Origin of the sequence: Bacillus sp. BF2-3 (genome assembly GCF_008368795.1) — a bacterium.
Taxonomy (GTDB): domain Bacteria; phylum Bacillota; class Bacilli; order Bacillales; family Bacillaceae_G; genus Bacillus_A; species Bacillus_A cereus.
The window spans coordinates 288,358-346,028 of the sequence record NZ_QOSA01000001.1; the positions used below are offsets into that span (position 1 = coordinate 288,358).

Here is a 57,671-nt window from a genome sequence, read left to right on the forward strand (position 1 = left end):
GCGTGGTTAAAAGCAGCTAACGCAGTAAAGATATAACCCTAAATTATTAAAAGAAATATAGAGTTTATACTATTGTCATGTATATTAAAAATAGTTTTATGAGCGTTTCGTACTAGTGTGTTCTAATTGATTATGGCTATTATTGAGGAAGACATATCAGCGATAATTTATGTCTATTTTGTATAAGTGTTAGCAAGTTCGTTTGCAAACTTGTTAGCACTTTTTTGTTTAAATAATTCACACATTCTTTCTTTACATACTGATTATACTTCCAATTGTGTACTAATGTGTGAGTTTAACTCCCCATATTTTAAACAAAATGGATGGTACAGGGTGATGACAATATAAATATTTCTTTTTCCTTCTATTGCAATTTTTGAAAAGGCCTATTCTCTCACATCAGGCTCTTTTATTTATAAAAAAAGATTATTTTATGTAGATTACTATAAGCATCCATAAAGCCAAAGCACCAATAATAGCGAGTACTATACGTGTAGATAGTATCCTTACTTCAAAGTCTGTTTTCTTGGAGAGTTCAGGATATGCAATTATGTAAATTCCCTTTAATAATGCAAGCCATGCAATAACCGTTAGGAATCCCTGCCAGTTGAATCCCCATACATTATGTAGAATTACAGTACCTAATCCTAGGAAAATCGATAGAAAACCATATATAATACCAAACCCTCTGTTTTCAACCACTAATCTTTTCAAGTCACGTAGCACCGATGGACGGACGAAAAGTATTCCCGATACGATAACCGTCATCCATCCCCAGAACAGCCCTAAAAAAGAACTAGTTTCCATTATTATTTCACTCCTCTCAATTATATTTATATTTCAGATATTCCTTCCTTTAGAACAATTTCAGCACTTTTATGTGTAGGTTAAAGTCTGCTCTTTTTTAATACAAACATTCCGTATTCAATGTCCGTACTTAATCACACCATTTCTCTAACTTTTATAAACGACGTACTCCTTTACGATCAATGTTCATTCTCCCTTTTGATTAAAATAGCGCTTTTATTAAAAGTTTCTATCTTTACATCATTCCCTATCTGCTTCTACTGTGCCAAAGCTTGTACTATTTGCATACGCTATTAATAAGTAAGAAGATAGGAGGTGTAAATAGAATGTCTTGCATTATCACAGGGTTAACTCAGCCACTTTGTTTAACTCTTATTTATAATATTTCTAACGGTAAACTTGTATCCTCCTCCGTTGAGTGCGGATCATGTTCACTATCAACAGAATTTGATTATGATAGTAAGAATCTAGTTATTAGAGTGCCATTTACTGGTGAAGGTACACTTGTATTTAATAATAATTCCGAAGCAAGTTGCGTCACAACGAATATAACTCAACCTTAATCAAATCTATTTATTCTTAGGGAAAAGTAGAATTATACTTCTATCCCACCCTTCTCCCTCCTTTAATAATGTAAAACTCGCATTGATAATTCAAATAACGATTTTGTTTCAAAATTGCACCATCATAAAAAACATACATAAAATATGATGTGAACCTTTTTTTCAATATACATCTTAGTCATAGGGCGCTTTAAAAAGCGCTCTTTAGTTTTGAAATAAAGAATTTGTTCGCTTTTTTGTTACATTTATGAAACATTCATATGTTATCTTCAGTACGTTCTTTTCTCTTTATAATGCCGTGTGAGATATGCTCAGATTTGAAGCCCTAGCCCCCCTAAATCTAGGACTTCTCTATTCAAATAACGTTTTTATTTATATTTAATCCCCCCCTTTATCCAAATAGATTCAAAATTATCTATTTAGCATATATAATACTTTTAAACAATTTAAATTCTATACATAAGTAATGGAGGCTTTAAAATGGGGAGTGTCCCAAATTTAACACCACAACAATCAATCTCAAAAAAACAAATGAACCCTAATAAGAATCAACAAACGAATAAAAAGCTAAGACGTCGTCTGTTATTAACACTTGCTTTTATGCTACCTATGTTTATTTCCATTCAAATCTGCATTTACAAACAAGAAGATATGATTCAAGAAAAACAAATTACAATTAATAAAGAAAAGAAAAAATTGTCTGAATTAGAACTAATAGGACGTTATTTTGAAAACGATGTTGAAACTTTAACAGAGAGCGAAGAAGGTATTTTAAAGTTCGCAAGGAAACTATATGGATTCTCCAGACCTAATGAAACTATATTTCAAATAGCTGAATAACTTTTCAATACATAAGCGATTGTCATGAATTAAGGAGTGAGTTAATGATCATCGCTTTTTATCAAAATTCTATCAAATAACTATTTTATTAAAACATTTCACCTTTTAACTGGACAAGCATATATTATTGTATGGAGTCATCCACTCATAGAAATCTACCTTTCTTGTCCAAGAGCACGCTTATATGCGTGCTCTTTTTGAATGTATATAAAGACTTCACATACATTAGAAATATACATACAATACTCTTGATCATCTCATTATTTTCATTGAGTATCATTTTCACTACACTCCTTGGTCATCAAGCGCCTTTCTTCCAAGATACTCTTTAATTTTAAAATAACGCTTTTATAAAATTTCATTGCTAAATTCCTCACTTGTCCATTTCACCTTGTTTAACATCTACATTTACTATTCTAATTTCTTACCTAAACCTAAGAACGAGTACAACTATTCTTCATAAAGCTCAGTATCTTGAGTTGCACGAAATTCCGACACAGGTACATATACATTGTTAAATTAATTGACTAACGTACTTGCGGTATAAATGTTTGCATTATGTTCTAATAATTTCAGGTTATATTCATTATGATTGAATCCAATGCGGTTCCCTAATGAAGCTATAAAATGGAATCCATCTACATATTCCATTAAAATGACTTCTTTTTCACTAGGACCTTTATTACTCCAATGCTTAAAGCAACTTGTTTCATTTGCAAGCTCTCCAATTTCAAGTTGTAAAGCAAGGATTAAATTGTAAAATGATTTTTCCTCTTCCTATTTAGCAAATCCCTAATCCTATCGGACGATTTTTAATTAAATCCTGGTCGGCTTAATCTATTACAAGGAGAGAAACCTCTGCTTGGTTACTTTTGGATTAGTTTATGTCTTAATGTTAAAAGCACATGCTCCAAGATGGTTAGCTAGTGTTTTAGAAACCACATGTACTATTGCAGCTATTTATCAAACGCTTTTAATTTTTTTCCATGAACACAGTAAAAAAGAGGCCCTATGGTATTATCCCCTATAGGTAGACAGTAAAAAAAGAGTCCATCACTCATGTTACACAGTACGAAAATTATGAGTAACTGTATAGGGATACCACCAGCATTTTGCAAAATAACCTACGCTATGCGGAAAAATAAAATAACCTGCCCATATGGACAGCTTATTTACATAATTATCGATTATTGGTAGTTAATACATCTAGAAGTCTACAAAAATATCCTCCAGTTAAGTACTCTGGAGGATATTTATATTTACATAATTATTCTTAAAAGAAGCCACACAAAATGAAACCTCTTTAGCTCCCAAAAGGTTTACTCTTATCTATTGATAACTGTACATCGTCTTGCTCCTCTACAGATTAAACGCTCGGCTTCTCTTAATGAAATTGGAACAAGTACAGCTTCATCAACATCGTCTTCTACATCAAAAACCGCAAATGCTTCCCCACCCACGATTAAAACACAAATGAATTCTACTTCTAAATCATCATGAGACCTAGGAATACAATTAGAAATAGTACAACGTTGAATACCCCCTGCTAACAATGTTCTAGCTTCTTGCTCAGATATTCGAATAAAAACAAATTCCTCTATGGCTACATTTCCAACTTCCACTTCAATTTCTACTAGAAGAAAGAATCTGTTTCTAATTCTCACTATACAATTTGCCCCAATTGAAATAATATCTTCATTCATTCTTTTCACCTCCTTTAATACTATATAATTCATAAAGAGGTGAAATGGTGTGGACAAGCAAACAAAAAAGTTGTTTTTTGAAATGTGAGACATCAGTTAACAACTATCATCAAAAAAACAGAAAAAACAACCTACACGACAGGTAGTTTTCTCTGTTTTTAGCCTGTATACAATATTCAAACCCAATTAACATAACGTCTCATTACCGGTAGCAATGAAAAGAGGAAACCGTATGCTTTGACATCCCTATTTCGTTATAAACCATATGATCACATACGTCCTCTTCTTCTAAATAACGTTTCTAAATAATATCTCTTTGAATGCTTCCTGCACGTCCGTTCCCTAATCGATTTAGAAACTGATCAATACGACATTCTTTCAAGCCACTCTTCTCGTTTGCTCTGTTGAATATTTGCTATAGCAACATCTTCTAATGGTTTTCCAACTGCATGTGTAGGACCGTGCTCACGTATTTCATAAGAAGGAGTGACTTTCATTTCCTTACGCATCATCCCAAGTTTCCTATGTATACGTATGCTTTCCAACACACCTTCTAATTCTTCTTGTGTCGCTGTTCTATCAATTTTTGGTAAGAAAGATAATTGTTTAGTCATGTAAGACCACTCCTTTTTATGTTTTAATTACTTTTGTCTTAATGCTCCACGTCTTAGTTCATAACAAGGTCTATGCATCCCCATTAAATCCTCAATTTCACAAGTGCTAAATTTCTCTTTTCGTTTTTTCTTCTTTCCTTACTTAGATTTCTTTTTCCATTCACGTAATTGATCCTTTAACGCCTTCATTTCTCCATCTCCCTTTTCAAAATAAAAAGACCACCTATTCCTAAAACAGCCTTACTTGCTGCTTTAATGAATTAGTTTCCTTTAATTTTCTAGCCTGACTGTATTTATTTTGGGATAATTGACTGTATGAAAAGATTCATCCATGCTTTATCTAATCTTTCTTTCTCATATTTTTGTATAGCCTTTGTGCGACGAGAAATTGCTTTTTTTAATTTCTTCTTCTTTAAATTATTCAATCCTCTCACTCCTTCTTACGAAACACTTTTACTCTCCATTTTTGGGTGTTTTCATTAATTTAATACCTTATTACATTCAAAAAACTGATTGAATGTGAATGGTACCTATTTAACTTCAAAAGGATTATTTTGTTCAGTTGTCTCCATTACATACAATAAACGTGCTTCATGATATAATATTTTCTTTTACATAAATCAACTATTTTTTGTAAAAGAAAATATTATGAAAAAATCGATTATCGCTATCATGTATTGTTCTCTTTTAACAACATTTTCTTATTTATCTATTAAAACTGTACTTTTATCCGCTACTATCTCTACTTCATTCCCTAATCTTCATTTCTTTGTTGGCATGTTCGGATTAACCTTTGGCAATTGACTATTCGTATTTGGAATACGAAAATATATTTTGTTTGCCACGGAAGATGAAAAAGAACGCCTAAAACTTAAAACCAGGTTTTCTATCATTTCAGTTTTATCTTGCTACGCTGCAACTCTGTTATTTTTTATTTAATTCAGTCTACAGTTTGTACATATACTATTTCTGCCCCCCCTGAATAAAACCCACTATTCCATTAATAATGTAAATACAGTTTCTGATTTCCCTTAATACCCGAGGGCTTAGCAACTAGTTTTTATTAGCTACTCTTTTATTTAGTTACTGCTTCTATTTCTTAAAGAAATTCTTTAACTATATTTCCCTAATAAGGACAAATTCTTTAATCCGTCTCGAATAAAATAAATAATTTGGCATATAATATCTATGCATCTAGATTTTTTACCTCTGTATGGAGCAGTTAGGCTGGGCTAACTGCTCTTTTATTGAATAAATTTCTAAAAAGTGTTAACAATATAACTACACCAAGGTTGAGTACGAATGACCATTTCGTTATTCTTATTCACTAGGGCAGTTAGCTCTTGCAGCTGCCTTTTTTTAGTTTACCCGAATAAAGTTTCAAATTATGTCCCATACTATAAATGAGCTGATACAGCTTGAATTCGCAGTGACCTCTGTAATGTTCTTTCCCTTTCTCTGAGGGATGAGCAGTTAGCGCTTGTTAACTGCTCTTTTGTATTGAGCAAATAATAAAATTTTGTTCTTATTTCTTTTTCAAGCCACATACTTCATACCTACTCGTTACGCTCATAAGAGTTACCTCCTATCTGAAAGTGCACTGATGCATGGTGCTCTTTTTTAATTTCCTTATTTCTACAAAATGAAATTATTATTAAGTTGCACCCACATAACATGTTGAGTTTTGTGCATACTATAACTGTAACTTAAAGTTACATATCCAAACTTGTAGGGCCTAATTTCTTTTGTACAACAAGTAGTTAGCTAATTAGAGCTGGCTGCTTTGTTGTGCAAAAGAAGATTTTTATTTCTCAACAACCATTATTGGAATTAAAATCCCAATAATGGTAATATGAAAGTAACTTTCAGTCATAATTTTTAACATGTCAAATGTTATTCCCTTTTAAAAGGTCCTGTGTCAATCAGGGCCTTTTAAACTTGCTCCCTATTAAAATAGCTTTTTTATTTAAATTCACCTTTTTTTTGAATTTGAATTTACTAATACTTTTGTATTAAAATCCACTAGGATATTTATTTGAAATTTATTTTTGGAGGCTTTGTGAATAATCAAAACAACAATGAAACAAACAAAATCAATAGACTATTGGCAAATTCCCTATTGTTATCACCACTATTAATACCTATCTTGGTCTCTTCAGTTATTATTATTGGATTTTTCATAGTTGGGATCACCTTCTCTTTCGTATTACGCGTATTCAAACTATCTGAAGAAAAGCTAAAAGAATTAGGTTTCTTAGGGTTTACAATTTCAATTGTTAGTACCTTCCTGACAATGTATGTCGGATATTTTTGGCTAGTAAAACTTAATTTCACAGCAGTGCAATTAACACCACATGCCGTGTTAATCTTTGCGATTTTATCTACAATTCTTTTAGAGACATTATTTAAACTGATTGATAAATTTGATACAACTTATGCTAATGAAACACTTGAATAGATATTAAAAAGATTATCTCAGAGCACATATAAACATGTGCTCTTTTTTTCTTGTTATGAAATACAGATTTTTGTATAAAACCACACCTATCTAAGAAACATACATACAATATGATATGAACCCTTTTTTCAAAAAAAGATTTGGTTATAAAGCACCTTCCTCCCAAAGCGCTCTTTTTATTTGTAAATAAACATTTTGCTCAAATATACTCAAAACATATGTATTTACTAGGATAAGCATTATACTAGAGCAAGAATTATTTTATCCATGTTTATAAGGAGGGGTTTTTATTAAGACAACTTTAATTTCCCATTTCTACAATGAAGAGTATCTACTCCCATGGTGGCTAATGCACCATACAAAACTATTTGATCACGGTATTCTTATTAATCGAGGATCTACTGATCGCTCAGTAGAAATATGTAAATTATTTGCGCCTCATTGGGAAATCCGAGATTCAAAAGTATTAGAGTTTGATGCTATATTAGTTGATAAAGAGATAATGGAAATAGAAAAAGAAATTAAGGGGTGGAAAATGGTTTTAAATACCACTGAATTTCTTTGCTGTTTTGATAAGGAAGCCTTTTTCTCATCTCTTGTCACTTTAAGGAAAAACATGTATGCTATTAGGACTATTCTGATGGTAGATGACCCTACTCATGGTTATTCCAATCCGAGATACGGAATTCCCCTTGTCAAACAGCGTTATCATGGGAGAATACTCCACCCTACTCCACCTGCCCCTTACTACGGAGGTAGACTAATCCACAATTATTCGCATGGTAACTATATAGCCGGAAGGCATTGGTCAAATCATTCCTTTATCGTTTACATGTGCCCTGCTTTCGTTTTAAAATTCTTTTACAGTCCATGGAACATAGCTATGAAAAATCGAAAATTACAAATTGGTCCAACCCTTTCTAAACATAGCATACAGAAGGGATTAGGTACGCATCACCTAGTTACACTAGCTGAATTAGAAACAAAATATAAATTCTTTGCAAGTACAACTGTTGACCTTCGATTAATCTCAGAATATCAAGTTTTATTCCCAGATTTATGTTTCCCTAACCATTAATACATCTAAAAAGAACATTTTGGAACTCCCTATGCAACCCTTGCTTTTGAGTGAGAACCAACTCTTATTAAAATAGTGTTTTTGTTCAAATTAACGACCATAAAATTAGGCAAATTTACCAGTATTTTTACCGGGAAAATTCATGATATGGTTAATTAGTCGAGTACATCATTACTTGGCACTTACCCTTAGAAGCCCCGTCGACAATCGGGGGTTCTTTTATCAATATATATTTGTCAAAATAGTTTGTTGAGTGTTAAAATATCATAGATTCTCCTTAGGGAGTTTTCATGTAATTAAACAAGAGTTTACAAGTTCTCGAATCTTAGTCCCTTGGAGCGCCCTTCAAGGGGCTGAACTAATTAAAATAACGATTTTGTTCACTTTTTTGATACATTTATGAAACATTCATGTGTTATCTTCAGTACATTCTATTCTTTTTATAAAATCGTGTGAGATATACCAACACAAGACGCCTTAGGGCCCTAACTCTAGGGCTTCTTCATTTAAATAAAGAGTTTGTTTGAACCCATTCACCAATTTCATACTTTTACATACTTTAATACTACCTTTCTGTATTATATGAGTTCGTCACTTTCGTTATAATGAGGTATAAAGAGTGCTCTTGATTAGCGCTCTTTTTTATTTGTTGTTAAATGAGGATTTTGTTTAAATTTCTTTAACCTTATTAATTCATTTGCATACAGTATTATCACAAGAAATTCAATAAGTGCTCCGGTCTAGTTACCTTGAATTTCTTGCAAACCTTGTGGAAAGAATCCGTTTATAACAAACGGGTTCTTTTATCTATTCACCTTTTAACTGGACAAGCATATGTTATTGTATGGAGGCATCCACTCATAGAAATCTACCTTTCTTATCCAAGAGCACATATATTGTGCTCTTTTTTATGCCCAAATAACTATCTTATTATGTTTCCTAACTTACAGTAATGTCCTTAAAAAACATTCATATATATTTATCAGATGCACTTTTAAATCCCAGAGTATCAAATACTTTTAAGAGTTGACTGACCAATAATATTCGACTTATCTTTAAAAACTAATTAAAAATAACTTAGATACAAAAAAGGTACATTTTATATAGGATAAAAAATTAACTTACGTAAAGGAGCTTGATTATTTGTGAATTATCAAAATGATAACAACTCTAACATTCACAAACCTTGTTCTTGTCCATCTCCCACGGCTAACAGTTTAAATGTTGTTCAAACTACCCCAACAATAGTTTCTGTAAATTCTGCAATTCCACTAGATACCGTGGTAAATTCTAATGGAACGGCAATCTTATTCACACCACCAACAACTGTTTTACTTGAAGGTGGAAGAACCTATTTGGTAATCTATGAAGTGCAAGTTATTATTCAACCAGGAGGTAATTCGGCAGGTATCACTATGTATCTGAATAATAACCCAATCATTGGCTCAGGTACTTCTCTAGGATATACTGCAGGATTTACTTCTGTATCAGCACCCGCCATTTTCACTACACCTCCAGGTTTACCAAGTACACTTACTGTTAATGTAGGCCCATATTCTAGTCCATTAAATACATTAGGCTTAACTCTTGCTGTTGTAGCATTAACATAATAAAATGTAAAACTCTCTAAAATGATTTTATTTGTCCCTTAACTGTCTATTGTGCTAGCCTCTAAGAACCCCACATAACTACATAGAGAAAAAGAACATTATTTGGTTCGATAGTCATAGGTGACTCGGCTAGCACAATAGCTGAGTCACCTATTTATCTATAACAAAATAAAGCTTTTGTTTAATTTATTACTTGTTCTTTTTAATGCATTTTTCTATTACAATTCATTTTCATGTTATAATTACCAACAGTACATATTTTAATAGGCACAACAAATCTCATAAATATAGGAGGACCTTAATGATCCTAACTCAAGAAAAGAACATAAAATTAATTATGCATTTTCTTACATCATTATCTTTTTTTATTCTTATTTTCTTTAGTGTCACAATTTTTTATATACCTTTGGTTTTCTATTTTGTATGTAAATCACAAAACATTCGAAAAAATATCCTTGAAGCTGTTTTTTACCAACTATTCATTTGGATAATTACAGTAATTTGGAATCTTTTTATAATAAGAATCTTAATGCTATTTTGGTCTAATTTAGACTTGGCTTCAAATAACGCTTTGTTTATTTTCGGGGTAGCTCCTTTATATCTAATACTGTTTCTCTTGTTAATTTTTGGACCTATAAAAGGAATTTTATATGTGCTACAAGAAAAAGACTTTCATTATCCTATTATTTCTAAATGGATTAACAAATAAAAATATGTGTAGAAGAATTCAGAGTTTTACTGAATTCTTTTTTTATGGCTCTTTCAAAATCTTTTACATCTTCCTTCATTCCTTCTTTTTAATAAAATCCAATTTCATACCAATTAATTGACTAACATTGAATTTTTTGGGATTTCATGATAATATTTAACTATAATATCATTACCCTCATACAAGGAGTTATGAGCCTTTCCACTCATGGCTCTTTTTTATTACGATTTTCACTTCACATCTACAAGATTTTGACTAGCTTCTCAACTAAATCCGTCTGGGCATCTTGTTGCTAATTTAGGTATGTTCTTTTTGGAAATATACCCCAAGGTATATCCCGTTTCGTGAGACATGATTAAAATGTAGTACAAGATGTCCCCTCCTAGCTCTAAAGCGATTTTATGCGTATTTCCTACTTCTCCTGGACACTGAGCTCGATCAAATCTATGACCATGAAAAATAGCTTTTTTACAACATCAGCTACCTAACCAGCTCCAGCTTTTCCCGTAAGCCCTAATGCTGCATTTAAAACACGTCGACCAAAATCGTTATTTGTATTCCATGTACGTAATGCGGCTTCTTGATATTGATCTAATTCACTAATCTGATTGATATTCATTACAGCTGGTCCTCCTTTTGATTTATTGATTAATTTTGTTACTCCAAACACACCGTTTTCTATTGCTTTCATTTTGATGTCTCCTTCTTCTTTAACAAATCCCTAATCTATCGGACGATTTCCAATTAAATACTTATCAGCCTATTCTATTACGAGGAGCGCAACCTTCGTTTGATACGTCCTTAACGCTTATTCCATATTTAGCAAGCTCATACATTGACTCCACATTTCACGAAAACGAATTACATCTCTTTCATCTCAAATAAAGTTAGCTTCTTCTAAATCAATGTAAACCCTTACTGGAATTACTACACGACCTAGCTCGTCCACTTTTCTTGCAACACCTGTTTTTTCATACCTTACTCCCCTTTAGTATTTTTATATTTATTTAGAATCTCATCCAAACGTTTCTTATTATGAATGGGTTCTGCTTATCAAGATTAGGATTTAATTAATTGTAATAAATCGGGTGGGGGGTTATACAGAAATGCTTTCAGGGAAAAGGTTTATAAGGAAATAAAAAATGCAGCAGTGAAAAAAATTAAAACTCATAATTTAAGACATACACACGCAACTATACTATTGAAACAAGGAGTTAATCCTAAAATTATCAGTGAGAGATTAGGTTATACAGACATTTCATTAACTCTTAAGATTTATTCTCATGTTTTACCGAGCATGCAGGAAGAAGGCGTAAAAAATTTTGGTGAAAATATCTTTGGATAGCTAACGTTTGCAGAATGTTTGCATTTTATATCAAAAAGCCAAACAAATCTTGTATTAACAAGGTTTATTCACTTTAACATATGTTATCATGTATAATACATATGTTAAGTAAATTCAGAATAACGAGGCAAATATTATGGACTTTGTTTATATTAATCAAAACGTGTTAAATAATCTTCTATACATTTTATGTAGTATATTTGTTTTTTATTTCATATATGATAGCCGGCACTATTTAAAGAAATATAAAATACTACTGATTACCCTTTGTTCTAGTATTCCGCTTATTTTATGTATGCGATACCCTATCTATATGGATGAAAGTTGTATTCATGATTTAAGACAAATTCCGGTCATAATAGCTACGCTTTATGGTGGATTCCCTGTCGGTATCATATTATTTACAATTTTATTAATTACAAGATTTATATTTTATGGATTTAATATGCTAACAGTCGTTGTTTACGGAATAATGTTCATCGTTACAGCACTCGCATCTTCAAAATTTAATACATATATTAGAAAACTTAAAGTAGCTTTTTCCATGTTTTTAACCTTTTTCCTAGCAATATTTACAACTTTAATTGTATTAACTTTATCAGATTTTGAAGTGAATAATTTGTATATTATTTATTTCATGGTATTACCGACTACTTTAATGTTATTTATTGTTTATATAAATGAAGTTATAAAGGATGCTGTATTAATGCGCTCAAAATTAATTAAAATGGAAAAAATGGAGATTGTTAGCCAACTCGCTGCAAGTATATCGCACGAAGTAAGGAATCCCTTAACGGTTGTAAAAGGATTTACACAGCTTTTAAAAACACCAAATTTAACTCCTGAATCAAGAGACGAATATATTAAACATATACTTGAAGAGTTAAATCGTGCCCAAGAAATTATCGATGATTACTTAACGTTTGCCAAACCTGCTCCAGAAAAATTAGATCAAATTTCAGTAAAACAAGAGTTAAATCGAGTTATTAATATGATATTGCCATTGTGTAATATGAATACGATACATATTACACAGGATTTTTCTGAGGCAACCATTGTTGGTAATAAACAGCACTTTCAACAATGTTTTTTAAACTTAATAAAAAACAGTATTGAAGCAATGCCTAATGGTGGTACCTTAAATATTTCCTCATCTATCAATAATAGTAAAGTTGAAATACGAATTGAAGATAGCGGAGTTGGAATGTCACAGGAGCAAATACATCGATTCGGTGAACCGTATTTTAGTACAAAAACAAAAGGAACCGGTTTAGGTACAATGGTTGCTGTTAAGATTATTGAGACGATGCATGGAAGTTTAAAGATCCGGAGTATCGTTAGTAAAGGAACGACTTTAACGATTACGTTCCCGAAATATAGTGAGAATACGCATTTAAACAAATAAAAAAGGAGCATAGTTGCTCCTTTTTTATTTGTTTCGATACATAAGTATCTTCAATGTTTTTTTAGTTTACATTTGTGAAGACTAATTAAAAATTAGTATCCTCCGCCCCAGCAGCTGCATCCTACAATTATTAATAGAATGAATAACACAACTAGTAAAGCGAAACCTCCACCAAAACCACAAGAACCACCGTAACTCATATTTTCTCCTCCTTTTGGTTTGAAAACTAATAGGTAGTTGATCATTTTAAACTGGTTCGTATTATACATTATGTATATATCCCTTTTTTGAGCATGTCTACATAAAAATAAGTAAAAGCACTCGTTTAAAGAGTGCTTTAAAATGGATACCAAAAGTTTTGAAATACGTTTAATTTTAAATATACCGCAACAATAAATATGAAAATACCGGCAAATAAAGCGATGAAATCTTCACGTTTCGCCTTACTTGTATAAAACCATGTACGTTTATCCTTCTTTCCAAATCCTCTTAAATCCATTGCATTTGAAACCGTATCTATTCTTTCTAGAGAATGAATGATTAGTGGCCAGAAAATTAAAACACGGTTCTTCATACGAACCCATAAACTTGCTTCTCCTTTTTCAAAAGCCACTCCTCTCGCTTCTTGCGCGTGTTTAATAATTTTATACTCAGACTGGATGTCAGGAATATAACGTAGTGCAATATTTATTGCATATGTAATCTTATAATGAATACCAAGTTTACTTAAGCTACTTACAAATTCGCTTGGATCTGTCGTGTAAATAAAAAGAAGTGTAAATGGTAATAACGTAAAATACTTTAATGAAAGTGTAGCTGCATAAAATAATGTTTCATATGTAATCGTTGCATATCCAACATGTAAAAACGCGGTATATGATTCAGTTAATTCAGATCCATGAGTTGGTGTAATAAATAAAATCATGACAGAGTTTAATAAACTAAATGTAAATATGACACTAAAAACAATTAAAATTTTACGAAATGGAATTTTAGCAATGCTGAGTCCGATACACCCAATAATAAATAATATTAGCAACACCCGAAAATCAAAAAACAAAAAAGTAAGCGTCATACAAAAAATAAATAAAAACAATTTCACTACCCCATCCATACGATGAAAATATGTACTATGCACCTTCCTCCCTCCTATTACTGTCTAAATAAAGCTCCATAAATTTTTCTGGACATGCAATCCCACTAAATTTAATAAACTTGGTTAAAGAACTCTCTCTTAAGTTGGCTCTTTGTAACGTTTCTTGATTGCCTAATACATCAAACACTGTATTATCCGCAATAATTTTCCCTTCATGTAGAACTACTGCACGGTCTGTATATTCTAGCGCGAGATTCATATCGTGAGTGATAACAACAAATGAAATTCCCTTTTTAGCTAGGTTTTTAATAAACGACATAAATTGTTTATAATGATAATAATCTTGTCCTGCTGTCGGTTCATCTAATATGATAAGCTTAGGATTTGTTGTTAATACAGATGCGATTGTTAGTCTCTTTTTTTGCCCATAGCTTAGTGCTTGAATTGGCCAATTACGAAATGGATATAAGCCACAAATTTTTAAAATCCCTTCTACTTTATTCTTAATTTCTTCCTTAGAAAAATTATGTAATGTTAATGTAAATGAAACTTCTTCAAAAACAGTAGGCTGTGTAATCATATGATTTGGATTTTGCATCACGTAAGATATGATTTCCCCACGTTTACGAATAGACCAAGAACTAATATCTTCACCTTTTAACGCAATTTTCCCATTTTTCATTTTGTTTATACCTATAAGACTATGAGCTAATGTTGATTTCCCTGCTCCATTATGTCCTAACAGTGCCACAATTTCTCCTTCATATATTAAAAGGTTTACATTTTCTAATACTTTTTGTTTATTAGGGTATGAAAATGATAAATTCTCCACTTTAAGTAATTCCTTGTTTTTAGCATTCCTTTCTAATATGACTTGTTTCTCCATCCACTCTTTTATAACGTTGCTTACCTTTTCTTTTTGAAGGTTTTCCATTGGATATATTACGTCATTATTACGATCAAAATGTAATCTCTTTAATGCTTCGATGTAAATAGGCTCTCTTAAGCCAATACGTGGTAATATATTTGACGCTAAGATTTCTTTTGGTGTTCCCATCGCAATGACTTTACCTTCATCAATTAATATAACTTTGTCTAAATCCAGTTTTAAAATTTCTTCTATCCTATGTTCGATAATAACAATCGTTTTATTATACTGCTCATGTATATCTTTCATAAGTTCTATCGTATGTATGGCGCTTAGTGGATCTAAGTTCGCTAATGGTTCATCGAACAATAATATATCCGCATTTGTTGTTAATAAACCAGCAAGAGAAACTGTTTGCTTTTGACCTCCTGATAATTCATGTGGACTTTGTTTATGAAACGTATGCATCTTCACCTTTCTTAATGAGTCCGAAACAATCTTTTTCATGTTATCTTGCTTTACACATTCATTTTCTAAATAAAAAGCTACATCTTCTTCTACTGTCAGACCAATAAATTGAGCATCTTGATCTTGTAAAATTGTTCCTACCTGTTTACTTTGTTCAAAAATACTTCCTTCCCTTGGGTCTTTACCGGCAATTAAAACGTTACCTGTGCTATTCCCTTCGTAAGAAAATGGGATTAGCCCATTTATACAATGAGCTAATGTCGACTTTCCTGAACCACTTCGTCCAGCAATTAGCACTTTTTCCCCAGGGTATATATGAAAGGTAATATCACTTAAAGTAGGCTGCGCAGCATGCCCATATTGAAAGGTGAATTGTTCAAACGAAATAATTGGTTGCATGTTAACATCCCTACTTTTCAATTTTTAAATGTGTATGTTTCTTATTGGATTTCGCCAAACCAATTGTAAGTGGCAATCCAAGTACTAAGAAAACGATGACATCGGAAATTGTTGCTCCTAATACTTGTATAACAATTTTGTCAAATGGTTCTCCCATCACAATAATATCGAATGCCCCAGCAAATATAATAGCAATGACAATACCAACTAGCCCAGTAATTGCTAAATAAGAAATATCCCCCTTGTTAAACGACCCGTTTTTCACACTAAAACCAACTCTTTTTTGAATAAGCCCCATTGAAAAACCAATAATTCCTGAACTAATAACCCATCCCCACCAAATACCCCATCCAGCAATCGTATCTGTTACGGTATGACCGATAAGTCCGATTAACAGTCCTGCCACTGGACCAAATAATGCTCCAAAAACAGTTAATATAGCTAATGCTGGTTTAATAAATGTATTCGGTGCAATAGAAAATCCCCAAAGTCCTAATATCCCGTATAATGCTGCTCCAATACCGATTGCTACTACTAACTTTGTTGATAATTTATTCATGACAATTCCCCTCTCATATTAGTCAACTTTTATTACTCTATATTTAATTTAAAAATGAATTATGCATCGACACTCCCTTTCTATACAACAAAAAAATGACCTCTTACATAAGAGGTCACTTTCTTTCACTTTCAAGAATCCTCTTATCTTTCAAAAAACACATCGTGTCCTCTGCGGAATTAGCACCTTCCTATAAAATTGCATAGGGGTTGCTGAGGTTTCTTAGGGCCGTTCCCTCCACCTCTCTGGATAAGTATTAATTTGTAATTCGTATTATGGCACTAAAGAATGTAAATTTCAACACTTTTCTTACTATTTTTATTTTTTATTAAATAGCACATTTAAATCATTGTATTCTTATCGGAATTATGAAATAATGAATTCAAAATCGTTTCGGGAGGACTGCATTATGAAAGTTATTGGTTTGATTGGAGGATTAAGTTGGGAATCTACATCATTATACTATAAACATATTAATACACTTACACTCTCTCAATACGATCAAAATGCGAAGCTAATTTTATATAGTATGGACTTTGGTGAAGTAACTACTTTATTACAAAACCATCAATATGAAGAAGTGAAAAATGAACTAGTTACAGTTGCAAAGAAAGTTGAAAAATCTGGGGCTGAATGTTTATTAATGTGTTCAAATACTGTACATCTATTTGCCGAGGAGGTAGAACAAGCAATATCTATCCCGCTTCTTCACATTGGTGATGTAAGTGCTAAAGAAATGGTAGAACAGAATATAAAACGTATCGGACTATTAGGAACAAAACAAACGATGGAGCAAGATTTCTATAAATCACGATTAGCGAAATATAACATTGAGACAATTATCCCAAATGACGAGGAAAGAACTTTTATCCACCATGTCATATTAGATGAATTAAGTAGAGGGATCATTTCAGAAACATCTAAAAAAAGGTTATTACAAATTACAAAATCATTAATTCAAAACGGTGCTGAAGGTATATTATTAGGCTGCACTGAAATACCTTTACTCATCTCCCAAAATGATCTTACTGTTCCCGTTTTTGATACTGCTTTTTTACATGCAAATACTGCTGTACAATTTGCTGGATAAGAATACACAAGCATAAAGGTGAGAACCTCTATGCTTGTATACAGTTACGACTATTTATCCCGCTATTTGCAGGCAGTAAAGCCCCACCAATTAAAGTTTTACTTTATTTAAAAGAGATTCAATAACTGCAATCGCTTCTTTTGAACCACCACATTCTAAAAAGCTATCATTAAGTTTTCTTATACCATATTTATACTTTTCATTTGAAAGTACATCTGTTACGGCCTCTTTTAAAGTGTGTACATTAACATGTTCTTTCAATAGTCTATGTGCCGCTTCAAGCTCAGTTAATCTTTGCGCTATCATTGGCTGATCTTTATCATGCGGTATTATTACAAATGGGACATTATAATGAATGGCATCGTGTACACTATTCATACCACCATGTGTAATAAAAACATCTGCTTCATTTAATATTTCTGATTGAGGTACGTATGGAGCAATTATAAAATTATCTGGTGCTTCCTTAATTTTAGAAATATCATTTCTATCACCAATTGCCATTACAACTATCCCATCAAAATCTGAAAAAGTATCAATACAAGTATTAAAGAATGGTTCGAGTCCTTCAAGCAGTGTTCCCATTGAAATATAAATAACTTTCTTTTCTTTAAGTGATTCCAGTAGAAACTTTATATTTGTTTTACGCTTTGAAATACTCGGTCCAATAAAAATGTTATTTTCCCCGAACGATTCGCTATTAGGTTGGAAATAACGACTTGTGTATACGAGACAAACATCACCCTTATTATTCATAAATTGAAGATTATTCTTTGGTTTTACTCCAAATTTATGTTCCATCTGATTTAGTAATTTTTCAGAGATTTCCTCTGGTTGAAATGGCATATCTGCATTTGGATGAAAAGGTAATGTCTTCAAAAATTCTGGCGGAATTAAAAATATAGGTGAGGACACTACACCTGGAACTTGTAAATATTCCTTTACTAACTCTCCTGCGCCAAATATATCATAAATTACGAAATCAAAATTTATACTTTCATATAATTGTTTCGTAATTTCTAATATATATAAAGAAGTTTGAACATGCACATGAAAGAAAGCATTTAACCCAGATGAGGTTTCAGCATCAATAGAAATCTCTTTTAATAGATCCGGATGAGTATGTACAGTAGCTCCTAAATCTTCAATTCTATCCTTAAAGTTTGCCGTTGTAATATAATGTACGTTATCGCCTCGTTCAGTAAAGGCTTTTACTAAATTTAATGTAGGGTTTACATGCCCCTCTGCTGGAAAATTAACTACTAAAATATTTAGCACTTATTCCTCACTCCTTACATTTCACTGTTTTAATTAAGCATACTGTTATTTGTACAAGTAATCTTCCCCTAATAGTCCTAATATGCTTGCTACATTATATTGATAAATAATTTTCAGTCATCAACATAAAAAAAGCATCTACCTATGTAGATGCCTAACCGTGATAAGGAGTGTTCTGTGAGGTTAGAACAAGCGTTTCTGCTTGTCCTATGCTATCAATATATGATTTATTTTATAAAATGTGAATCGTTAATAGAATTATTTTATCCATTTTATATGATCAAATGGATAAAATACCATTTCTACTTTACCTATTATATTTGATTCATCAATAAGTCCAAGTGTATTCCTACTATCTTTACTATGATTACGATTATCACCTAACACAAATAATTTATGCGTAGGAACTTTTATTTCTCTAAAATTTGAAAAACGATTGGATACTTGTGACATATCTAAATGTATATACGACTCATCACGCTTTTTACCGTTAATAAATACCTCATCCTCTTTTAGTTGTATGTTATCCCCCGATAATCCAATAATTCGTTTCACATAGTAAGTAGGCGCGTCTTCTTTTTTTATAATGACAACATCTCCATGATGAAAAGACGATAAACAGACGTTTACCTTATTAACAAGTATATAATCTTTTTCATTCAAAGTAGGTTGCATCGAAATTCCTTCTACCATACAAAATAAAAAGGACTTATTAATAAAAATAACCCCTATTATAATGAATATGTAGCTACATATGTTCCTCCAATATTTTAGAATAAACAGCTTCATATATACCCCATTTCTAATCTATTCCCAGATAAAAACGCCTCTAGTTTACAGGAATGCTAGAGACGTTTCGTACATTTTAATTCTCTTTAGAGGCATCTGTTTTTGGCGCTTCACCAGTTAATCTCTTATTTTTCAAATCAAAATAAGCATCTAAAACTTCTTTTCCAATATCGGAGTTAATGCCCGATTTATCATTTTCAACCCATGGTACTACAACAGAAAATGCTACTTCTGGATCATCATATGGCGCATATCCAGCCAATGTTAAGTTATAACATTCTCTACGATCACCTTTCGCATTTCGCCCAATTTCATTTTCTCCACCATATACAGTTTGTGCGGTCCCTGTTTTACCAGCTGGTTTATATGGTGCTTTTTGGAATGCTCTTACTCCCGTTCCATCTCCCTCTTGAAATACTTTTCTAAATCCTTCTTTTACTTGATTAATATATTCTTGTTTCATATCGATTCTATTTAAAACAACGGGTTCTATTGATTGTACTACTTTACCAACCTCATCTTTTTGAACGGTTTGTTCTCTAATCTCTTGAACAATTTGTGGTTTCATTCGATACCCTCCATTTGCGATAGTCGAAATATATTGTGCAAGCTGAAGTGGTGTATACGTATCATATTGTCCAATAGAATAATCTAATAAGAAACCAGGCTGATTATCTTTTCTTCCAATTTGCCCTGCGGTTTCATTTGGTAAATCAATACCAGTTTGTACGCCTAGTCCAAATTGCCTGAAATAATACCTCATTTTATCAAAATATTCTTGTTTAATATCTAGTGAACTATTTTTCACATAACCCACGCCAGCAATTTTTAATGCTATATTAAACATATAAACGTTTGAAGAAACTTGTAACGCTCTTAGATCGTCTATATCACCAAAATTTTTCCAAGACTTCTTTTCCTTAGTTCCTTTAAATTTCATAGGTGCATCATAAAAATGTGTTCCAGGAGTTATTGCATTTGTTTCAAACCCTGTTAACACTGTCGCACCTTTAACCGTTGATCCAAGCTCATATGAACTTGTCAGCGTGCCTAAAGCATAATCTTCAACTTCCATTTTCCCGTCTTTTTCTACAAGCCTTTTCCCAGCCATCGATAATACTTGGCCATTTTTCGGATTCATCATTACTACGAAAGCACGGTCTAACATTGATTCTGATCCTTTATATTGTTTTAATATTTTTTCTATGCTCTCCTCTACTTTTTTTTGCAATTCCATATCTATTGTTAAAGTTAAATTTTTACCGCTTTTCCCTTCCGAAACCGTTTCCGTTCTAATAGTATTTCCTTGTTTATCAGCAATGCTTCTTACTTCTTTTTTTGTACCATGAAGTACATCTTCGTATTGCTGTTCGATATAACTTTTGCCGACCCTATCATTTCGGCTATAATCACGCACTAAATAATAATCTAATCGTTCACGTGGCAATCCTTCATCAGCATTTGAAACGTTACCAAGGACAGAACGGAATAATCCATCATTTACATAGATTCTCTCCCAATCAACTGATGCGTCTACTCCTGGAAGGTTCGCTAAATTTTCACTAATCACCGCATATTCCTGTTCACTAACGTCCTTTTTAATAATTTGAGGTGCCATTTGAAAACCTGAGGTCATTTTACTTTTAATAGCTAACACTTCTATATCTTTAGCCGTTAGTTCTTGAAGATTTTTATCTGTAACGCGTTTCCTTTTTAAATCTTCTATTTTTTTGTCTAGCTCTTTTCCGGTAATATCCTTATCTCGGAACTTATCTATTTCTGTTTTTGATACTAAGTCTTGAGCAAGTTCTGGATTTAATTGCATCCAAAAGTCTTTCTTATCAGTCTCAGTTAACTTATCTATATCTTCTTGTGGCATTTCAATAATATCTGCAAGTTGTCTTGCTGATTTTAATATTTCTTCTTGTTTTACACCTTTCACCTTTGTATATGTAATCGTACGTAAAGACTTATTATCAACTACTGGATTTCCTTCACGATCAAATATTTTCCCACGTGGTACAGAAAGGCCCACGGTTGCATTTTCTCTCTTCTCTACTTCATTTTTATATGTTTCTCCATCAAAAATTTGCACTTTCCCTAACTGAATAATAATGCCAGAAAATAATAAAAATACACAAAGGAATAAAATATTTAACCGGAGAGGTACTACTCTACCACTTTTCTTCTCTTGCTTTTTCACCTTGTCATAATCTCCTCCTTACAATATTTCAAATAATAATCACATTTCTATATTAAAAGTAATGTACAATTTCTATACATTGCTTTGTACAAATATTAATATAATGTTTAAAACTTAATAGAAATTAAAACAAAGGTAAAGAAAAGGTAAAGTTTACTAAATTAAATATAAAAAATACCCAATAACAAAAAGCTTAGTTTTCACTAATCGCTTTGTTATTGGGTATTAATTGATTTAAGAATTACTACTAGTGCGTATTGCTATACATTTGTCGTCACAATTAGAAAGAGATTGTTTACTTAGTACTTTCGGTAAGTAAATAGTTACTGTTGTCCCGACACCAACCTCGCTCATGATACTAATTGTTCCTCGATGACTTTCAATAATTTTATAACTTAACATTAATCCAATACCAGTCCCTTTTTCTTTCGTACTATAAAAAGGTTCACCTAATCTCTTAATTCTTTCTTCAGGTATTCCTATTCCTTCATCTATTACATGAATGATGACACCATCATCATTTATTTCTTTTATGTGAATTGAAATTTCCCCACCATTTGGCATAGCTTCGATTGAATTTTGCAAAATATTAATAAATACTTGTTTCAATTGATTTTCTGAGCATTCAATAATTATATCTTTGTCATCCATAAATAGTTCAACTTGAATATTTTTCATAATTGCTTTTGTATTCATTAACGATACGACATTTTTAAAAATTCGATAAATATTTTTCTTTTCTGTATTTATCTCATCTGTTTTAGCGATTGATAGAAATTCTTGCAGGATTGCTTCTATCCTTTCAATTTCAGAAAGCATAAGATCAAAATATCTTTCTTGATCTTCTTTATTAATTTGGAATAACTGTATAAAACCTTTAATTACAGTTAAAGGATTTCTTACTTCATGAGCCACGCCAGCTGCTAATTGACCAATTGCTGCAAGCGTATCTGATTTATTTAGCAATTCTTCTGTCTTTTTTCGCTCTGTAATGTCGCGTACAATAATCATAATTTTATCATGTAATAATGGTAAGCACCTAGCCTCAAAGAAATCAATACTTCCATTAAGTGTGAGTGGATATTCTACAATTACATTCGTTCCTTTTTCCTTCACTTGATTAATGGCTTCCTGAAACTGCTGTGCTACTGACGTTGGTAATACTTCATAAAACTTTTTTCCCATAAAAGTTTCTGCGGGTACGTAAAACTTTGTAGGAGATCCTGCCTTGTAATCTATAATTGTGCCATCATCTTCTGTTAAGAAACATAAATCTGGTAAAGCTTTAAAAATTAATTCCAGTTCAGATGTTTGTTGTTTTAACTGCTCTTCTATCGCTTTTAAATGTGTAATATCTACACCAACAGCCCAATAACTATATCCTGTTACAGGAAACTGTTCTGATATATTCGACCACATTATTGTTTTGATTTCACCATTTTTACATGTTAAGTGCATTTCCCAATCTCTGAAATTTTTTCCACAAGTTAAAAATTTCTTTTGTATTTGATGGCGATAATTATGATCAGGATACAATAATTGCAGTGCATTGGGATTTCCAATTATTTCTTCAGCGGTATAACCTGTTACAATTTCGCATTCTCGATTCCACAAAACAAAATCTCCATTATAATCAAGCGCATCGACCATAACAGGCATGTTTTGTAAAATCGTATGTAGTTCCTCTTCTTTCCGAGAAAGCAACGTTGTATTTTTACTTTGAAATACTTTTATTGCACCATCTAAAATTAAACTTGAGAGCATTTCAAAGTATTTTTGACAACTGAAAATTTCACTTTTTTTGGACCATACAACAAAAGATCCTAAATGTTGATTGTATAAGAAAATGGGGATTTCAATCTTTGGAAGTTTACTCTTTTTTATCTCATTCATTCCGAATGAAAAAACACACTCTTTTTCAGCATCAAGAAGTTGATGTGATATGTTAGTTAATTTATAAAATTGTTCTGCCATGGTTTCTATTGTACTCACATCAATAAGTTCCATTAGCCGCGAATTCATTCCTTTTTCACCTCAATATGTAAAATTAATACAAATCTAAAATTCATACTTCTCCATTATACGAAGAAAGCTAGTGTAGGTATATAGCTGTAGAATAATTATTCGAACAAATTTTATTTTTCAATTAAAACAAGAAAAGAATATATATACTGAATATACCTTTAATTAGTATATATTTCGTTGATTCCTCACTTATTATCTAGATAACTTGAATTCCTTCTTACATTCACTGAATTTTTACTCGAGAGTCATACACGTTACTAATAGCGATATAAACATGCAATAAGTATAAAGTTCATAAAATATTCACAATTTTTATGAAAAATATAAACATTTATTCCAATATATTCTATATAATAAAATGTAATAAGGCTTCTATGAATCTCATAGAATACCTTACCCCTAATAAAAAAGAAAAAAGTAATAAGGCTTCTATGAATCTCATAGAATACCTTACCCCTAATAAAAAAGAAAAAAGAATCCAAATGGATTCTTTTTTCTTTTTTATTTACATTACATATTTATATAAAGCATGTGCCACACCATGTTCTTCATTTGATAACGTTTCGTATTTACACATTGCTTTTATTTCTTCTACTGCATTCCCCATTGCAATTGATATGTTCGCTTTTTCCATCATAGAAACATCGTTTAGTCCATCACCTATCGCTACAGTATTTTCAACCGGAATATTAAGATGTTCTGCTAAAGTATATAATCCATTCCCTTTTTGAGCATCTCGATGATTAATCTCTAAATTGTGCCAATATGAAGATGTAATTGCTAAATCTGTATTATGAAGAAATGTTTCTTTTAGTTTTTTTAATTTCTCAATATCATAAGAAAATGGTAATAGTTTATGCACATGTATATCTGTTTCTACAATTGGTTTACAACTTTCCGCACTATGAAACGCTGTATGCTCAAGATATAATGCTGCGATTGTTTCTAACTCTTTCAAGTCGAAATTTTCTTTTGAATTCTTCACATACTCAATTTCATTACGTACACTCTCTACTCCATAATCCGGTACATACACACCTTTATCAGTATAAAGCTGATAATATAAACCATTCTCTTCAAGATATTCTACAATTTCAAGTGCCTGCATATTTTGAATTGGATATCTCTTCATCATTTTTTTATCTTTATATATAAGAGCCCCATTTTCCGCAATGATTGGACACTCTAAATTAACTTCTAACAATAATCGCTCAATGTCAACAATAGAACGTCCTGTACAAATTGCTACAACATGGCCAGCTTCTTGACATGTTCGAATTGCTTCTGCATTTTCTTTACTTATCATTTTATTCCCCGAAAGAAGAGTTCCATCTAAATCAATTGCGATTAATTTCATTATTTCTTCACCACTTTCTATAAATACACGAGTTCTAATTAATTATTAGGTATCGTTTTCATACAATCCTCGTGAGGTACTTCTTATTTATAATTTATGAAAAGCGTTTCAGGTCAAGAAATAATTAAAAATAAAATCCAAAGCTTTTCTTTTTAAAAAAGCTTTGGATTTTAAACTATGAATTATAACTAATGTATTTTGTCTCACACATGTACACATTTTTTTCTTCAGTTGGGATATATACTTTAAACTTTTCTAGCCGTTTTCCATAGACATGAATCGTAATAACGCTTTCATTTTTGCTGATTTCAAGAATATGACAATCCGCTGGTGGAATTACTTTATCTGTTTCTCCTTCTCCCAAATAAAGATTTCCTGTATGTGTTAAATAAACAAGTGAATTTCCAAGTTGTTTCGTTTGTATAAAGTTCTTCACCATAATCCTTCCTGAAAAAACGCCTTCTACTCCCCATGTGCCGTCATGGTCATGTAAAGGTGTAGATTGTCCATCTTTCCATACGAGAGCTAGTACTTCAAAACGTTTGAGCGGATCTTCATACAATAAATGTCGTGCATATTGAGTCAAATTGGCCTTCTGTTTATCTAACGGAAGCCATGTTTTCTTTTCTAAAAGTTCTTCTAGTAACTTTTCAATGCCACACACTATTTCTTCTTCAAATAAACCGTTTTCCATAAGATTTGTAACACCTTTAATAAACTTTTGAAATGATTTACTTCCATTACAAGTCAACATAAGAATCCTCCTCTACGTTTTATACAATTCCATATTAAGGTAATTGCCGAAAACTCACAATTGAGAAACAAAAAAACAAGATGCAAATGTATGCACCTTGTTAAGATTTTTATTTGGCTTTCAATCGAATAGGTAAGTATTTTAATGTTTGTTCATTTTCCAATATACATTTTTCTAAACAGAAAGATGGAGATAGCTCTATTTTTTCAAAAGCATTTATAAAGGTAGTTAATGCAATCTCAGCTTCTAAACGTGCAAGTGGTGCTCCTAAGCAAAAGTGAGGACCTTTCCCAAAGGTTAAATGCTTTTCATTTCCTGTTCGATGTACATTAAATTGAGAGGCTTGTGAAAATTTTTTCTCATCTAAATTCGCTGCACTAACCCACGCAACAATCATCTGATTCTTTTTCATGAAAGGACCAAATATATTTGTATCCTCTGTAATCCTCCGGGCCAATGTAACAGGAAAGCGATAGCGTAATACTTCCTCAATCGCTTTTAAAATTAAGTTAGGTTCTTTTCTTAACTCTTCATAAATTCCAGGTGAATCTACTAAAAAGCAATAAAAGCTATTAATAATTAAATTTGTAGTGGTTTCATTCCCAGCCGCTAGTAAACCTAATGAAAAGGTTACAATTTCTTCATCGGTTAATCTTTCGTCTTCATATTCAGCTCGAATTAAATCAGAAATGATATCATCGGTTAAATGATATCTCTTTTCCTGAACAATCGGTAGAAGGTATGCTTTGAATTCATGTAATGCTATCCCTTTCTCGGCATCCAGATCATTAAACTTTTCTTTACTATACGGCATAAATAAAATATCAGACCATTCTTTCATTTTTTTACGATCTGTTGTTGGGACTCCTAATAAATCGGAAATAACGGTAACAGGTAAAGGTGCAGCAAACTGTTCAACGATATTAACTTCACTACATTTTTCGATATGTTGTACAAGTTCATCTGCGATAGCCTGTATTCGAGGTTTCCACTGTTCTAAACTTCTTGGAGTAAATGCCTTAGAAACAATGGAACGTACATTGCGATGTTCTGGTGGATCTGTAGAGTTTATATTTATTCTAGTTTCTAAAGGAGGGATTGAGAATTGTCTGCGCTCCCTTCTACTTGAAAATAAGCGATAATCTGATAAAACACGATTTACATCATCATATAAAAAAACATTCCATACATCCTGCTCTTCATCATAATGAACTGGGTGATTATCCCTCATCAAACGATACCATTCATATGGATTCCATAATTCTTCTTTTGTTTTCAGCTTTGAAATTTCATGAACTAAAATAACATTTTCAGGTGAAGCCATAGTTCTTTCCTCCCTTTTCTTTTACAATAAAAGTGATAGGTCGGCAGTCCAAAGTTGTATAAACTATCATATGTTATTTTAACATATACCAAAGGGGATTTTTCATTAGAGAACTTGAGAAATATATAAGGGGGATTTTTATGTACGTTGACATTTTACTACTAGCAGAATTAACGACAGGACCAAAACATGGATATGAAATTAAAAAAAATGTTCAAAATCGTTTAGGTGAAAATTTCGAATTAAATCACAACATGCTTTATCCTGCCCTTCGGCGCTTTGAAAATATGGGTGCTATAACGAAAAAAATACATAAACAAGTCGGAAAACCAAACCGAAATATGTACGATATAACAGAAACAGGAGAAGAAATTTTTTCTGAAATGTTACGAGAGTTTCCCGAAAAACTTGCGACAAACAATACAGAATTTCTTGTTCGTATTGCGCTATTTGAAAAACTTGACTATGAGGATAGAAAAGAGATTTTGACTGTACGTCAAAACGTACTATATAATCAGCTTACTGCTATTCAGTCTCTAGATGTTACCTCATCTTTTATTACTGAAGTCATTGAATTTAGTAAATCACGAATTGAACATGAATTGAGTTGGATTACATCACTTATGAAAAAAATATGAAAAAATAACAAGAAAAGTTAAAAACAATGAATGAAAATGATATTTATTATCAATACTATAATTAATAAAAGGGCAACCACGATTTGGCTACCCTTCAAACATTTATACTTCTGGATCGAAAGTTTTGCAATCTGTTTCTTCCGTTGTAGATGCATGTTTACCTTTATGACTTACTACGTAAATTGCCTCTGCACTACATTTATTACCGTTCGCCCAAAATTTACAGTTATTTACTTCACATAAAACGTCTTGTGCCATAGTATCACACCTCCTTGTTCTATTATCATTAACAAAATTCGGAGGTATGATACTCTTTGTCATGCATTTTTTATTCCCTTTTTAGCTTTCTTAATGGTTCAATATCTCCTCGTACAATCACATCTATATTTTCAGTTATTTTTTCAATGTCAAAATGCCACCATTGAATTTGTAATAATTCTTCTATTATTTCATTTGAAAATCTCTCTTTTATTTTATTTGCTGGATTTCCACCAACAATTGTATATGGTGCGACGTCTCTAGTCACAACAGATTTAGCTGCAATGATTGCACCATCTCCTATTTTTATTCCGGGCATAATAGTTGTGTCCATACCAATCCAAACGTCATTTCCTATAACTGTATCGCCTTTGTAAGGTAAATCAGACAAACTAGGTGTATACTTCTCCCACCCATTTCCAAAGATATTAAATGGATATGCCGAAAATCCATCCATCCGATGATTCGCTCCGTTCATAATAAAGTTAACTCCAGATGCAATACAACAAAACTTTCCAATAGTAAGGCGATCCCCAAGAAATTCATAATGATGTAATACTCGATTTTCAAATGTTTCTCCATCTTTCGCATCATAATAAGAATAGTCACCAACAAGTATATTAGGTTTTGTTATTGTATTTTTTATAAATTGAACGTTTTGATTTCCTTCAATAGGGTATTTAATATTTGGATTAGGATTCATTTTGTACAGCACTTCCTTTACCACTTATTTCACTTTCTACCGCTATTACTGGCTTTAAATTGTATATAGGTAAAATAAACAATAATCCAATTATAAAAAGTAAAGCCGTCCCTTCATACATCATACTTAATGAAAACATCTCTTTTAATGAGCCAGCTATACTCATCGTTACTACCATTGAACCGGTAAATAGCGGACTTAAAATACCATTTACACGACCTATAAAATCGGTATCGCTATTTTGAATAATAAGCGTATTAATACCAATTTGGATACAAGGAAGAGCTAAGCCACTAAAAAGCTGAGCTGTAAGTGTCACCCATAAATTTGTAGAATATCCTATAATGCCAATACCAATTGCTTGACCAAGCATACCGATAATTAACATCTTTTGCGGAGCAACGTTTTTCGCAAATACCATTGCTAATGCTCCGCCAACAATCATTCCCGCACCATTTACTGTTAGTAGCCACTGTAAACTCTCTTTTGATAATCCTAGCTGCTCAGTCACAATAAATATACCTAATGGTTGAATTAATCCTATACCTAGTCCTGCAGCCATAAAGCAAAGCCCTAGCAAAGTTAATGCTTTTTTCTTTTTGACATACTTAATACCATCCTTCATCTCCTGCAGCAGAGTAATATCTTTCTTTTCTACGTCGTTTTCAAGATCTTTCGGAAGAAATAACAATACAACTGCCGCAAGTAAAAACGAGATACCTGTTATGATGATTGAAATATAAATTCCAAAACTATGAAAGATAAATGTCCCTAGAATTGGTCCTAATACCATAAATATTGCAAATATCGTTTGATATATAGACATCGCTAATTGAATTTGTTCCGTTGATAAATGGTGTTTAAACAACTTCATTCCAGATGGTTGTGAAAACTGTGAAAGGATTGCAGAGATGAGTGTCACAAAAAACACAATTTTCCACGTTCCAAACATAAGCGTAATTAATACAGCGAATACTGAAATGGAACTTAACGTTTCACACCATATCATTGTCTTCTTTGGCTTCCACCTATCAGCAAAGGTACCGCCAATAAATGAAAAAATAAAAATTGGAGCGAATTCAGCAACTGAAATCATAGAAATAGCAAAAGCATCACCTTTTGTCATTTCCATTACATATAGTAATACCGCAAAGTTTCGAACCCATATTCCTATTTGTAAAAATAATGCTGATGCTAAAATCCCTTGAACAAACCGATTTTTTAATACTTGTGATACCCCATTGTTTTGTTTCGTTACTACATTTGTCGACATAAAAAAGCCTCCTATTTCATGTTCTGAACAGGAGGCAGCACAAATCATATAAAAAGACAATATATTCGCAGAGCGAAATACATCCCTTTTCTATAAATGTACAGACTAACCCTATTCAGAAGAATATTTCGTTTTTTAACGAAGATCTCTTACAAATAGAATTAGTTGATCATTGGGATGTCTTCACCCTTCCGTTTCAAATTTAAATAACACATACATACTCTATGTAAATCATTTTCGATGTATGCATGTCTCCTTTTAACTATTCTAGAAAGTTAAAGGCAATTCCTCTAAAGAACGCATTAAATAGTTACCTTGCCATTTAATTTCTTCACGATTCCCTTTTATTTGTAGTTCAGGCATTCGATTAAACAAAGTAGTAATAGCAATCTTTGCTTCTAACCTCGCAAGTGGAGCTCCTAAGCAGAAATGACTACCATGACCAAAGGCAATGTGACGGTTGTTCTCCCGTGTAATATCAAATATTTCTGGATTTTCAAACACTGTTTCATCACGGTTCGCTGAAGCCAATGCAATAATAACCATATCTCCTTTCTGTATTGTTTGATGGTGAATTTGAAAAGGTTCCGCTGCCCATCTTGCAGTTGTAACCTCAACTGGAGAATAATAACGCAATCCTTCCTCAATAGCCGAATCAATTAGTTTTGGATTATCTTTTAATAACTGTAATTGATTTGGATTTTCAAGAAGTGCTAATACCGTATTTGTAATTAAATTCACTGTCGTCTCATGTCCTGCGACAATTAATAGCATTATCATTGAATATAGTTCCCGAGCGCTAAGTTTATGCCCTTCACTCTCTGCAAGTATTAAAGCACTCACCAAGTCTTCTTTTGGCTCTTTTCTTTTAATATCAACTAAATATTGAAGATATGTAATAAATTCAGATAGTTGTTTTTCAGTCTCTTTTATTTCTTCAGGTGTTTCTGGTGATGCAATAACAGCATGAGACCAAATCCTAAATTTCGCTTGATCTTCTTTTGGAATACCGAGCATCTCGCTTATTACAATAATTGGTAATGGAAATGAATAATCATCCACAAGATTTAATATACCTTTTCGCTCTATATCACTTATCAAATCATCTGCTATTCTCTGAATTCTTCCGTCTAATTGTGCAATCATCTTCGGTGTAAAAGCTTTTTGAACTAAAGATCGTAAACGACTGTGGTTAGGTGGATCTGAATTTAGCATATGTGTTGTTAAGTGGTCACTATTATCAACGGAAAGATACATGTTCTTTATATCTTGAGAAAACACATTTGTCCAATCTTTTTTTAAACGATTATCTTTTAAAAGTGGCAGAGCATCTTCATATCTAGTAATGAGCCATTCTTTACCGATTTCAACTTGGTTTACAAATAATATAGGTTGTTTTTTTCGCGATTCTTTATAAATTTCATACGCATCTTCTTTAAACTGAGCTGAAGCTAAATTAATGCCATCCTCTATGCTTAACCCAACTTTGTTTTTCATGGACATTGTATTCCCTCACTCTCATTTGTTTTTGAAAACCAACCAACATATGCATTATACTCTAATAAAAACGTGAAAATTGTAAATTTTTAATCAAAATCTTACTTCGTATATTGAAAAATAAAAAAGTGAGAGAGTACAATCGTTTTACTCTCCCACCTCTCTTTATGCGAAGCACATAAAATTACTAATTTGTTGATAGCGATAACTTACTTTACGACGACGACCACCTTGCCAAGTGTAACCTGATACTCCGTTTCTTCTCACTTCAGTCGGAAAGAACCATAAATCCCTTCCAAAAGGTCCAGGACGATGTAAACGTAAATAGCCCCATCTTCCTAAACAGTTACACATCCATGATTTCATATTGCCTGGTTGTGCTGGAGAAGCAAATGTAGACGGTAACGATGGCGCTTGTGACGGTGGTGGTGACGTTGGAGCATCCTCCGCATCATCTGGTCTGTAATCTTCTTGTTCAATATCTCTCACTTCATTTGTAGGTTCATACCCGTAGTTTTGTGGATTATAATACATCGCTTGATCATATGGATAATTTTGTTGGTTATACATATTAACAAATCACCTTCTTTTCATTCATTACCTTTATCATTCATATGTGATATGCCCTCTCTAGGAAGCTTATGTATAGCCCAAATTCAACTTAAAAAGCTCGTATTATTAAAAATACGAGCCTTTCAAAAATAGAATGTGTTTATTATTTCCTTAACTTCACACTATAAAAACGCATTTCATCTAACGAACCTTCAAATTCAAATACTTCTTGTTTAATTAATTGTTTCAAGCGATATTCTAAGAATGTATCTCCAACCAATTGTTCAACAAGACCAAGTGCTTCACCAATTACTCTAGGAGCTTTGAGGAACTCTCGATCAGCACCCACACTTTTCGCGCATTCAATTATAAATTGATCAAAATAATCTTCTTGTACAAAATGCACTTCATTTTCTTTCCACACTCTTAAACATTCTATGCTTTCCGATAATCTATCCCACTCATGTTCAAACTTCATTCGCTTCTCTTCAGTTAAATAAGGTAACTTTATAAAACTTTTTTGGAATAGAGCTAAACTTTCAGGTGGTAATTCTCCCGTTCCACGAATATCATACTCTTGTTTTAATATTTCTCTACTTGCTTCAGACGTATTAATAACTCGAATGTTTTTCTTATCCTTTAATTGTGCTATTACAAAACTTAGGCCTACATGTTCATGTGCATTATCAGCCTTCCAAATTGTAATAGGTGTTTCAACAGGAATAGTATGTAGTTCTTCTATAGTTGCTATAAATCTTGATAAATATTCTTCTTCAAAATAACTATCATAAGCAGTTAAGTTATTTATTAACCACTCCTGTCTTGCTAGTTGCCCCTCATTCGTATGCAACCTATATATCGGTCCAATTGAAAAAAATTCCGAAAAAGCAACAACACTCTCTTCAAATAATTCTTCTTGACTTAACATATATTTTAAGCAACCAGCCGTTGAATCATCAAAAGCAATATGTACGTGCGTACTTTCTTTTACATTCCTTTTATAAGTAGGATTACTTGTTAATTGTTTCGGAATATCCATCAAATTTTTAATTGTATCTTCACTATAGTTTTCTTCTAATAAGTTTAACTGTATGAGAATACTTTGAAGTAAATCTTTAGCCTCATCTTCGTACATATCCTCTACAGCATTTTTAATTTTATCTATCACACAAATCCCTCTATTCATTTCAAAAATAACGTAGATTATAGTGTATCATTTTAGTATAGTTCTTTAAAGTCAAATCCAGATTACTACAGCAATCTGGATTTTCAACAAAAGCTCTCCTTATATTTTTGAATTGCTAAATATTTTTACTTTGAAAATCCTTGTATCTAAATGTATAATTATATAAAAACAAAAATATAGGAGCTATATTTATGGATAAAGTACTTACAAATTATAAACATTACTTAAAAAATTGGAGATTTATATTTATTTGCATACTACCTGCTATTGCCTTATTCGTTACTTTCGATGTCATCTTTGAACTACTGTTTCATCAAAATTTCTACTTATCTAACTTAATTTCTGCTATCATATTATTTTTAATATTTATTAACGTTAAAGATAAATTTAAAATTAAAGGCTAAAAAACACTATTTCAAAATAGCCCTTTATTATTGCATCCTACTATAAAATAAGGCTCATAGTAGATTTTCATAAAAAATAAGAGCACCCTGCAATTGGCTGCTCTTATGTGATTAGAGGTTTTTTCTGAGTATTAAGTAGGACACGAAGATCTTGTCCTACTACATAATATATGCTTGTACTTATTATTTCGTGCATGTATTAAGCACCATGTTCAGGTACTTAATATATGCATAGTCATTGCTAAAAAATCTACTCAAAATTTCATTGCACAATTTCATAATTATAAATTAAAAAAACATCCTCAATGGATGTTTTTTATCTAACGATTTTAAGCTTCCATAAACTTAGCCGGTACACCAATTTTTTCAACTACAGAAGATATATTAGTAGGATTAATCATTACATTTTCAATACATACTAATTTATTTTCTAATATCCCATTCTCTGTAGTAATAAGTTCTTCAAACCGATCTAAAGTCATTGAGAATTTATGTTCACTTCCACCATTCATACTAACTTTTACATACTTCATAGTGTCACCGCCTTTCATAATAATTTACATTTCGACAAGAAGGCGCTTACATCCTTTTTATTTACTCTTAGATTTCTCACGTTTATATATATTTTGAGAAAAGAAACTACTATTATTTACTCACAAAATTATTGCTAATAAGAAAGATAAAGATAACAATACACAAAGTGGAATATATAAACCGGTATCCATTCTAGCAAAGTGCGTATCTTTTTGTCGTTTAAAGATACCAAAATAATTGAACTCACCAATTACTCTAATAGAAAAGATGATCATACAAATCCAGGAACCGACTTGAATAATAACATTAGGAACTGCAAAATGAACAATTTTTGCTTGTTGCAACAAAATTATTGCTGCCATACTTAATAATAATGCAATGACCAATGTCATTCCGGCACGAGGTGTAAACGCCTTTTCCCCTGCTTTAGTTGGAATAACACTATTTGTCCCCCAATTACCTCCGAAAGCCCAATATACATGTAAAAAACTAACTAAGAATAATATACAAGCAGATATATATGTAATGATAAGCATTTTATCCTCCCCTTATTTCATTTTGGTTCCCACCTATAAAATATGCTGTTCCCCCCACATTAGCAACCTTCATTTCATTACATAAAAAAACCGTAATGATTTATCAATATTAAGATAAGTCATTACGGGGTTATTAAACCTCATTATGCATTATACCTATTTCTTCGGCGTTCCATCCTTGTTTGACCTTGAACTGCATTTTCTTTGTATGGATCTATTTGCTCTGTCATTTCATATGTTGCAACTGGTTCTTCGTACTTATACTCATGGATCTTTTCTGGCATTTTACTTTTAGATTCTTTCCCACCAAACTTAAATAGTTTCATCTTTAATTTCGGCAATCTTGGAAGTCGAATCTTAATTGATAATCTTTTGCGTTTCTTTTTTGGTCCAAGTAGATTTATATTTTCTTGATTATCTTTCTCTTTGCGGTGAATGAACATCGCAAGTAATCCTCCTAATACAAGTCCTCCAATTAATAGTAATATATATACATAATGGCTTGTCATTAAACTCGTTATGCGTTCAAGTATGACTAACGACTGTACTTCTTTTATATCCCATAGTAAAGCGGCCCATAATGAGAATAAGCCCAAAGTAAGTCCATATGTACGAAAACGGAATAAACATGGAATTAACGCGACACATGCAGCAATTTTCGCATTTGCTATGATTGAGCTTGTTGCAATATCTTGATGCCAAATAACTAACAGTAGTGTTATAAATGGCGCATACGCTATCCAACTGCATATACGTGAATACATCTTTTTAGCAAAATAACTACCGAAACTAGTAAAAAATAAAAGCCCTCCAATATATATAGATTGTTCTAGAGGGATTTGCTTTGTAAGTCCTGCAATTGGAAAGAGGCCGCTCAATAGCATTAAGAGCACATCTAATTTCTTCACAATTCCCCATTCCTTTCAAATTTTTTCAATTAATAAAAATCGTTTTTCCATATGAAATAGTTTTTGTATTTCTAAAAACATATTAATCCTGTCTGCACATAAAGTAAATATGTAAACGAAAAGATACTTGACAAAGGATATCCTTATTTACATAAAAAAATGACAAATCCTGATCGATATAACGAGCAGGATTTGTTTACTAGTATTTAAAGTAGAATAATTGAATCTTTCTTTTCTACTTTTACTACATCTACATCCAATTCATCATCAAATTCTTTAAACTCTCTTGCATCTATGTCAGTAATATAACTCTTTATTACTTTTTCCATATGCATGGAATATGTAATGTGTACATTCTTTTTCGAAAGCATACTAGAATTACAGCACATGTAATGTATCATTTTAGCGATATAATCCCTTTCTACAGGTTTTACACCCAATGGTAAAATTTCAAGTATATATCGCTGAAAAATCCCACTACAATTAAGTGAATATTCACCAGTGCTATAATACATCCCTTTTTGATCTGTATATAAGCCAATGCTATCTAGAGCATCATCAGATTCTATTACACCGTAACTTGGTACATCAAAACCTGTATTTATTCTAATAATATTTAAATTTGGAACCTTTAACACCTCTGGAACAATATCAGGTAAAATATCTGTATTAATTTCTTTATTTTGTAACTCTTTTATCCAATACCTTCTCAAATTTGCATCTACAATGAAATAAACTTGTTCATTTTGTTCTTTTGCATATTGTACAATTTCCATTAATGTTTCGGAAACATATTGTTTAAAAAAAGCTCCCATATCATTTCTCTTTGATGGTTGTGGTAAAAATGCATTATGTTTATTTATATTTAATAATACGTAATCAATCGTTTGCCATTCTGTATTCCCATATAATTTATATAAAATTTCTTTTCCTTTTATTTTTGAAAGAATAGGTAAGAAATCAAATTTCGATATTCGTTCAATTGATAAATTAACATATATACAAGGTAAATTTATCTTATTCCAACTACGCTTCAAAAATCCTTTTTGCTCTAATAAACTAAAAACACTATTTACAATTGTTTTACGAGATACACTTTGGCCTATAAATAAATTAATAAATGTTGAAATACGGTTTGCTCGTGCAAATCCCTCTCTAATGATTTGTTTTGGATCAATTTTTTCTCGTCCATCACAATTTTTCAATGCGATTAATGCTAATGTCGCATCACTGCGCTCGCCCGCGGTAGCATAGACAGCTTTCGTAACATCATCTACAAGATTTGTTTTATATTTTTGGCAATATTGCATTTTATATGGATTTTGTAACACCTTTTCAATATTGTATCTCACAATCTTTAATAACACTGGAAAATCTGTATTCAATACATAAGAATTTTCACCAACTTTAGTCAAAACAATTTGACTCTCAAGTAATGTTTGTTCTATTTCCAGCACTATATCTTCAGACCAAACTTCTAATGTTAATGTCTCTAATCCTTTTGGGGCAAATAAAGGAAATAATTCATTTTTGTTATTTGTAGCTACCTTTTTACATTCTGGAAGTATTGTGAAATAAGAGAATTTACGCTGAAATTCTTTAAATAAATACTCTCTTTCCTTTACTGTTATACCCGGTTCTATTTTAGTACCTTGAACTTTATAAATTCTCTCATTGTATGGAAATAACACCCTTTTATTTTCTCCTACAATATAATCTTTCGGATATTGGAGAATATGGTCTAAATCCACCTCTCCCCCTATTTGAAAATCATCTTTTAAATTTCTAAATATCTTAATCCATTTCATGCCGGTTGTAGCTTGTTGTATTTTTAGTTTTACAAACCGTATTTTTTTATTATTTGACGCAAACTCTGAGGTAGAAATCAATATCATGCCTCGTTTCCGTCTTAAAAGTAAAGGAATATCTGGGTGATTATATTCTTGATATTAAGAGTATTTTTATGGACATTTCGTATAACTGTGATTTAACTGATTAAAGCTATTTTCAAAGACGACATATCAGCGATATTTTATGTCTATTTTGTGTAGGTGTTAGCAAGTTCGTTTGCAAACTTGTTAGCACTTTTTATATTTTTCCTATTACATACAACTTCACAAACAATTCGTACTTAGCTACTAATGCTTCTAGTTTTTTTCTGTATTTTGTAACTATAAAAATTTATACACGTAATTTCATATTAGAAATTACAAAGTAAAAACAGAGCATGGAACACGCAAAAAAAATTATCGCAGGGCAGATTTTCAAATCATTCAAAAATCCCCCTGCGATAACCTACTCATTCATACGTACAAACTATTAATATCCTAAAATATCTACTTCAGCTGCTGAAGCAAATCCATTAAATCCGTTCGTTACTTCTAGTTTTACATATTTCGCAGAAATAGGTTCGAATGTTGCAAATTTTTTCGTCCTATTATTTTCCCATGTTCCAGACGTTACTTTTTTATAGTTAGAACCATCCTCGCTTGTATAAATATTATAGTTGAAAATAATACCATTTTCTGACCAGTCTTGTCTTGGAAGATATGCTACTTGGGTGATAGTTTGTGTTTTACCAAGATCTAACGTTAAATTATATGGATATTGATTTGGTGCACTCCATTGGGTATGCCAAATTGTATTTGGATTGTCATCAATTGCATTACTTGCTGGATCACGCCATGATTCTTCACTATTTGCACTTGCCTTCATTATTTTCTTGGACAATACAGCTAGTGGTTTTACAGGTTTAGTATCCGTCGCTTCCCATATAGGTGCAATTAATGTTGGGTTGTTTAAAGCTTCTACTTTTTGTCTCGTTTCTTGTGTTGCTTTCAATCCCCATTTATCAAAGAATGGCAGTACATTTTGTTTTGCTATTTTCGATGTATTGTAAATAAATGTTTGTATTTTATCTTCATCTGTTTTGGGAAGTTGATCCTCTGGTGTCTCTCGATATAATTTGTGAAGATTCGGATAAAAATCATCCCCATATGCTAAATGAAGCTGCCAAAGCATAACAAGTTTGACAAACAGGTCGTCAATATTTTTATATTCTTTATTCGTTTGTTTTAAATACGCAAAGGCTCTATTATAATCGCCCTCTGATTCCAAACGTGTTGGTTTATTTGGGTATATTTTCTTATCTGCAACTAAAGAATATAGATTATTAGTTACTTCACCCATACCTCTTAAATCATTCCACGTCCATGGATATTGTTGTCGTGCATGCCCCGCTTCATGCATTTGTCCCCACCCAAACTCATTGACATTTAAAGTACTTTTGATAGCTTCACCAGCAGTCGTAAAGACGGCTCCATCCCAACTTGCATACATGCCCCAATCTTGTGCGTTAGGATTTTCTACAAAGGCCCAAATCCGACGAGTTGAACGATGTAAAGGATTTGGATCTGTTTCAGATAGCCCTGCTAGCTTGTCTTGCGCTTTAATCATTTCATCATATTTATTTAATAGAGGCACAGGATCTTGATTTACAATATATTTATTCGCACTATCACGAGTTACAGTTAATACTGCTCGCTCTGATTTCAATTGTACTGCATGTGCATTTGGATAGTTGTTCATCATGGCAATCCAGTCTGCTTTTGTGTGTTTCCCTAATACAAAGAAAGGAATAGGACTACCACCTTGTGTTACCTGCACCTTAACTGTTCCTGTGCTTTGAAAATTATCTAACCCTAATACGCCGCCGTTTGGTGAAGAGATAGTATTAGAGCCCGGAGAAAGATCAATTTCTTTTCCCCATTCTTTATCATATTGATGTGTCCCAATAATGGCTCTAATCTTTTGCGTTCCTGATACTGTAATTGTAACCTGTTCATTAGGTTTCACATATATGCCTGTTGGCATATAATTTTTTTGCTCACCTCTTTTTTCTCTTTTTGCTTCATCCCAAAAACTTCCTGTACCTGGCAGGTCAAACTCTCTTTGTTCAAATTGAGTTACAGTTTGTGCAGTTTCAGCATGTACATCTAAATTGTTTGACATAATAGGTGTAAATAACGTGGTTGCTAAAATAGCGGATGTCGCTAGCACCTTTATTGGTTTTTGTAATTTACCATTCTTTCTTCTGTTCATATAAATCAGTCCTTTCACTCAGTTTTGTTTTAACGTCCATACGAAATACCAATTTTCTCATTAATTCCACAAATGGATTTAGTAAATAAATACTTATTTTCATAAAATATCGTTTATATTTTCGATGAATACAATAAAAAATCATGTGTGTCTAAAGCTTCCAAGTCTTTTCTTAATTTTTCTAGATGCATATTACCTACATTTAATTCTTAAGTCATACATAAATCACCCCTCTAAGTAAGAATTTAAGATAAATGCCTTATCTCAAAATCCTAAAAATAAAATCGAACTTACATATTAAGTATAATTAAGGATAAAAATTCCACAATTGAGAAAAAAATAAACCGTTAAAAATTTACATTTATTTAAAATAAACATAAATTTTAACGGTTATGTAAACACAATAGATTCTATTGGAATAAATTTATTATATATTGTTAAGAAACATTTTAAATATATTATTTCGAATTCATAAAGGTAAAAAAGATAGAGAAATTTTATTTTTTATAGATATGGTGGCTCATTTCTAGAACTGTTTTCATATGTCAATAATAGAAATACATTTTTTATTATGGTTACTTTTCAACTAGTACGATATCATCAAGATAGGCATCACCGATTTCACTTCCAGTAATTTGTAAGAAGAATGTATATGGATTATTAGTATTTAGAGTAGTAAATTCAATTGATTTTTGTTCATACTGTGAGGAATCAAACTCCAAATAAGGTGTATCTTTTCCCCCAGGAGACTGTGCTCCTACCAGTAATCTTTTAAAAGGATGCGTTATTTTTCCAGATGCGGACAGTATGTATGTAGTATTAGGCTTCAAAGTTACGTCCCCCATAAAAAAACCGTATCCTCCACTTATATGAAGTCCTTTAGAATTATTTACTCCTGCATGATCTTCAATATTGGAATTTATATCGCCATATGGTTTAAGAGGTTCTAAACTTGAATTGTGATCAAAATCAATATTAAAAATATAGGATTTCTCCTTTTCTTTTAATTGTACATTATCAAACTTAGCCCTCCCATTTGCTGTAGAAGCAAGTTTGACAGCAAAGTTTGACACATCTTCCCCTGTTTTAAACTTCATCTCATGATGTTCTGGCTTAAATCCTGTATACTGCTTCTTTGTTAATGGAACTATTTCTTGAGTGGCATTCAGATTACCTACTGTTACTTCTGATGGAGAATCTATACTTCCCGCTATATCAAATGTTAATGTATATTCTGTATTCGGCTTTACAGTAACTAGCTGATAGGCTGTGTCTGCATGTATTAATTTCAGATAATGATTGCCTGTTTCAGCAGTGCCGATATTCTCGGCAGAAGAATTAGGATTAGATAAAATCCAGTTATTCAGCCCATCCTCAAAATCTCCATTCCTAACTTGTTCATTTGTAGATGGACTATCTGCTGATACAATACCTGAAAAACCTATACTGGCACTTAATACAATTGCTGTAGAAAATACTCCTATACCGACTTTTTTAAACAATTTCTTCATCTCCTTTGGTCAAATTAAAATTTACTTTTTCATACTTTCTCTATATATATTTGGATAAACCTTCCAAAGAACAACTTTATTAATAAATGATTTACAGGTTATTTTCAATTGCTCAAAACTGCTTACTGCACAGAAGAATTTGGATTAGATACGGAATTTAAATTCGATGAATTAGTTAATATAAATTAAAAAAGCCGTCCAACAGAACGGCTCTTATTTTTGTTAATCAAACTATTCTTTTGTTTTATTTTTTAATGTACTCGTACCACCAGTCTCTTTCATCCATCCAAGCTGTAATCTTATCAAGCTCGCCATTAGGTAGTACTTCAGTTTGTAAGTACGCTAAACCAGTTAATGGATCAGAGACAACTTTCCCTTTTGTTCCACGCTCATTCATAGCATTTACAACTTCCTGAACCAATGAAATGCCAAACCCACCAGATTTAACGTATTGATAGCCACCATTAGCAACAGATTGTTCTGTTTGTTCCTCTACTGTAAACCAAGATAAAGGTTTACTTCCAATCAATTGGTTCAAATCACACTTACCGATACCTGGTACATTACCTGTCTCTGTGTATTGCCAAATATCGCATGGATAAGCTGGCTTATTACCGCCATAACGAGGGATCCAAACAAAGTCAGATTTTACATTTGCCATACCAAACGGAGCATACATATGATGACCAACGTATAAACCAACTTTCTGAGCACCTAATCGGCGTAGTTCATCAATAAATGCTTGTGTGCCCGCTCTCATATCATTCATTGTTTTTACTTCAACATCTGCAACCCAGACTGTCGCGCTCTTATCTCCACGGTTCCAGAAGTCACGAGCTTCTATTCGTGCATCATTTTCAGAAACAAATCGACAAAATGCATAGTTACCAAAAGGAATACCGTGTTGCTTCATGGCTTGTACATACCCTTTATACAATGGATCTAAATAATTTGAACCATCTTGTACACGAGCGATGATGAAATCAATGTATTGCTTTGCTACAGGCCAATTAATATTACCATTCCATTTTGAAATATCAATAATATTTCCCATTACTTAACATCCCCTTTTCTATTTTCTTGTTTTTGTTTACCACCTAAAATTTCAACTGCATTCGTTAGTGCTGAAGGCAAAGGTATTCCCATACGCCCTGCATTTTCTAAAAGTGAAAGCAACTCATTCCCAATAAAGAAAAAGATTGTCGCTTCACGAATAGCACTATTGCTTCCAAGTGCTGTATCTAATTGAGCAGCCGCTCCGACTAAAAGAAAAAGCACCACCTTTTTGGCGATGCCTTTGAAACCAACTTTACTTTTTAACTCTCCATTATATCCTGCTGCAATCATGCCAGTTAAATAATCAATAACTGCCATCGTCACTAAGATTTTCAATGTTGCATCCCATCCTCCCAAGAAATACCCACAGAAGCCACCGAATGTAGCTATAAATGCTTTCATTAATATATCAATACGATCCATCTTTACATCTCCTTATTTATAATAAAAAAGAGAGACGCTTGTCCCTCTCTCAGTAAGTACTTTTATTTTAAGATATTAAATCATCCCTTTTAATATTAAACCCAAGACTGACATAGTAATTGCACTAATAATAATTCGTAAAATCCAAGTTGTATTCATGCTAATCTTTTCTAATTGCTTATTAATTGTAGCAATGTCTTTCTCATTAATTGTTGTGCGAGTTTCTTAATTACGAATATCTCGCATAATTTCTTTTTGTTCTGCTTTTAAACTGTCGATTTTTACATATACATCTTCCACTGTATTCACATCCTTTTAAAATCTTAATAAAGCAATCTCTACATGATATGAGACAACCTTATTTATGGTGAATGCATCGCAGAAATTTCAAAACAAAAGCCGTATTTTATACAAAATAAAAACAGACCAGCTATTCCTGCTCCTGCTCTGTTTGTGTGTTATTTTCATTAGTTGGTGTTGGCGGTTCTTGAGATGGATAATTCCCTGTAAGTGATGTATAACACTCTAAACAAATATTCTTTTTCGCAAACCCCATATCCAGTGCGTACAGACGAGCTCCACGTTTACATATTTCGCATCTTGTTGCAATACGGAAATATATCGTTCCATCCGTTTCCCCCCACACCTCTACTTTATTAGCACCATATAAACCGGCATTGTTTAGCATATCAAAAGGAATTCGCACAAATACTCCGTTTTCGTTTCTTTCTGAATCTACTAACCTACCAGCAAACGGAGCACCTTGCCCCGCTTGTAAGGGATAACCTTGTAAATCCTTGTAATCATCCATATATTTTCCTCCTAAACGTTAGGTAGCTTGTACCATTGTCCTCCCATTCCCATAAAATAAAACCCATAGCCTTGACCACCATCAAAGAAACGAATGGACCCAGCTTGGCCCATTTTATTACGCCCTAAATTTATTCCCTGCGTTAGAATAGGTTGATGTATGAATACATCCTTTTCTGTACTTATATCAAAGGTCTGCCCATGAGCAGCTGGACCTATGTTGTTATTTACGCTGCCTATAGCAATTCTATTAAACGGTTGAAGACCATCGGCCCTTTCTGCTGCCGCACGATCCCAGTTATACATGCAAGCATAGTTACCACTAACCAATGTTATCCCTGAAACACAAACAGCTCTACCCGCAGAAACTTGCGCATTTGCAGCTGTAACTTTAACTACAATCATATGTTCTTGTGGATTGTAATTGTTAGGAACGGTAAATGTGAAATTATACCTTCTAATTTCACCATAAAATGTAGATGGCTCTGGAAAATCTTTATATATTTCATGCCAAATTTTATAACTCACTTCATCTAATGGCGTAACAAAGCATACCTGCAATCGTGGTTTTGCCGTTACACGTACACCATTAATCTGTGCGGTTCTATAATGTGCTGACAATGTATAAGAGTTTCCTGGATGAATCCCGTTTTGAACTTTTGTTTCTGGATAATTATACGTGTCGACACGGACTGCATTTACCATTTGTTCATAGTTAAATATAAAAGTGTTATTTTCTATCACTACACCGTTTCCTTGTACTTTCCAAGGTAGACCATATCCAGCACCAAACCCCTGATAATTCGGGTTGCCTATGTTCAATTTTGGAACACTAGAAAAATCATGATCGGCTATTAAATTTCGTTTTGGCATAACGGTTGTTTTTGTTCCCCATTCATCTTCAAAAAGGAAGTCTAACATTTTAACAGTAACACCGTTTTTATCGATGGTAATTTTATCACCATTAACGTTTATAACATTCGTATCAATACCCTTTGCAGTTAACCATTTCACCATTGTGTCTGCGTTAATATCTAGTTTTGCAGCATTGATTGTAATTTTCCCAGGGGACATATTGATGGCAGTGACAATGCCGTCCTTTAAAATCTGCGCTAAAATCCCTTCATCTAACACTTCTAACTTAGATTCTGTTTTCTTTACATAGGCATTATAAGTCTCATTTATAAACGTTTCTTGTTTTCCAGAGATAATTGAAACGCCTTTTTCAGTAGCACTAATACTTCTTTCTAATTCTGTAACTTTTTTATTGTAAGGTTCAGTTGCTATCTTATCGGCCAATTCTTCCATGATTTTATCTTTATCTACAATATCAACAGGGTTCTCCATAAACGAAGAAGGTTTATCACCAATTTGTAGCATGGGCTGTGCCATCCATAGACGCCCATTTTTACGAACCCAAAACAGCACTTTAACTTTTTTTGTGCCTTCGATTAATAGCCCTGCCACATGTGTACGAATCCATGTTCCTTGTAAAATAGTTATTTCTTGCAAGTAACTTTTAATCATTTTATTGTTTACATCGTAACATTGGAGCTCGATAGCAGCTCCAGCATCTATACTAGCTTTGTTATCTGTATAAAAGTAAGCAGAGAAAACATAATTCCATCCAGGACCAGCATTTATATAATCGTGCGATGCTCCTTTATACAAATTGCTCGCATTACCTGCAGTAATAACACTAAGTGAATTACATCCCTTATAAGTGACTTGTGTATCTCTTGCTGCGTTTGAAGTTAATTGCCAATATTTCGTGTCGTTCTTCCACAAGACATTGCGTAAAACCGTTTGGTTACCAATTCCACCAACGTAATCTTCAACATCTTTCATTTTTAATTGCAATTCCAATGCTTTACTATGTTGTTCTATCTTTGAAGTAGCCTCACTAAGCGTCTTCCCTTGCTGAGTTTGTATTTCTTGTACTTTACCGACGCTTTGTGAAATACTATCTGCGTTTTTCTCTACTGTTGTTACTCGTTTATCAAATCCCGTTTGATTTTGTTCAACCTTAGTTATATTTTCTTTTATACCATCCACACTTTTTTCAATTTCGGTTGTTCTCTTGGTGAATTTATCGGTTGTTACTTGATCTTCAGGCGCTGGTGTCCATCCAGTAGCTTTATTTCCTTTTTCAAGTTTAAAATTTTGAATAATGATTTTTGTTGTTTTAGCATCTATTCCCCAAAATTCCAGTCTCGCTTGTCCTGTGTTATTAAGCTGTTCTGTAATTTTTGTAGTGTACGTAACTCGTTGGAATTGGTCCGTAATTCCTGTGAATATTTGTCTAACGAATGTATATTTAGGCGAACCGTTTTCGCCATAAAACTGAACGCGACCTGCCGTTTTATCCGTTGTTATAATTTTTACATCGAAGCTAAAAGTTACGGTTTTGTCTACTAATTCACTAAAGATTTGATTTAAGTTATTCTTAAATACTCCATAAGCTGAATTTGAAGATAATTGCGTCGTTTCCCAATATTTCGTATCTGATATTAAATTACGTACTCCAATTTCTTGTTCATTGAAGTTCTTTTCTACACTTGTTAACTTCTCACTAATCTTTCCTGCTTGTTCTTTAATTTCAGTTGTTGTTTTCTTCAAGTCGTTTGTTGTTTGCTGCACATCAGAAATAATCTTCTTTGTGCCTTCTACAGTTTGTTCGACTGTATTTAATTTATTACTGATTTCAGTATCTTTTTTTGTTAACGATTCAATAGAAGTTTTAAATCCATTAGAATCCTGTTCAACCTGGGTTACTTTTTTATCAATTTCACCTTGTTTGTTCTCAATACTGGAAATCGTACGGCTCACACCTTGTAAGCTTTCCTTTACTTCGTTAAATTGTCCTGTCGCTTGATTTTGTGCTTCTTGAACCTTTTGATTTAACTCCGTTTTAGCTGTTTCAATATCTTTCTTAACATCTTTAATACTTTGCTGTAACGGAGCTGTATCAGGGACGACAGGTTCCCATGTTTTGCCTGTCCATATTTTTAAAATACCAGGCTTACCATTACTAATATCACGCCATAGTGTTTTATTTGATTTAAGATTAGTAGTAGGTGGATTAGCTCCTTCTATAATATCTACAAGGTTTTGATCCATATAATCTTTAGTCTTTTCTGCTATATCCTTTGCCGCTTTACTTTCTTTTTGAGCTTGTTCGGCTGTACCCTTCGCTTCTTCTGCTAACTTTTCTAGTTGTTCTAATAGTTCTTTATTGGCTTTATTACCTAAAGAAGCAAGCACTCTATTGTATAATTTTCGCATTTCTTCATTCGGATCGGTAATTTCACGGTAGTCACCAAATATATATTTATCTTGTGAAGGATCAGTAAATGATTCATCACCAGCGATTGCCCGTGCTTCTAGATACAGTTCAGGAGTAAAACCTGTATCTTTAATTCGGATTGTGTCACCTTCATTAATCAGCTCGTGAGCTAGGCCAAATACACGTCCAATGCTTTGTGCTTGAACATCGTAAGAAATAGAGGAATTTATCCGTTTGGCTAATTCTGTTTTCATAAGAGTCATTAAACGTTTCGGTGTTATATCGCCTTCTGTTTCTGGTGTGTAAAAGCCAAATTTATGTTGCCCACGTTCGTTCCATCGTTGGAAAGCATCACTGTCCACAAGATAAGGAATACCGTCATTTATGTCAGTAATTGTAATAAATCCGTCCCTTTCTTTTTTGGAGAAACCAAGTAATGCTGTACAAATGTTTTGTGAGTTCTCAACACGTTTAATTCCCACTAAATCTTTGCCAAGTGTTACTTCTTTCCCTGTTTCTTGACCGCGTTTCTTTACCATGTCCACATAGCGACTGACAATTTGAGAACCAACTACTTCAGCACGGTATTGGATTTCTAACTCGAACAAAGAAGCGATATCTTTTAAAAATTTCAGTGGATCTATGAATTCATCAATTGTCATTGTGTGGAAACCAGCATATTCTGTTCTTCCTCTTTTCCACTTCGTACCTACAAGAGCCATATCAATAAACTCATTTACTGTTTTACCTTCCACCTTCTGTGGAGTAATAATGCCAGCTTTCGCAAGTTGAATCCATTCACCAGATGCATAAGCAATGACTGATCTATCATTAGAATCCTTTTCGGTTTCAGTAATAACATACGGAACGATACGCCCGTCACGCACTTCTTTTAATACTAAATTTTGCTGCATGAGTGTAGCTGCATGTTCCGTATTATCAAACACTTTAAATTCTAATGTATCTATATTGTTCTTAATTTCCCAATGTCGTTTATCATCCCAATAATCTTTTGTTTGTATATTAGAAACGATTTGACTCGTTTTAAAATCAACAACATGTAATGTTCCGCTTGGTGTTCTCATCTAAATCGCTCCCTATACGTTATTTTGGCTATTCCCACATCGGAAGGCATAATTTCAAGCTTGTTTAATCCTTTGTTAACAACTGGATAATCACTGAATATATCTTTTAGATTAATCGCCTTTTTACCATTGATTGATACAAGGCTTCGCTCGGTATCAATAACTACTTTATCTCCAACATCAAAAATATAAGGCGGATTATCTTGGGTATTCATATTGACTTTCCAAATTTTTAAATCATCGATGCTCATGTCTGTACAAAACATGTTATCCGAAAATTGACTGATGCTTATTTGAACTTGTGCCACTTTATCCATATTCATATTGTTTTCATCTTCCCACACGACAAAGCGCTCTGAATCATCCTTTTCGGTATTCCATAAAAACTTTGAAATATAAGCTTCCCACCTATTGCCGGTACGTGCTAACCATAATCGACCACGATATTGATTCCATGTAGTAGGATGATCTCCAGGTTCATTTATAAGCACTCGCTCGCTGTTTGGTTTCTTTTTGTTACCAAGCTTAGCGAACCCTGTATTCTGTTCTGCTTGCCAATGAACATCATTCATAGAAATACGAGCCACATAGTCGCTATTTTCATCTAATAAACCTATTTCAACACGCCCCATTTGATCGGGGTGAGAGCTTCTTACCCCAACATACGCCTGCATAATAAAATCTTGTAGTGGGCCTTTTGGGATGTTCTTTTTAGCTATGCAACCATGCCAACCTTTTATATTTGTTTCACCTAAATAAACCGGAACTAGGCGTGAGCCTGCATCTACTTTAAAAGCCCCGCCCCCAACCATATCTTCCGCACTCGGAACATCCGTCCAACCTACAGTTGTAGACATTTCATCCCACATTACCCGCTGATTTCTTTCAACAGGTATCTGATTTACACTAAGCGGCCATCCGATACGAAAATAATTGTTTCCATTCCATACATCAAGAAATGTGGAAGGGTTCTTCACTTCAACCTCTATAATTGGATTGGACTCTACACTTCCTTTGTTTTGAACATTTGCTATTAACCCGCTTGCACCTGTTTGAAAATCTACTGTTCGAGTAGGTCCTAATTTATATGGCATTGGACAAATGAACTTAATTGTTCCTATTCCAAGTGTTACAAATTCATCTGGATCAAAGCTATCTTCCACAACTGCTAAATATGTTCTATTTGGTTCTACATCAAAAATAAGTTCTGCTGGTTGGCCTGTGATTAACCATTCTGCAATTTCTTCTTTCATAGTTTCCAAATCTGAACACTCAGGAACTATAATTCCTACAGGAATAGATAAAACACGCATTTCCGTTTGGGTGTTTAATAGTCTTGCTCCTGTATATCCTGGGACACTTAGAAAATTCCTTTTCACCGGTGCCCACGCTGGTCTTTTCCATCCCTTTTCTATTTGAACAAAATCTTTGCGTATGTTGTTAAATGAAAAAGAACTCATACTGTCACCCTATTTCTTTATAAAATAAAAGAAACCCAAACCTAAAAGTCTGAGTTTCTTTTTGCTTCTCTTTCTTGATACTCGGTTGTATAGCGATAAGTACCGCGTGCCACGTCTCTTCCTTCTAAATTAACAGGCACTTCAATAACTAAATCTCCACCAAGCATTGGAATAACTCCACCACCTGATGAACCAAAAGAGTTATTAATGACTTGATTTGATACACTGTTTGTCATGGCTTGTCTGCTGTTTGACATATTCCCATACACACCACTCATAACGGTTTTTAATCCCGCTAATTGGTTTGCAGAATTAGTCATCATACGGCTCATATCGCTCATTAGTTGATTTATTTCCCCTGGTATAGCAAATTGTTGTCGTGGCATGGCTGCTACGATTCCTGCGCCAATATCTCCAAGTGTCTTTTTATTTAAAGGTAAAACCGCTTCTTTTCCAGCTTCACCTGCACCTTGCAAGTTCCCACCATTCATTCCAAATATAGTCGGTTTAGTGAAGATACCACCTTTTGCACGCCAATCTATATTAAGTCCAGAAGGGAACGTAACATCCTTCCCTAAAATATTTTTCGTACTAGTTTGCAAGCTAAAGTGTGGAAGTGGTGGCATTTCAGGTTTAGGAATCTTTAGCTTCAAATCACTAAAGAAGCTCTTAATCTTCCCAATAAATTTTTCTACACTGTCAACTGCATCTTTAATTGGATCAATTATAAAGCGTTTAGCTGCTTCGAATTTTTCTTGTGCAGCATTCTTTACGGAATCAAATTTTTCCTTCGCTGAATTATATAAATCAGTAAATTTTTGTTTGGCTGAATTGTAAGCTTCAGTTACTGGATCAATCACGTATTTCTTTGTCAAATTCCAAGCTGTTAGCGTATAAGATTTTATAGTTTCCCAGTTTGATAATATCCAATTAGCCAAATCTGAAAGTTTTTGCTTGGTTGTATTCCACAAGTCTTGAACAGGTTGAATAACATATTCTTTTACCAAATTCCAAGCTGCAAGAGTATATGATTTAGCAAGTTCCCATTTCGAACTTAACCAAGAAATTAAATCACCAAACTTTTCTTTTACTAAGTTCCAAGTATCTATGACAGGTTGAATAATATATTGCTTAAATAGTCCCCAAGCGATTTGCGCCATAGCTTTTGCAATTTCCCATTGTGTACCAAGCCAAGTGACCATTTCACCGATTTGTGTACTTACCCAATCATAAGCTTCTTGGATTGGTTGAATAATGTATTGACAGATTGCTGCCCATGCAATTTGTGCACCTGCCTGTATTAACAACCAACCAGCTTCTAAAACGGTAGAAACTGCCGAAATAATTGGATCTAACACAGTAAGAATCGTATCCCAGGTTTCTTGCCATGCTTGCGTTAATAATCCCCACAATTCAGACGCTGTTTCAGTTAAAGAAGTCCACCAAGAGGAAGCTGTTTCCACAATTCCGGACCATAGACTACTAAAGAATTCACCTATCGGATCAAAGAAGCTATGCATCATTTCAGTGAATGAGGACCAAGCTCCTGAAAAGAATTCAACAATAGAATTCCATGTACTACTACATATTTCACCTATCCCTATCCATAAATCGCTAAAAAATTGCCCAATTGGATCAAAGAATGAATGCATTGCTTCTAAAAATGAATTCCATGCTTCACTAGAGGATTGAACTATCCCATCCCAAAGCTCTATTAAATATTCCTTAATAGAATTCCATGTATCTATTGTCCATTGTTTTATAGAATCCCAATTTTGATAAATGGCAATTCCTAGAGCAACTATAGCTGCTATGATAATAGGAACTATGGCAACTATGCCTAGTGCGGCGGCGGCTCCGATTTCAAATACACTCATGACCGCCATAACTATAGGAGCAAGCGCCATAACTGCACCTGAAATTACGCCAATAGCTATTGCAACAGCTGTTAATGTGGCTGCTAATTCTGGGTTATTAGAAATCCATTCAGCCACTTTTGAAATAACATCTGCTATAACACTAAGAACCGGCTGAAGTGCAACTTGTAAATCTTGCATCGCCTTTTGAAATTTAACTGCTGGGTTTGAATCCATTTTTTTAATAGAGTCATTCAATTTGTCCTGTTGCTTTCCAAAATCGACTGTTTTATCTTTCGCGCCTAGCAAAGTATTAATAATGTTTTGCCCTTGATCTTCGTACATTGTCATTTTGTTATCGTAAAGGCTTTTTATCCTCTACTTCTTGCACTTCATATTAATGCAAGCTCGGCATACGTTTTCACTTATAAAGAAAGTGTCGCGGTCTCGTGGAGGGATTATATCTTTTCACCCTCTATGCTCTGCCCCTGACTATACTTTGTATAGCCTTCGGTTCAAATTAGGATTCGCACCCTCTTTGCTTTATACCGCGATTTTACTTCGGCACAATTCATCATCTACCGAAAAATTTAACGCCTAATTCATTACGCTTTGTTTCATCATCAACTTGCGATAGAGCTTGTGCAATCTCGGTCATTGCTGCTGAACCTTCTTTACCACCATTTGCTACAGCTTGACCCCATTTTTGAACTTGTTCTGCTGAAATTTGTGTACCTTCAAGGGCTTCTGTCATTGCTTTATCGACACCTTGACCGAATTCAGCAGCTTTTACACGACCTTCTTTCAGTCCATCTAGCAAATTATCGATATTCCAGGTTCCTGTTTCAACCCCAGCTGCCATAATAGCTTGTACTTCTTCAGCGTTGTATCCTGCTCGCGTTAACTGACCACCATATTCAGCGATAATATCTAATTGTTCCGGTGGAAAACCCATTTTTAATAAGGCATCAGCCATACCAAGAGCGCCTTCTTGTGAAATGCCTAATTCATTACCGATTTCATTCGTTTCTTGAATTAATTCAGTAAAATCAATGCCAGCATAAGCATTAGAAATAACAGCTGCACTCTGTACGAAAGAAGCATTTGCTTCATCACTAACATTTTTATTCAAAGCCCATTGTCTTCTTACACCCTCAAGTGCTTCTTCTGCATCTAATCCATAGGCTGAAATTCCTCTCACAGCATCCTCTACTGATTTTTTTGAGGACTCAGGAACATCAAATCCTATTTCAATTTTTGTTTTTAACTTTGACATATCAAGCGCTTTTTCAACAGCTGCTGCCATTCCGCCACCAGCTGCCATTCCACCGATAACATTTTCTAATCCAACTTTTAGACCTTCAAACTTCTTCTCAGTTCTTCCGGCTTCTTGTTGTAATTCTCTTAACTCATTTTGTACTTGCCGTATGGAGTTTCCAGCATCCACAGATTGAAGGGCTCTTTGTAATTTTTCAATATCAGCTTCTGTACCTAATGCTTCGCGCCCAATAATCCCAATCGCTTGTTCTAACTGACGACTTGTAGCTGTTCCATTCCGAATTGCATTCACAAGACGATTTCCTAATGCTCCTGCAAAATCATCAACGCTTTTTCCTGTAGCTCTAAACAATGTTTCTAATTGCCTTGTGGAACTCGCTACATTCTCTTGCTCAGCTTTCATGTTTCCTAGTTTATTTTTAAGACCATTAAGTGACCCTTCTGTAAATTCAATCTCACGCCTGAATGCACGATACTGTTCTTCAGAAATTTTACCGTTTTGAAATTGCGCTTGAACTTGTTGTTCCGCTGCTTTTAACTTATCTAATTTTTGCGTTGTGTTTTCAATCTGTTGCGTAAGTAACTGTTGTTTTTGAGAAAGTGCCTCAATATTACCTGGATCAAATTTTAGCAAACGCTCGACATCTTTTAATTCTTTAGCCAAAGCATCACTTTGTTTATTTACATCTTTTAAAGCATTTTGTAGCGGCTGAGTATTACCACCAATTTCAATCGTAATCCCTTTAATTCTTCCTGCCATTTTCTCACCCCTTTCTTAGAATGAATCGAAGTCTTTTTGATTTGCTTTTCTAACTTTTTCTTTATCTGGATTCTCCAGCTCAGCGAATTCAGCAATGTAATCAAAGCAATCACCAACGGTCATTTCTTCTAAATCACCTTGTGTTAAATTTGCTTTATAACAAAGAGCAAGAAACAATTCAGTAGTAAATTCTTCATCACTGAATGTTCCTTGCTCTCCATTATTTTTCTTTATTTTTTTTTTGCTCCCATAGTGACCTGAACCAATTCCATGACTTCTGGCATAATTTCTTCAATTGGGAATTCCTCAAATTTATCTAGCCACGTCATAGGATCAGGAATATTAGGATCAGCCGTTTTAGCGTATAACCACGTTAAGTCATAAATAAGTTCAAAATCTACTTTACTCATATCGACATTAGACATATCAATGGGTTGTTCTGACCCATCTGATGAAGCTAAAGCATTAATTGCCCCTAACCCCATCAAATCTGCAAATAAATTACGTCTGAATTGTGCTTTATATCGTTTAACTGTTGCTGCTGTAGCTTTTAATCTGACTTGTTTTCCATCTATTGTAATTGTCTTTTCCATTCACTTACGCCCCTTTTGGTAATGCAGGTACTTTTGTATAAACTTTTTTGTACCAATTATCATAGATTTCTTGTTTTGATTTAGTAGTAGTTTTCGTTTTAACCATACGTTTTCCATTAATATCAATAGGGCTTGATACAAATTTAAGTTCATTTGTGTTAGGCTCTGCTGAATTTGTTTTCGTTTTAGATGCAAGTGTTGGACGACTTGCTGAACAGTTAAACATAACGTGTCGAGTCGCTCTTACATCGCCATCGAATTCAAATAATAACGCAAATGATTTTCCTTTTGCATCGGCTAATTCATTTAACACACCATCTTCTTCGTCTAATTCCTCACCTAATGCATCAATTGCAAATTGCTCTGGAATATGAGCGATTGATAGAGTGCCATCATACCCTTGGTTATTACTTGCTGCGTAGTAAAGCATGTCATCTGCATAGAACTCAATTAAATCCCCTCGTGGATCAAATGTTAATTCAACCGCCCCTGGTAATCGTATCGGTGTACTAAATGTAACTACACCATCTTTAATGTCATAGAGTGCATAGTGGACATTTTTCAGACCAAAAGCTACTTTGTTTTCATTCATTTATATCAACCTCGTTTCATAATTTTTTTGATACATTTTTTCAGATTCAATAAAAGTCTCATACGAGTCATAAGGAATCTCATAATCGTCTAGGACTTTTTCAAGTTTGGCTTCTGCAACTAAATCTTTTTTAGTTGTATAAAGCTCAATATTTGCATCGTCTATCTTGTAATACACCTTGTTATCAGCCATTAAATTTGCTGATCCATCCACAAGGAAACATATATAAGGTGGCGCTGGAACTGGCTTGGTCGGCGTTGCTGTGAAATGCGAATAAGCCACAGGATAACCTGTAGCCTCAAGGATTTTTGTTAATTCACCTAACGTCATTGTTGAATCGCCCTTTCAATACGTCTTGGCAACTCATCAATTACATACTGTTCAACTGGAAGGATATGAACTTGTGCTGGTACACGGCCCCCACCCACTTTCGCATGTCCCTTTTCTAAAAGATGTGTTAATTGTCCTTTTGTATTGTGAACGACAAAACCATTACCTTCTTTTTTCTTACGCCATCCTTTACGATAAGCACCTGTTTTTTTAGGGCTACCTTGCCTTAATTTTTCTACAGCGACATCAGCTACTTCTTCTTCTGCTATCATTAACTCTTCTTCCACAACATTTGCATATCTTTGTAATTCTCTAGCAATCTCACTCGCAAAATCATTCATATTAAGTATGCTCCTTTGCGATAATAGTCAATGTTTGATACATTTCATCATCATTCATTGGCGGTTCGATAATATCAAAGATACGATTCTTCATATTAATTCGCATTAATTCTGTAATACCTGTTGTATAAGGAATTACAAACCGATAAATTCGTGTAGACTGTGAAGCCGAAGCTTCAATGTACTCCGAACCTTTTACCGTTTTTATCATTGCCCATGCTTTTTTAACTTCTTGCCAATTCCCTGTTTCAATTTCTTGATTCAGTTCATCTTTTATTACCTCAGGTTGTTCAATGATAATTCGATTTCTACAATCACCTGTATTCAGTGGTTTCTTGTACTGAAAAGGACGCATATTAATCACCGTCCAATTTAATTTCTTCTAATGCTTTTGCAATACCAAAACTATTAATTTCCGTTAAAAAATTCTTAGTAAAATATTCAAGTGCATCATTATAAACATAACGAGAACGCTCAAAAACCAATTCTTTGAACGTCTCATCTTTGTTTATGTCATACAATCCACATACTTTTAATAAAGCTTCATTCGATGCAAAAAGGATGCGCTTTAGGTTATCGTCTTCATCATCACCCAAGTGCATCCTATCTTTGAACTGCTGTATTATTTCGTCTGAAATTACTGTTTCCATTTACATCATCCTTGTGTCGGTGGCGTTACTTCTTCAAGTTTCAGTGTATAAACTTGTGAAGTGTATTTATCCTTTGGTTTACCTGTAGCATATTGTTTAGCAATATAAACAGTTGCATCTTCTAAAGCTAATGTTTCTTCATACTTCTTGATTGGCTCTGTTCCACCCATTGCTGAAACATATTGACCTTTAACAAAGAATAATACTTTTCCTTGAGGTACAAACACTGATTCTGTAAGGATTGGGTTAAATGGCAAGCTAGTTACATATACTCCGGCCGCATTTTGAATTGTCGCGTTTGCCTGAATATCAAAAGTATCAAACGGATTAGTTACCATAACTACTTTACCAGCAATATTTTTTGGTCGATCTGCGTCTGAACCATCAGCATTTAATTTTTTAGCTAACAATTTAACAACGCCTTTTAGTTCGTTGATTGTTTTACGACCCGGTTCAAATGTTAAAGTACCTACTGGCTTTTTATCTGGATACACTCCGCCAACTACACTTCCACTTGGATCTTTTAATAACCCAATAGGTTCATTCTTACCTGTACCAGCTACAAATCCACGTTCTAAGCCTACTTTCATCGCTTCTGTAATCATTGTACGAACATAACGTTCTACCCATACAGGTCCAAGTTTCAACATGTCATTTGCTAATGGAATAAACGCCGTTAATTTAAGTTGTGAAATGCTATCTTTACGGAATGTAGCGTTTAATTGACCTTTAATACCATCAAATAATGGCCCCCATACCGCTGCACCTTCTGGATCTCCGTAAACGAATTCTGTTACTGCACCTAAATTCTCTAAACCAATATGTTGTAAGAAAGGATGATCTTCAACTAAGTCATCAAAAATACGTTCTTGAGTTGTTTTAGGTAAAGTTTCAGTAGACTTAAATCCACCTTCTTCAACTACTGCATTAAAGAACTTCATTTCTTCACTTGTTAATACATTAGCACCACGAGACTGCATAATAGAACGATCTACCATTGATTCATTCACTTGATTTAAAATATCTGCTCGTACATCTGTAGCAAGTGCTTCAATCATGGAGTTTAATGCTACTGATTGTTCTTCTGCGGTACCATCCTGTGTTGCTTTTGCAAAAGCTAGTTTTTTCTCTTCGAAATTATTAAACTTAATAACCATATTTTATTTTCCTCCTAAATTTAAAAAGAGCGTACTCAAATTCTGTTTTGTATGAACAGGTTTTTTAATAGGCTCTTTTGGATTTGTATTTGTTTGTAAATCATTCAGAATTTCATTTTTCAAAACTGATAATGCTGCATTTAAATCTTCTTTTGTAATCCCTTGGCCTTTGTTCATGGTTCCATTTCTAAAGCCATCGATTACTTTCTGTGGAAGCATGGCAGCAGTAGAAGCTGAAGCTATCATTTTTACCTGATTATCCATAAACATAATTTCATCCACAAAATTATTTTCTAACGCTTGTTGTGGACCCATCCACGTTTCTTCAGCCATCATATTAAGTAGTTCTTTTTCTGATTTACCGCTTTTAATGACATAGGCGTTTACAATTGCTCGATCTGTTGTTTTTAGCATTTCGGCAGCCTTTGACATATCGCGATGATCTCCACCATTCCACATTGAAGCGTTATGAATCATGATTTGTGCAGTTGGAGAAATTCGGACTTTATCAGCAGCCATTGCAATAACAGAAGCCGCACTTGCGGCCAAAC

The 57,671-nt window shown here is 33.2% G+C and carries 51 protein-coding genes, 8 pseudogenes and 1 riboswitch (2 of these 60 only partly in view); of the genes and pseudogenes, 13 read left to right on the top strand and 46 right to left on the bottom strand.

Features of this window, described 5'->3' with window-relative positions; all coding sequences use genetic code 11:
• Positions 1-36 carry the 3' portion of a protein kinase domain-containing protein gene (locus DN401_RS01545; protein ID WP_121868623.1) on the top strand. 846 nt of this gene lie to the left of the window's left edge, so 36 of the gene's 882 nt are visible here — the last part of the coding sequence; its start codon lies off the left edge, out of view; it ends in the stop codon at positions 34-36.
• A 390-nt stretch (positions 37-426) separates the two neighbouring features.
• Here the strand turns inward: DN401_RS01545 and DN401_RS01550 are convergent, their stop codons facing one another.
• Complete coding sequence (locus DN401_RS01550) at positions 427-807, bottom strand: hypothetical protein (protein WP_121868622.1); 381 nt, start codon at positions 805-807, stop codon at positions 427-429.
• 326 nt (positions 808-1,133) lie between these two features.
• Between DN401_RS01550 and DN401_RS01555 the strand changes: the two genes are divergently transcribed.
• Both DN401_RS01555 and DN401_RS01560 read left to right on the top strand, forming a co-directional pair.
• Positions 1,134-1,370 (top strand): hypothetical protein, encoded by a 237-nt coding sequence (locus DN401_RS01555; RefSeq protein WP_113305000.1) that lies wholly within the window; start codon positions 1,134-1,136, stop codon positions 1,368-1,370.
• A 480-nt stretch (positions 1,371-1,850) separates the two neighbouring features.
• The gene (locus tag DN401_RS01560) at positions 1,851-2,210 is read left to right on the top strand and encodes an FtsB family cell division protein (RefSeq protein ID WP_149287452.1); all 360 of its coding nucleotides are present in this window, start codon (positions 1,851-1,853) and stop codon (positions 2,208-2,210) included.
• A 453-nt stretch (positions 2,211-2,663) separates the two neighbouring features.
• On the opposite strand, the pseudogene DN401_RS01565 reads toward DN401_RS01560, so the two are convergent.
• From DN401_RS01565 to DN401_RS01580, 4 genes and pseudogenes are all read right to left on the bottom strand, one after another.
• Positions 2,664-2,987: pseudogene (locus DN401_RS01565) on the bottom strand (dUTP diphosphatase); the annotation flags it as partial.
• 548 nt (positions 2,988-3,535) lie between these two features.
• The gene (locus DN401_RS01570) at positions 3,536-3,913 is read right to left on the bottom strand and encodes a hypothetical protein (RefSeq protein WP_001001284.1); all 378 of its coding nucleotides are present in this window, start codon (positions 3,911-3,913) and stop codon (positions 3,536-3,538) included.
• A 229-nt stretch (positions 3,914-4,142) separates the two neighbouring features.
• Positions 4,143-4,527 (bottom strand): annotated as a pseudogene (locus tag DN401_RS01575) (ArpU family phage packaging/lysis transcriptional regulator); the annotation flags it as partial.
• A 293-nt stretch (positions 4,528-4,820) separates the two neighbouring features.
• Positions 4,821-4,952 (bottom strand): DUF3983 domain-containing protein, encoded by a 132-nt coding sequence (locus tag DN401_RS01580; RefSeq protein ID WP_121868621.1) that lies wholly within the window; start codon positions 4,950-4,952, stop codon positions 4,821-4,823.
• A 1,634-nt stretch (positions 4,953-6,586) separates the two neighbouring features.
• Between DN401_RS01580 and DN401_RS01590 the strand changes: the two genes are divergently transcribed.
• The 4 genes from DN401_RS01590 (at position 6,587) to DN401_RS01605 (ending at position 10,382) form a co-directional block, all read left to right on the top strand.
• Complete coding sequence (locus DN401_RS01590; RefSeq protein WP_149287453.1) at positions 6,587-6,985, top strand: epimerase; 399 nt, start codon at positions 6,587-6,589, stop codon at positions 6,983-6,985.
• 349 nt (positions 6,986-7,334) lie between these two features.
• Positions 7,335-8,063: a glycosyltransferase family 2 protein gene (locus DN401_RS01595; RefSeq protein WP_240691057.1), complete on the top strand. Its 729-nt coding sequence runs from the start codon at positions 7,335-7,337 to the stop codon at positions 8,061-8,063.
• Between the two features lie 1,145 nt (positions 8,064-9,208).
• The gene (locus DN401_RS01600; RefSeq protein ID WP_017673491.1) at positions 9,209-9,673 is read left to right on the top strand and encodes a hypothetical protein; all 465 of its coding nucleotides are present in this window, start codon (positions 9,209-9,211) and stop codon (positions 9,671-9,673) included.
• A 301-nt stretch (positions 9,674-9,974) separates the two neighbouring features.
• Positions 9,975-10,382 carry a magnetosome magnetite crystal formation protein family gene (locus tag DN401_RS01605; RefSeq protein ID WP_061457278.1) on the top strand — a complete coding sequence of 136 codons (408 nt, stop codon included), beginning with the start codon at positions 9,975-9,977 and terminating at the stop codon, positions 10,380-10,382.
• Between the two features lie 263 nt (positions 10,383-10,645).
• Here the strand turns inward: DN401_RS01605 and DN401_RS01610 are convergent.
• Together DN401_RS01610 and DN401_RS30065 are read right to left on the bottom strand one after the other, a co-directional pair.
• Positions 10,646-11,073 (bottom strand): annotated as a pseudogene (locus DN401_RS01610) (nucleoside triphosphate pyrophosphohydrolase family protein).
• Between the two features lie 69 nt (positions 11,074-11,142).
• A pseudogene (locus tag DN401_RS30065) lies at positions 11,143-11,331 on the bottom strand (hypothetical protein).
• 114 nt (positions 11,332-11,445) lie between these two features.
• On the opposite strand from DN401_RS30065, the pseudogene DN401_RS01620 reads away from it, so the two are divergent.
• Both DN401_RS01620 and DN401_RS01625 read left to right on the top strand, forming a co-directional pair.
• Positions 11,446-11,727, top strand: a pseudogene (locus tag DN401_RS01620) (tyrosine-type recombinase/integrase); the annotation flags it as partial.
• Between the two features lie 136 nt (positions 11,728-11,863).
• Positions 11,864-13,132 carry a sensor histidine kinase gene (locus DN401_RS01625; RefSeq protein WP_127063982.1) on the top strand — a complete coding sequence of 423 codons (1,269 nt, stop codon included), beginning with the start codon at positions 11,864-11,866 and terminating at the stop codon, positions 13,130-13,132.
• Between the two features lie 92 nt (positions 13,133-13,224).
• Here the strand turns inward: DN401_RS01625 and DN401_RS01630 are convergent, their stop codons facing one another.
• From DN401_RS01630 to DN401_RS01645, 4 genes are all read right to left on the bottom strand, one after another.
• Positions 13,225-13,332: a YjcZ family sporulation protein gene (locus DN401_RS01630; protein ID WP_000120182.1), complete on the bottom strand. Its 108-nt coding sequence runs from the start codon at positions 13,330-13,332 to the stop codon at positions 13,225-13,227.
• 137 nt (positions 13,333-13,469) lie between these two features.
• Positions 13,470-14,270 (bottom strand): energy-coupling factor transporter transmembrane component T family protein, encoded by an 801-nt coding sequence (locus DN401_RS01635; protein ID WP_000556372.1) that lies wholly within the window; start codon positions 14,268-14,270, stop codon positions 13,470-13,472.
• Positions 14,263-15,963, bottom strand: coding sequence for an ABC transporter ATP-binding protein (locus DN401_RS01640; protein ID WP_136363429.1), 1,701 nt, complete (start codon positions 15,961-15,963; stop codon positions 14,263-14,265). The genes DN401_RS01635 and DN401_RS01640 overlap by 8 nt, the downstream gene beginning before the upstream one ends.
• A 10-nt stretch (positions 15,964-15,973) precedes the next feature.
• Positions 15,974-16,522, bottom strand: a complete 549-nt coding sequence (locus DN401_RS01645) for an ECF-type riboflavin transporter substrate-binding protein (protein ID WP_001038210.1) — start codon at positions 16,520-16,522, stop codon at positions 15,974-15,976.
• Positions 16,523-16,662: 140 nt separating this feature from the next.
• A riboswitch (SAM riboswitch) is annotated at positions 16,663-16,778 on the bottom strand.
• Positions 16,779-16,931: 153 nt separating this feature from the next.
• Here DN401_RS01645 and DN401_RS01650 point away from each other — a divergent pair.
• Entirely contained in the window at positions 16,932-17,612 is a 681-nt protein-coding gene (locus tag DN401_RS01650; RefSeq protein ID WP_000864372.1) for an aspartate/glutamate racemase family protein, read from the top strand.
• 90 nt (positions 17,613-17,702) lie between these two features.
• On the opposite strand, the gene DN401_RS01655 is transcribed toward DN401_RS01650, so the two are convergent.
• The 7 genes from DN401_RS01655 to DN401_RS01685 form a co-directional block, all read right to left on the bottom strand.
• Positions 17,703-18,890: a macrolide family glycosyltransferase gene (locus DN401_RS01655; protein WP_060852098.1), complete on the bottom strand. Its 1,188-nt coding sequence runs from the start codon at positions 18,888-18,890 to the stop codon at positions 17,703-17,705.
• Between the two features lie 258 nt (positions 18,891-19,148).
• Complete coding sequence (gene lepB, locus DN401_RS01660) at positions 19,149-19,679, bottom strand: signal peptidase I (RefSeq protein ID WP_033666239.1); 531 nt, start codon at positions 19,677-19,679, stop codon at positions 19,149-19,151.
• Positions 19,680-19,755: 76 nt separating this feature from the next.
• A complete protein-coding gene (locus DN401_RS01665) occupies positions 19,756-21,882 on the bottom strand; it encodes a peptidoglycan D,D-transpeptidase FtsI family protein (RefSeq protein WP_000743775.1) in 2,127 nt (708 codons plus the stop codon).
• A 234-nt stretch (positions 21,883-22,116) separates the two neighbouring features.
• Positions 22,117-23,904: a PAS domain-containing sensor histidine kinase gene (locus DN401_RS01670; RefSeq protein WP_127063981.1), complete on the bottom strand. Its 1,788-nt coding sequence runs from the start codon at positions 23,902-23,904 to the stop codon at positions 22,117-22,119.
• A 508-nt stretch (positions 23,905-24,412) separates the two neighbouring features.
• On the bottom strand, positions 24,413-25,264 hold the full coding sequence (locus DN401_RS01675; protein ID WP_000766393.1) for a Cof-type HAD-IIB family hydrolase: 852 nt from the start codon (positions 25,262-25,264) through the stop codon (positions 24,413-24,415).
• A 175-nt stretch (positions 25,265-25,439) separates the two neighbouring features.
• The gene (locus DN401_RS01680) at positions 25,440-26,018 is read right to left on the bottom strand and encodes a cysteine dioxygenase family protein (protein WP_000954442.1); all 579 of its coding nucleotides are present in this window, start codon (positions 26,016-26,018) and stop codon (positions 25,440-25,442) included.
• Between the two features lie 109 nt (positions 26,019-26,127).
• Complete coding sequence (locus DN401_RS01685; protein ID WP_078421450.1) at positions 26,128-27,342, bottom strand: cytochrome P450; 1,215 nt, start codon at positions 27,340-27,342, stop codon at positions 26,128-26,130.
• Between the two features lie 140 nt (positions 27,343-27,482).
• Between DN401_RS01685 and DN401_RS01690 the strand changes: the two genes are divergently transcribed.
• A complete protein-coding gene (locus tag DN401_RS01690; RefSeq protein ID WP_000289127.1) occupies positions 27,483-27,980 on the top strand; it encodes a PadR family transcriptional regulator in 498 nt (165 codons plus the stop codon).
• A 102-nt stretch (positions 27,981-28,082) separates the two neighbouring features.
• On the opposite strand, the gene DN401_RS01695 is transcribed toward DN401_RS01690, so the two are convergent.
• The 6 genes from DN401_RS01695 to DN401_RS01725 form a co-directional block, all read right to left on the bottom strand.
• Positions 28,083-28,238 (bottom strand): DUF1540 domain-containing protein, encoded by a 156-nt coding sequence (locus DN401_RS01695; protein ID WP_000046095.1) that lies wholly within the window; start codon positions 28,236-28,238, stop codon positions 28,083-28,085.
• A gap of 70 nt (positions 28,239-28,308) precedes the next feature.
• Positions 28,309-28,941, bottom strand: a complete 633-nt coding sequence (locus DN401_RS01700; RefSeq protein WP_001069204.1) for a Vat family streptogramin A O-acetyltransferase — start codon at positions 28,939-28,941, stop codon at positions 28,309-28,311.
• Positions 28,931-30,214, bottom strand: coding sequence for an MFS transporter (locus tag DN401_RS01705; RefSeq protein WP_098212939.1), 1,284 nt, complete (start codon positions 30,212-30,214; stop codon positions 28,931-28,933). The genes DN401_RS01700 and DN401_RS01705 overlap by 11 nt, the downstream gene beginning before the upstream one ends.
• Before the next feature lie 267 nt (positions 30,215-30,481).
• Positions 30,482-31,717, bottom strand: a complete 1,236-nt coding sequence (locus tag DN401_RS01715) for a cytochrome P450 family protein (RefSeq protein WP_086404447.1) — start codon at positions 31,715-31,717, stop codon at positions 30,482-30,484.
• Positions 31,718-31,876: 159 nt separating this feature from the next.
• The gene (locus tag DN401_RS01720; RefSeq protein WP_000282687.1) at positions 31,877-32,281 is read right to left on the bottom strand and encodes a hypothetical protein; all 405 of its coding nucleotides are present in this window, start codon (positions 32,279-32,281) and stop codon (positions 31,877-31,879) included.
• Between the two features lie 145 nt (positions 32,282-32,426).
• On the bottom strand, positions 32,427-33,431 hold the full coding sequence (locus DN401_RS01725) for a DUF1835 domain-containing protein (protein WP_000565687.1): 1,005 nt from the start codon (positions 33,429-33,431) through the stop codon (positions 32,427-32,429).
• Between the two features lie 209 nt (positions 33,432-33,640).
• On the opposite strand from DN401_RS01725, the gene DN401_RS01730 reads away from it, so the two are divergent.
• Complete coding sequence (locus DN401_RS01730) at positions 33,641-33,853, top strand: hypothetical protein (RefSeq protein WP_000362067.1); 213 nt, start codon at positions 33,641-33,643, stop codon at positions 33,851-33,853.
• A 329-nt stretch (positions 33,854-34,182) separates the two neighbouring features.
• On the opposite strand, the gene DN401_RS01735 is transcribed toward DN401_RS01730, so the two are convergent.
• The 6 genes from DN401_RS01735 to DN401_RS01760 all read right to left on the bottom strand — a co-directional run bounded on the left by DN401_RS01735 (position 34,183) and on the right by DN401_RS01760 (position 41,434).
• A complete protein-coding gene (locus DN401_RS01735; RefSeq protein WP_000878369.1) occupies positions 34,183-34,386 on the bottom strand; it encodes a hypothetical protein in 204 nt (67 codons plus the stop codon).
• A 120-nt stretch (positions 34,387-34,506) separates the two neighbouring features.
• A complete protein-coding gene (locus tag DN401_RS01740) occupies positions 34,507-34,923 on the bottom strand; it encodes a DUF3995 domain-containing protein (protein WP_127063979.1) in 417 nt (138 codons plus the stop codon).
• A 143-nt stretch (positions 34,924-35,066) separates the two neighbouring features.
• A complete protein-coding gene (locus DN401_RS01745) occupies positions 35,067-35,831 on the bottom strand; it encodes a DUF3959 family protein (RefSeq protein WP_000732180.1) in 765 nt (254 codons plus the stop codon).
• Positions 35,832-36,037: 206 nt separating this feature from the next.
• On the bottom strand, positions 36,038-37,720 hold the full coding sequence (locus DN401_RS01750; protein ID WP_149287454.1) for an RNaseH domain-containing protein: 1,683 nt from the start codon (positions 37,718-37,720) through the stop codon (positions 36,038-36,040).
• Positions 37,721-38,150: 430 nt separating this feature from the next.
• Positions 38,151-39,932, bottom strand: coding sequence for a M60 family metallopeptidase (locus DN401_RS01755; protein WP_149287455.1), 1,782 nt, complete (start codon positions 39,930-39,932; stop codon positions 38,151-38,153).
• A 575-nt stretch (positions 39,933-40,507) separates the two neighbouring features.
• Positions 40,508-41,434, bottom strand: coding sequence for a carbohydrate binding domain-containing protein (locus tag DN401_RS01760; RefSeq protein WP_149287456.1), 927 nt, complete (start codon positions 41,432-41,434; stop codon positions 40,508-40,510).
• A gap of 117 nt (positions 41,435-41,551) precedes the next feature.
• On the opposite strand from DN401_RS01760, the pseudogene DN401_RS30070 reads away from it, so the two are divergent.
• Positions 41,552-41,632: pseudogene (locus tag DN401_RS30070) on the top strand (YolD-like family protein); the annotation flags it as partial.
• A 55-nt stretch (positions 41,633-41,687) separates the two neighbouring features.
• Here DN401_RS30070 and DN401_RS01770 read toward each other — a convergent pair.
• The 16 genes and pseudogenes from DN401_RS01770 to DN401_RS01845 form a co-directional block, all read right to left on the bottom strand.
• Positions 41,688-42,497 carry a GH25 family lysozyme gene (locus DN401_RS01770; RefSeq protein WP_149287457.1) on the bottom strand — a complete coding sequence of 270 codons (810 nt, stop codon included), beginning with the start codon at positions 42,495-42,497 and terminating at the stop codon, positions 41,688-41,690.
• Positions 42,497-42,922: a phage holin family protein gene (locus tag DN401_RS01775; protein WP_149287458.1), complete on the bottom strand. Its 426-nt coding sequence runs from the start codon at positions 42,920-42,922 to the stop codon at positions 42,497-42,499. Before DN401_RS01775 ends, DN401_RS01770 begins: the two co-directional genes overlap by 1 nt.
• Positions 42,923-42,997: 75 nt before the next feature.
• Positions 42,998-43,222: pseudogene (locus DN401_RS01780) on the bottom strand (hypothetical protein).
• Positions 43,223-43,352: 130 nt separating this feature from the next.
• A complete protein-coding gene (locus DN401_RS01785; protein WP_149287459.1) occupies positions 43,353-43,733 on the bottom strand; it encodes a hypothetical protein in 381 nt (126 codons plus the stop codon).
• A gap of 11 nt (positions 43,734-43,744) precedes the next feature.
• Complete coding sequence (locus DN401_RS01790) at positions 43,745-48,103, bottom strand: phage tail spike protein (RefSeq protein ID WP_149287460.1); 4,359 nt, start codon at positions 48,101-48,103, stop codon at positions 43,745-43,747.
• A complete protein-coding gene (locus DN401_RS01795; RefSeq protein WP_149287461.1) occupies positions 48,100-49,563 on the bottom strand; it encodes a distal tail protein Dit in 1,464 nt (487 codons plus the stop codon). Before DN401_RS01795 ends, DN401_RS01790 begins: the two co-directional genes overlap by 4 nt.
• A gap of 41 nt (positions 49,564-49,604) precedes the next feature.
• On the bottom strand, positions 49,605-51,770 hold the full coding sequence (locus DN401_RS01800) for a phage tail tape measure protein (protein WP_098021386.1): 2,166 nt from the start codon (positions 51,768-51,770) through the stop codon (positions 49,605-49,607).
• Between the two features lie 229 nt (positions 51,771-51,999).
• Positions 52,000-53,457, bottom strand: a pseudogene (locus DN401_RS01805) (DUF2207 domain-containing protein); the annotation flags it as partial.
• A gap of 230 nt (positions 53,458-53,687) precedes the next feature.
• On the bottom strand, positions 53,688-54,050 hold the full coding sequence (locus tag DN401_RS01810) for a hypothetical protein (protein ID WP_050822069.1): 363 nt from the start codon (positions 54,048-54,050) through the stop codon (positions 53,688-53,690).
• A gap of 4 nt (positions 54,051-54,054) precedes the next feature.
• Positions 54,055-54,642 (bottom strand): major tail protein, encoded by a 588-nt coding sequence (locus DN401_RS01815; RefSeq protein ID WP_001004911.1) that lies wholly within the window; start codon positions 54,640-54,642, stop codon positions 54,055-54,057.
• Complete coding sequence (locus DN401_RS01820) at positions 54,643-54,972, bottom strand: hypothetical protein (RefSeq protein WP_149287463.1); 330 nt, start codon at positions 54,970-54,972, stop codon at positions 54,643-54,645.
• Positions 54,969-55,313 carry an HK97 gp10 family phage protein gene (locus DN401_RS01825; RefSeq protein WP_000997554.1) on the bottom strand — a complete coding sequence of 115 codons (345 nt, stop codon included), beginning with the start codon at positions 55,311-55,313 and terminating at the stop codon, positions 54,969-54,971. Before DN401_RS01825 ends, DN401_RS01820 begins: the two co-directional genes overlap by 4 nt.
• 1 nt (position 55,314) lies before the next feature.
• Positions 55,315-55,668, bottom strand: a complete 354-nt coding sequence (locus DN401_RS01830; protein WP_001247280.1) for a phage head closure protein — start codon at positions 55,666-55,668, stop codon at positions 55,315-55,317.
• Between the two features lies 1 nt (position 55,669).
• A complete protein-coding gene (locus DN401_RS01835) occupies positions 55,670-55,963 on the bottom strand; it encodes a hypothetical protein (RefSeq protein WP_000450784.1) in 294 nt (97 codons plus the stop codon).
• A 5-nt stretch (positions 55,964-55,968) separates the two neighbouring features.
• The gene (locus DN401_RS01840; protein WP_098021389.1) at positions 55,969-57,120 is read right to left on the bottom strand and encodes a phage major capsid protein; all 1,152 of its coding nucleotides are present in this window, start codon (positions 57,118-57,120) and stop codon (positions 55,969-55,971) included.
• Between the two features lie 3 nt (positions 57,121-57,123).
• Positions 57,124-57,671, bottom strand: the 3' portion of a protein-coding gene (locus DN401_RS01845; protein ID WP_149287464.1) for a head maturation protease, ClpP-related. It continues 235 nt past the right edge of the window; the window shows 548 of its 783 coding nt (coding positions 236-783); its start codon lies beyond the right edge, outside the window — the gene reads right to left on this strand; the stop codon is at positions 57,124-57,126.

Bases quoted from the DNA above. Each gene is read 5' to 3' on its own strand.
- DN401_RS01705 (WP_098212939.1), bottom strand. From the start codon at position 30,214: ATGTCGACAAATGTAGTAACGAAACAAAACAATGGGGTATCACAAGTA.
- DN401_RS01730 (WP_000362067.1), top strand. From the start codon at position 33,641: ATGGATAAAGTACTTACAAATTATAAACATTACTTAAAAAATTGGAGA.
- DN401_RS01685 (WP_078421450.1), bottom strand. From the start codon at position 27,342: ATGGCTTCACCTGAAAATGTTATTTTAGTTCATGAAATTTCAAAGCTG.
- DN401_RS01560 (WP_149287452.1), top strand. From the start codon at position 1,851: ATGGGGAGTGTCCCAAATTTAACACCACAACAATCAATCTCAAAAAAA.
- DN401_RS01840 (WP_098021389.1), bottom strand. From the start codon at position 57,120: ATGGTTATTAAGTTTAATAATTTCGAAGAGAAAAAACTAGCTTTTGCA.
- DN401_RS01770 (WP_149287457.1), bottom strand. From the start codon at position 42,497: ATGGGAAATATTATTGATATTTCAAAATGGAATGGTAATATTAATTGG.
- DN401_RS01690 (WP_000289127.1), top strand. From the start codon at position 27,483: ATGTACGTTGACATTTTACTACTAGCAGAATTAACGACAGGACCAAAA.
- DN401_RS01555 (WP_113305000.1), top strand. From the start codon at position 1,134: ATGTCTTGCATTATCACAGGGTTAACTCAGCCACTTTGTTTAACTCTT.
- DN401_RS01810 (WP_050822069.1), bottom strand. From the start codon at position 54,050: ATGGAAAAGACAATTACAATAGATGGAAAACAAGTCAGATTAAAAGCT.
- DN401_RS01740 (WP_127063979.1), bottom strand. From the start codon at position 34,923: ATGCTTATCATTACATATATATCTGCTTGTATATTATTCTTAGTTAGT.
- DN401_RS01550 (WP_121868622.1), bottom strand. From the start codon at position 807: ATGGAAACTAGTTCTTTTTTAGGGCTGTTCTGGGGATGGATGACGGTT.
- DN401_RS01670 (WP_127063981.1), bottom strand. From the start codon at position 23,904: ATGAATTCGCGGCTAATGGAACTTATTGATGTGAGTACAATAGAAACC.
- DN401_RS01825 (WP_000997554.1), bottom strand. From the start codon at position 55,313: ATGAATGATTTTGCGAGTGAGATTGCTAGAGAATTACAAAGATATGCA.
- DN401_RS01625 (WP_127063982.1), top strand. From the start codon at position 11,864: ATGGACTTTGTTTATATTAATCAAAACGTGTTAAATAATCTTCTATAC.
- DN401_RS01790 (WP_149287460.1), bottom strand. From the start codon at position 48,103: ATGAGAACACCAAGCGGAACATTACATGTTGTTGATTTTAAAACGAGT.
- DN401_RS01695 (WP_000046095.1), bottom strand. From the start codon at position 28,238: ATGGCACAAGACGTTTTATGTGAAGTAAATAACTGTAAATTTTGGGCG.
- DN401_RS01605 (WP_061457278.1), top strand. From the start codon at position 9,975: ATGATCCTAACTCAAGAAAAGAACATAAAATTAATTATGCATTTTCTT.
- DN401_RS01680 (WP_000954442.1), bottom strand. From the start codon at position 26,018: ATGTTGACTTGTAATGGAAGTAAATCATTTCAAAAGTTTATTAAAGGT.
- DN401_RS01775 (WP_149287458.1), bottom strand. From the start codon at position 42,922: ATGGATCGTATTGATATATTAATGAAAGCATTTATAGCTACATTCGGT.
- DN401_RS01755 (WP_149287455.1), bottom strand. From the start codon at position 39,932: ATGAACAGAAGAAAGAATGGTAAATTACAAAAACCAATAAAGGTGCTA.
- DN401_RS01570 (WP_001001284.1), bottom strand. From the start codon at position 3,913: ATGAATGAAGATATTATTTCAATTGGGGCAAATTGTATAGTGAGAATT.
- DN401_RS01700 (WP_001069204.1), bottom strand. From the start codon at position 28,941: ATGAATCCTAATCCAAATATTAAATACCCTATTGAAGGAAATCAAAAC.
- DN401_RS01820 (WP_149287463.1), bottom strand. From the start codon at position 54,972: ATGACGTTAGGTGAATTAACAAAAATCCTTGAGGCTACAGGTTATCCT.
- DN401_RS01800 (WP_098021386.1), bottom strand. From the start codon at position 51,770: ATGACAATGTACGAAGATCAAGGGCAAAACATTATTAATACTTTGCTA.
- DN401_RS01640 (WP_136363429.1), bottom strand. From the start codon at position 15,963: ATGCAACCAATTATTTCGTTTGAACAATTCACCTTTCAATATGGGCAT.
- DN401_RS01675 (WP_000766393.1), bottom strand. From the start codon at position 25,264: ATGAAATTAATCGCAATTGATTTAGATGGAACTCTTCTTTCGGGGAAT.
- DN401_RS01645 (WP_001038210.1), bottom strand. From the start codon at position 16,522: ATGAATAAATTATCAACAAAGTTAGTAGTAGCAATCGGTATTGGAGCA.
- DN401_RS01830 (WP_001247280.1), bottom strand. From the start codon at position 55,668: ATGCGTCCTTTTCAGTACAAGAAACCACTGAATACAGGTGATTGTAGA.
- DN401_RS01795 (WP_149287461.1), bottom strand. From the start codon at position 49,563: ATGAGTTCTTTTTCATTTAACAACATACGCAAAGATTTTGTTCAAATA.
- DN401_RS01650 (WP_000864372.1), top strand. From the start codon at position 16,932: ATGAAAGTTATTGGTTTGATTGGAGGATTAAGTTGGGAATCTACATCA.
- DN401_RS01815 (WP_001004911.1), bottom strand. From the start codon at position 54,642: ATGAATGAAAACAAAGTAGCTTTTGGTCTGAAAAATGTCCACTATGCA.
- DN401_RS01595 (WP_240691057.1), top strand. From the start codon at position 7,335: ATGCACCATACAAAACTATTTGATCACGGTATTCTTATTAATCGAGGA.
- DN401_RS01720 (WP_000282687.1), bottom strand. From the start codon at position 32,281: ATGTATAACCAACAAAATTATCCATATGATCAAGCGATGTATTATAAT.
- DN401_RS01735 (WP_000878369.1), bottom strand. From the start codon at position 34,386: ATGAAGTATGTAAAAGTTAGTATGAATGGTGGAAGTGAACATAAATTC.
- DN401_RS01785 (WP_149287459.1), bottom strand. From the start codon at position 43,733: ATGGATGATTACAAGGATTTACAAGGTTATCCCTTACAAGCGGGGCAA.
- DN401_RS01715 (WP_086404447.1), bottom strand. From the start codon at position 31,717: ATGTCCATGAAAAACAAAGTTGGGTTAAGCATAGAGGATGGCATTAAT.
- DN401_RS01835 (WP_000450784.1), bottom strand. From the start codon at position 55,963: ATGGAAACAGTAATTTCAGACGAAATAATACAGCAGTTCAAAGATAGG.
- DN401_RS01630 (WP_000120182.1), bottom strand. From the start codon at position 13,332: ATGAGTTACGGTGGTTCTTGTGGTTTTGGTGGAGGTTTCGCTTTACTA.
- lepB (WP_033666239.1), bottom strand. From the start codon at position 19,679: ATGAAGCTGTTTATTCTAAAATATTGGAGGAACATATGTAGCTACATA.